This window comes from Variovorax frigidus (assembly GCF_051216515.1).
In the GTDB taxonomy this organism is placed as follows: domain Bacteria; phylum Pseudomonadota; class Gammaproteobacteria; order Burkholderiales; family Burkholderiaceae_C; genus Variovorax.
Genome location: NZ_JBPJZF010000001.1, coordinates 114,096 through 169,886, shown reverse-complemented (window position 1 = coordinate 169,886; position 55,791 = coordinate 114,096). Strand labels below are relative to the sequence as shown.

Genomic DNA, 55,791 nt, shown 5'->3' with positions numbered 1-55,791 from the left:
TCCAGCTGATGCCCAGGCCCACCGACGCACGCAGCCTCTTCTGCGACGACCATTGCAGATCGCTCTGGGTGGTGCGCTCGGTGAAGACGTTGCCGGCGTCGAAGAAACCGTAGAGACGCAGCGTGCGGTCGTTGCCTGCGCCGGGGAACGGCGTGCTCAGTTCCGCATTGAAGATCGCCTTCTTCGTGCCACCCAACGCCGCCTCGGTGACGCCGTCACGCGGACCCAGCGAGTTCTGCTCGAAGCCGCGGATGGAACCCAGGCCACCGGCGTAGAAGTTCTTGAAGATCGGGTAGGTCTTGTCGCCCATCGCCTTGCCGTAGCCCACTTCGCCGTTGATGGCAAGCGTGTACTGCTTGCTCAGCGGGAAATACTGCTGGTACTGGTAGCTCGACTTGACGTACTTCAGGTCGCCGCCCACGCCCCACTCCACATTGGCGCGCTGCAGGCGGCCACGGGTCGGAACCAGCGCGCTGTCGCGGTCGTCGCGCGCCCAGCCGATGGTCAAAGGCAGGCCCCACTTGCTGTCTTCGCCGCAGCTGACGACGTTGGTCGCGCTGGTCGTGCACTGGAAGTAGTCGCGGTAGGCCTGCGGCGTGTACTGGGCCACGTTCGAGCCCGGCTTGAAATTGAAACGTTCCAGCCCGGCACCGAAGAAGATGGTGTCGACTTCGCTGAACGGCACGCCGAACTTGATGCTGCCGCCCTCGCTGACCAGCGAATAGTCACCGTCGACCGTGTAGTACGGGCGCGTGGTCTGATGGAACAGGCTGAAGGTGCGCGAGATGCCGTCGCTCGTGAAGTACGGGTCGGTGGCGGTCAACGAGATCGTGCGGTAGTACTTGCTGGTGTTGACCTGCAGGCCCAGGAAGTTGCCCGAACCGAACACGTTTTCCTGCGAGATGCCGAAGGTGAACGACACCTTCTCCGCGCTCGAGAAGCCGGCACCGAGTTGCAGCGAACCGGTCGGCTTTTCCGCGACGACGACCGTCAGGTCGACCTGGTCGGGCGACCCGGCCACTTCCTGCGTTTCGACGTTCACGTCGGTGAAGAAGCCCAGGCGGTCGACGCGGTCGCGCGACAGCTTGATCTTGTCGCCGTCGTACCAGGACGCTTCGTACTGCCGGAACTCGCGGCGAATCACTTCGTCGCGGGTGCGGTTGTTGCCGCCGATGCTCACGCGGCGCACGTAGACGCGCCGCGCCGGTTCGGCCTTCAGCGTGAGCGTCACGCGGTTGTTGGTGCGATCGATCTCGGGCTGCGCCTCGACGCGCGCGAAGGCATAGCCGAAGGTGCCGAAGTAGTCAGTGAAGGCCTTGGTCGTGTCCGTCAGCTGCTCGCCGTTGTAGGGCTGGCCCGGCTTGATGGTCACCAGCGACTTGAACTCCTCTTCGCGGCCCAGGTAATTGCCGTCGAGCTTGACGCCGGCCACCACGAACTTCTCGCCTTCGGTCACGTTCACCGTCACGGTGAGGTCCGAGCGATCGGGCGAGATCGCGACCTGCGTCGAATCGATGCGGAACTCGAGGTAGCCGCGCGTGAGGTAGTAGGAGCGCAGCGTTTCCAGGTCGGCGTTGAGCTTGGCGCGCGAGTACTGGTTGGACTTGGTGTACCAGCTCAGGTAGCCGCCGCTGTCCTGGTCGAACAGGCTGAGCAGCGTCGATTCGCTGAAGGCCTTGTTGCCGACCACGCGCACTTCACGGATGCGCGCCGACTCGCCTTCGGTCACGGTGAAAGTCAGGTTCACGCGGTTGCGCTCGATCGGCGTGACCGTGGTCACGACCTCGGCGTTGTAGAGGCTGCGGCTCACGTACTGGCGCTTGAGCTCCTGCTCGGCGCGGTCGGTCAGGGCCTTGTCGTAGGGGCGCCCATCGGCCAGCCCCACTTCGCGCAGCGCCTTCTGCAGCGCGGCCTTGTCGAATTCCTTGGTGCCGACGAAGTCGACGTCGGCCACGGTCGGGCGCTCTTCCACGATCACCACCAGCACATTGCCGCTGACGTCGAGGCGCACGTCCTTGAACAGGCCCAATTCGAACAGCGCGCGGATCGTGGCCGAGCCGCGTTCGTCGCTGTAGGTATCGCCCACGCGCAACGGCATCGAAGCGAAGATGGTCCCAGGCTCGACGCGCTGCAGGCCCTCGACGCGAATGTCGCGCACCGTGAAAGGCTCTACGGCCCAGGCCGCCGTGGCAGCGAGCGTGCTGGCGATGACCATGGCCACGCTACGCAGACGAAAGCGACTGATTGATTTGTTCATGTGTGAATTGGGCGGCGCACGAAGGGCCGGCAAGAGTTAACCAAAGAGCCCGAAGAGTCGGTTGACGTCGTTGAACAAAGCGATGGACATCATCACCAGCAACAGCGCGACGCCACCGCGCTGGAACCGTTCCATCCAAGCGTCGGAGACGCTTTTTCCGGTCAGACCCTCCCAAAGATAATACATCAGGTGTCCTCCATCGAGGACGGGCAGCGGCATCAGATTGAGCACCCCCAGGCTGACGCTGATCAGGGCGAGAAACACCAGGTATTGGGTGAAGCCGAGACTGGCGGACTTGCCCGCATAGTCGGCGATCGTGAGCGGTCCGCTGAGGTTCTTGAGCGAAGCCTCGCCGATCAGCATCTTGCCCATCATGCGGACCGTGAGCGCCGAGACCTCCCAGGTCCGCACCACACCCTGCCAGACCCCGTCGATCGGACCTTGTCGCACGGTCAGCATGGCCGGCGGTGCGCCGACGTAGGCCGCGATGCGGCCGACCTTGGTCGGGCCTTCGTCCCGCACCTCGGGCGTGACGTCGAGGGCGATGTCGCGGCCGCCGCGAATCAGTTGCCAGGTCTGGGTACGCGGCGACGCGCCGTCGACCGAGGCCCGAATCAGTTCGCGCAGCTGTTGACCGTCCACCACGGCGGTCGGGCCGACTGCGCGCACCAGGTCACCTTGCTGCAGGCCCGCGCGGGCGCCGGCGCCGCCGGGCACCAGTTCGCCGATCTCGGGGCGGGTCAGTGGAGAGATCACGCCGATCTTGCGGAACATCTGCGCATCGGCATCCTTGGCTTCGATGCGGCTGAGCGGCAGCACCACGGTGCGGGCCGGCTCCGCCCCCTGCCCCGTGATCTCCAGCGTGAGGTCGCGGCCGTCGAGGGCGCCGCGCGTCATGCGCCAGCGCAGGTCCTCGAAGGACTGAACCGGCTCCAGCGTGCCGGCGAAACCAGCGCGCGCGATGCGCTCGCCGCCACGCAAGCCGGCCTGTTCGGCCAGCGAGGCAGCCACCGGTCGGCCCAGCACGGCCTCCGGCTCCTGAACCCCGATCCAGTTGACCAGCGTGTAGAGCACCGCAGCCAGCAGCAGGTTGGCGATCGGGCCGGCCGCCACGATGGCCACGCGCGAACGCAAGGGCTGCGTGTTGAAGGCCAGATGCCGCTCTTCGGGGGGCACCGGCCCTTCGCGCTCGTCGAGCATCTTGACGTAGCCACCCAGCGGAAACGCGCCGAGGACGAACTCCGTGTCCTGGCCTGGCTTCTGCCGCTTGGGCTTCCATCGGTAGAGCGAATGCCCGAAGCCGACCGAAAAACGCAGCACCTTGACGCCACAGGCCACGGCCACGCGGTAGTGCCCGTACTCATGCACAGCGATCAGCACGCCGAGCGCAACGATGAAGGCAAGGACAGTGAGCATCAAGGAACTCCCGGAGGGAAGGGCAAGAAAGACGCGTCAGCCGGCGAAGCGACGCACCACCGCCTGGGCCGCCGAACGGGCCTCGGCATCGAGCGCGAGCAAATCGTCCAGCGACGCAGGCTTCGAGGGCTGCAACGCCGCCAAAGTTTCCGTGTTGACCGCATGAATGCGATCGAAACGCAGGCGGCGGTCGAGAAAGGCCTCGACGGCGATCTCGTTCGCCGCATTCAGCACGGCGGTCGTGCCTGGCGGCGCGCGCAGCGCATGCCAGGCCAGCGCCAGGCCGGGGAACAGGGCCGCATCCGGCACTTCGAAGGTCATGGCGGCCATCTGCCGGAAGTCCAGCCGGGCGGCACCACTCTCGATGCGTTCGGGCCACGACAGGCCGACCGCGATCGGCACCCGCATGTCCGGCGTGCCGAGCTGCGCGATCACCGAACCGTCGGTGAACTGCACCATCGAGTGGATCACGCTCTGCGGGTGGATCACCACCTCGATCTGCTCGGGCGTCACGTCGAACAGGTAGCGCGCCTCGATCACCTCGAGCGCCTTGTTCATCATGGTGGCCGAATCGACCGAGATCTTGCGCCCCATGGTCCAGTTGGGATGGGCGCAGGCCTGCTCGGGCGTGACATCCTGAAGCGTACCGGCCGCACGGGTGCGGAACGGGCCGCCCGAGGCCGTGAGGATGATCTTCTCGATGCGCCGCGGCCAGGTGGCCGGGTCTTCGGGCAGCGACTGGAAGATGGCCGAATGTTCGCTGTCCACCGGCAGCAAGGTGGCACCGCCTTCGCGCACCGCCTGCAGGAACAGTTCCCCGCCGACGACCAGCGCCTCCTTGTTGGCGAGCATGAGCCGCTTGCCGGCACGCGCGGCCGCGAGGCACGGGCCCAGACCCGCGGCGCCCACGATGGCCGCCATCACGCTGTCGACCTCGCCATGCGACGCGATGGCCTCCAGTGCGTCGGTGCCCATCAGCACTTCGGTCTGCAGGTCATGGGCCCGCAGCCGCTCGGCCAATTGCCGGGCGTGCGGCGGGCTGGCCATGACCGCGAAGCGGGGCCGGAAGCGCGCGCACTGCGCGAGCATCTCTTCGACCTTGGTCGCCGCCGACAGAGCGAACACCTCGAATTTCTCGGGATGCCGCGCCATGACATCGAGCGTGCTCACACCGACCGACCCCGTCGAGCCCAGCACGGTGACGCGCTGCCGCTGCATCAGGACCACAACGAGGCCAGCATCATGGCGATCGGCAGCGTGGGCAGCAGCGCATCGATGCGATCGAGCACGCCACCATGACCGGGCAGCAGGTTGCTGCTGTCCTTGGCGCCTGCGCTCCGCTTCACCAGCGACTCGACCAGATCACCGACCACGCTCATCGCGGCCAGGAACACGGCCCCCAACAGCAGCATCCACGCACCGCGGGCTGCAAGCCGGCTGTACAGGCTGAGCACGTCCGCATGCAACGACGCATCGGCCCAGACCCAGGCCATGGCCAGCACCACGACGCCGATCATGCCGCCCCACACACCTTCCCAGCTCTTGCCGGGACTGATCGAGGGCGCCAGCTTGTTGCGGGTGAAACGCAGACCGAAGGCGCGGCCGGCGAAATAGGCGAACACGTCCGCCACCCAGACCAACACCAGCAGCGACAGCAGGAAGTTGATACCCCAGAGGCGCGCCTGCACTGCAGCAAGCCAGGCCACCCACAAGGCCAGCAGTCCGCCCAGCAGGCGCACGGCACGCGGAATGCGCGGCCAGCCCGGCACCGCACCGTACAGCAGTGCCGCACCGCCCAGCACCCAGGCGGCGCTCGCCACCAGCCAGACACCCAGCAGGCGCTGCTCGAGCAGGCCGAGCCACCAGGACAGGCCGCACAGCAGCACCATCTCGATGCCCAGGAAGATCGACATGCGCGGGCCGTAGCCGTTGAGCCGGCCCCACTCCCAGGCCGCCGCGCCGATCATCACCAGCATCACGCAGGCGAAGGGAACGTGCGAGGGGTAGAACATCGCCGGCAGCAGGACCGCCAGCAGGACCAGCGCCGTAAGGATGCGTTGCTTGAGCATCAGGCGGTTTGCCGCTCGTGCAGCCCTGCGTTCAGTTGCGCCGAGGTCTTGCCGAAACGACGCTCGCGCGTCTGGAAGACGCCGATGGCTTCGTCGAGTGCGGCTTCGTCGAATTCAGGCCACAGCTTGTCGCTGAAGAACAGCTCGGCGTAGGCGCTCTGCCAGAGCAGGAAATTCGACAGCCGCTGCTCGCCGCCGGTACGGATGAAAAGATCGGGGTCGGGCACGTGGGCCAGCGCCATGGCGCGGTCCAGGCTCGCCTCGGTCAAGGGTTCGCCGCGCAGCGCCAATTGCGCCGCCGCGCGCGCGATGTCCCAGCGGCCGCCGTAGTTGAAGCAGATGTTGAGCACCATCCGGGTGTTGAGGGCCGTCGAGGCCTCGGCCTGCACCAGGCTCGCCACCATCTTCTCGGACAGGCCGCCGCGCTCGCCGACGAAATGCAGTTGCACGCCATCGGCGCGCAGCTTGGGGACCTCGCGTCCCAGCGCACCGACCATCAACTCCATCAGGCCGGTCACCTCTTCCACCGGACGATTCCAGTTCTCGGAGGAAAAGGCGAACACGGTGAGCACGCCCACACCGCGGTCGACGCATGCCTTGACGCAACGCCGCAATGACTCGACGCCTTGCTTGTGGCCCGCCACGCGCGGCAGGAAGCGTCGCGTCGCCCAACGGCCATTGCCATCCATCACGATGGCAATGTGGTGCGGCACCCCGGTGGGCTTGCTGCTCATCAGACCGCCATGATCTCGGCTTCCTTCGCCGCGATCAGCCGATCGATATCGGCAATGTGCCGGTCGGTGACCTTCTGGATGTCGGCTTCGGCGCGCTTCTGGTCGTCCTCGGACGCCAGCTTGTCCTTGACCAGCTTCTTGACCGCTTCATTGGCATCGCGGCGCAGGTTGCGCGTCGCGATCTTGGCGTTCTCGCCTTCGTTGCGGACCAGCTTGGTCATTTCCTTGCGGCGCTCCTCGCTCATGGCGGGCAGCGGCACACGGATCAGGTCGCCCATGGACGCGGGGTTCAGGCCCAGATCGCTTTCGCGGATGGCCTTCTCGATCTTGGCGCCCATGCCCTTTTCCCAGGGCTGGACGCTGATGGTGCGCGAATCGAGCACCGACACGTTCGCGACCTGGCTCAACGGCACCGAGGAGCCGTAGTAGTCGACGTGGATCGAATCGAGCAGCGCGGAATTGGCGCGGCCGGTACGGATCTTGGTGAGGTTGTTCTGGAACGCAGCGATCGACTGGTTCATCTTCGCGTCGGTCGCGCTGCGAATGTCTGCAATGGTCATTTCTTTTGCTCCTCAGGCATGCACCAAGGTGCCTTCGTCCTCACCCATGACGACGCGCTTGAGCGCACCGTTCTTGAAGATCGAAAACACCTTGATCGGCAGTTTCTGGTCGCGGCACAGCGCAAAGGCCGTGGCGTCCATGATGCCGAGATTCTTTCCGATGGCCTCGTCGAAGCTCAACGAGGCATAACGCGTTGCGTCTGGCACCAGCTTCGGGTCGGCGCTGTACACGCCGTCGACCTTGGTCGCCTTGAGCACCAGTTCGGCGCCGATCTCCGCACCGCGCAGCGCTGCGGCCGTGTCGGTGGTGAAGAAAGGGTTGCCGGTGCCGGCCGCGAAGATCACGACCTTGCCCTCTTCTAGGTACTGCAAGGCCTTGGGTCGGACGTAGGGCTCGACCACCTGCTCGATGGCGATGGCCGACATCACGCGGGCGATCAGGCCCTGCTTGTCCATCGCGTCGGCCAGTGCCAACGCGTTCATGACGGTGGCCAGCATCCCCATGTAGTCGGCCGTGGCGCGGTCCATTCCGACCGAGCCGCCGGCGACGCCGCGGAAGATGTTGCCGCCGCCGATCACCACCGCCACCTCGACACCCATGTTCACGACTTCGGCGATCTCGCCGACCATGCGCACGATGGTCGCGCGATTGATGCCGAAGGCGTCGTCGCCCATGAGCGCCTCACCCGACAGCTTCAGCAAAATGCGCTTGTGGGCTGGGCGGGCGTTGGACATGGGTAATTTCCTTTGAATGGCGGGGGCGAGTTTAATCAGATCGTGAACCCTGCGGAACCGGCTTGGCCGGCCCGCGGGTGTTGCCCCCGTGAGGGGGTTGGCACGCGCGCCACGAAACGCGCGCGTCCCATGGAGCGCCAGCTTAGGCGGCAGCCTTGGCCGCAGCCACTTGCGCGGCGACTTCAGCCGCGAAGTCGTCGACCTTCTTCTCGATGCCTTCGCCGACGACGTAGAGCGTGAAGCCCTTGATCGAGGTGTCGACGGCCTTGAGCATGGCTTCGACGGTCTGCTTGTCGTTCTTCACGAACGGCTGGTTGTGCAGCGAGACTTCCTTCAGGTACTTCTGCACGCCGCCTTCGATGCGCTTGGCAACGATGTCGGCCGGCTGCGGCTTCTTGCCCTCGGCTTCGGCCGTCTTGCGGTCTTCCTCGGCCTTGCCGGCAGCGACTGCGCGCTCTTTTTCGATCAGGTCGGCAGGCACGTCCGACGCCTGAATGGCGACGGGCTTCATCGCGGCGATGTGCATCGCGACGTCCTTGGCAGCAGCGTCGTCACCTTCGAATTCGACCATCACGCCGATGCGGGTGCCGTGCAGGTAGGAAGCCAGCTTGCCGTTGCCACCGAAGCGCTTGAAGCGGCGGAAGCTCATGTTCTCGCCGATCTTGCCGATCAGACCCTTGCGCACGTCCTCGAGCGTCGGGCCGAAACCGTCCTGCTCGTAGGCGAGTGCACCCAGTGCGGCGAGGTCCGCGGGGTTGTTCTTGGCGATCAGCATCGCGGCAGCGTTGGCCAGGGCCAGGAAGCTGTCGTTCTTGGTGACGAAGTCGGTTTCGCAGTTGATCTCGATCATGCCGCCGGCATCGCCGTCGACGAAAGCCGTGACCACGCCTTCGGCGGTGATGCGGCCCGATGCCTTGCCGGCCTTGTTGCCCAGCTTGATGCGCAGCAGCTCTTCTGCCTTTTCCATGTTGCCTTCGGCTTCGGTCAAAGCCTTCTTGCATTCCATCATGGGCGCGTCGGTCTTTGCGCGCAGTTCGCCGACCATGCTTGCGGTGATTGCAGCCATTATTCGTACTCCGTATTCAAAAAATCAGATCAAAAAAAGGGGCCACAAAGCCCCTTCTTCAAGGCTCGCGAAGACCGCGATCAGGCGGACGCGCCTTCTTCGACTTCCACGAACTCGTCGCTGCCGCCTTCGGCCACAGCCTTGACGACGTCGTTGGCAGCGTTGTTGCGGCCTTCGAGGATCGCGTCGGCGATGCCGCGTGCGTACAGCGTGACGGCCTTCGACGAGTCGTCGTTGCCCGGGATCACGTAGTCGATGCCTTCAGGCGAGTGGTTCGAGTCGACCACACCGATCAGCGGGATGCCCAGTTTCTTGGCTTCGGCCACGGCGATCTTGTGGAAGCCCACGTCGATCACGAAGATGGCGTCGGGCAGCGCGGTCATGTCCTGGATGCCGCCGATGTCCTTCTCGAGCTTGGCGATCTCACGCGAGAACGTCAGCTGTTCCTTCTTGCTCAGGCTGTCGAGGCCGGCTTCCTGCTGAGCCTTCATGTCCTTCAGACGCTTGATCGAGGTCTTGACGGTCTTGAAGTTGGTCAGCATGCCGCCGAGCCAGCGGGTGTCGACGTACGGCACGCCGGCGCGCTGCGCTTCGGCTGCGACGATTTCACGGGCTTGACGCTTCGTGCCGACCATCAGGATCGTGCCGCGGTTGGCCGTGAGCTGCTTCGCGTACTTGGCCGCGTCCTGGAACATCGGCAGCGATTTTTCCAGGTTGATGATGTGGATCTTGTTGCGATGGCCGAAGATGAACGGTGCCATCTTGGGGTTCCAGAAACGGGTTTGGTGACCGAAATGGACACCGGCTTCCAGCATTTCGCGCATGGTCGTCGACATAGGAATAACTCCAAAGGTTGGGTCTAAAATCCAGCCCGTTTTGCGGTCCCTGCAAGCGCTGCTCACGAGGGCACGCAACACCTTGATGGGCTGGTTTGCGAATGTGTCCCGCTCTCTCGGAAACCTTGAAAATACAGGGAAATCCCCGAGAGCGAAACCCAAAGAGTATAGCACGCAGACCACCCTTTTCCCTCTCTCAGCCTCCCTTCCGAACACACACCATGCGCCCCGACCTGCACGACAGCCGACTCGCCCTCCAGGCCGGTACCACCGACGCACGCACCGAAATGGAGCACGCGATCGCCATCGCGCAGCAGCCATCGAACGCGCACACCTTCACGCGCACGCTGTTCGCCGAAGCGCGCCAGGAGGCCGCCGCGGCGCAACCTTCGCAGGTGCTGGCCGGTCTGTCCTTTTCGGTCAAGGACCTGTTCGACATCGCCGGACAGCCGACACCCGCCGGCTCGATCGTGCTGAGCCATGCGCCCGCCGCCCGCGCCGATGCACTGGCGGTGGCGCGCTTGCGTGCCGCGGGCGGTGCGCTGATCGGCCGCACCAACATGAGCGAGTTCGCCTTTTCCGGCGTCGGCGTCAATCCGCACCACGACACGCCGGCCAATGCCAGCGATGCCGTGACGCCCCGCGTCCCCGGCGGTTCGTCGTCCGGCGCCGCGGTGTCGGTGGCCACCGGCGCCGCCTTCATCGGCCTGGGCTCGGACACCGGTGGCTCGATCCGCATCCCCGCCGCGCTGAACGGCATCGTCGGCTTCAAGAGCACGGCCCGCTGGGTGCCCACCACCGGCGCGCTGCCGCTGTCGACCACGCTCGACACGGTCTGCGCCATGACGCGCTCGGTGCGCGACGCGGTGCTCGCGCACGAAGTGCTGGCCGCGCGGCGCGTCACCCCAGGCACCCGCGCGCTGGCCGGCTACCGGCTCGCCGTGGTCAAGGATCTGTTCCTGGACGGGATGGAGCCGGCGGTCGCGCGCGCCTTCGAACGCGCCCTGGCTACCCTGCGTGCCGCCGGCGCGCAGATTGCCGAAATCGCGTTGCCGCCGTTGGCCGACTTGCCCTCGATCAATGCCACCGGCGGGTTCTCGGCCGCCGAGTCCTACACCTGGCACCGCCTGCTGCTCGAGCGCAGCGGCGCCGGCTACGACCCACGCGTGGCGCAACGCATCCTCAAGGGCGCCGAGATGAAGGCGTACGAGTACATCGACCTGCTGAAGGCGCGCAGCGACTGGATTGCCCGCATGGAGGCCGCACTGAGCGACTTCGACGCGCTGCTGTCGCCCACCGTGCCGATCCTCGCGCCGCCCCTGGCCAGCGTGGCACCGGGCGCCGAGCGCGATGCGGAATTCTTCCGCGTCAACGGCCTGCTGCTGCGCAATCCGTCGGTGGTCAACATGCTGGATGGCTGCGCGATCTCCATTCCCTGCCAGGCCGAGGGCGATGCACCGGTCGGCCTGATGCTGTGGCACGCGGCCCTGCACGACGATGCAGTGCTCGCGATTGCCGGCCAGGCGGAGCGCGCGCTGCAACAATAGGCCCCTTCCTCTTTCCTCTTGCGTTCCGCCTTCAGGCGGGGCCGCAGGAGATGGCCGACTCCATCCCCCAACAAAGAATTCATGAAAATCGCGATCGTGGGCGCCGGCATCATCGGCGTCACCACCGCCTGGGAACTGGCCAGCGACGGGCACGAGGTGTCCGTCTTCGAACGCCGCGGCGCCGCGGCCGAGGAATCGAGCTTCGCCAATGCGGGCGTGGTCGCCCCCGGTTACGTCACGCCCTGGGCCGCGCCGGGCATGCGGCTCAAGGTGCTGCGCTCGCTGTTGTCGAGCCACGGCGCAGTCAAGCTGCGCTGGCCCCTGAACGGCCGCGACCTGCGCTGGATGGCGCAGTGGCAACGCGCTTGCCGGCTCGAAACCTACCTGGCCAATCGGGCGCGCATGCAGCGGCTGGCCTTCTACAGCAAGACACGCCTGCACGGGATCACCGAGGCCCGCGAACTCAGCTACGAACGCAACCAGGGCTACCTCGTGCTGCTGCGCTCGCGCCGCGACCAGAAGCAGGTGCAGCCGGGGCTCGAAGTTTTGCGCGCGGCCGGCAGCGTGTTCCGCGAGGTCGATGCCGACGAGGCCCGGCGCATCGAGCCGGCCCTGAGCACCGACACCGATCTGGCCGGCGCCATCCACCTGCCGGACGACGAGGTCGCGAACTGCCGCCAGTTCGCGCTGCTGCTCAAGCGCGAGGCCGAATCGCTGGGCGCGCGCTTCCATTTCAATTGCGACATCGCGCCGCTCTCGCGCACCGCGCCGCGCTCGCTGGCACTGTCGGCCGGCTCGGACGCCATTCCTTTCGATGCGATCGTGATGTGCGCGGGCGTGGCCTCGGCATCGCTGCTCAAGCCGCTGGGCCTGCGCATTCCGCTGGCGCCGATCTACGGCCATTCGGTCAGCGCCAACGTGCGCGAGCCACTGAATGCGCCGCGCAGTGCCGTGATGGACGAGCGCTACAAGGTCGCGATCACGCGCATGGGCCTGCGCGTGCGCGTGGCCGGCAGCGCGGAGATCGGCGGCTCGCTCGACGCCATGAATCCGGCGGCGCTGCAGACGCTCTACAAGGTGCTGCACGACTGGTTCCCCGGTGCCGCCACGCTGCAGGCCGGCATCCAGCAATGGAAAGGTGCACGCCCGATGCTGCCCGACGGCCCGCCGGTGATCGGCCCCAGCGGCATACCGGGCGTCTGGCTCAACCTGGGCCACGGCTCCAGCGGCTGGGCGCTGTCGTGCGGCAGCGCGCGCGTGCTGGCCGACCTGGTCGGCGGGCGCGATGCCGGCATCGACCTCGAAGGCCTGGGCGTCGAGCGGCTCAGTCGTTAGGACCCCACCGGCGCAGCCTCTCGGGCGTGGCCGGCGCTTCGACCGGCAGAGCGGGTGCCGCCCGCGGCCGCAGGCGCTGGACGGTCCACGCCAGCAGCGCAGGCACGATCCACACGAAGAACACCAGGCACAACGCGTACGCACCCATCACCAGCCAGCGCAGCATGAGCGCCGTCTCGTCGAGCGGCACCTCGAGCCAGCGAATCACGCTGATGCCGTAGCCCGCCCCTGCCGCCCAGGCCAGGTCGCGCAAGGCCAGCCACTGCCGCCATTCCGCGAGCACGAAGGTGCCCCACACGATGCCCAGCAGGCCGGCAGCCCAGGCCAGCCCGACCATCCACGCCATCATCGCGATCACGAGGACGGCAAGCCCCGTGAGCAGCAGGACCATCATCCAACCAAGGCTTTTGAGCTTCATCCATCGATGATAGGCAGGCGGCTCGACGACAGTCCCGACGGCACAATGGATCGATGCAAAGCATCACGTCCGCCACCGCCGCCGACCTGTTCGACATCGCCGCCACGCGCCGCATCGAAAAGGCCGCGGCAACCGCCCTGCCCGACCACGCCCTGATGCAGCGCGCGGGCCTCGCGGTGGCGCGGCTCGCCATGGCCCTCGCGCCCCATGCGCGCACGATCTGGGTGGCCTGCGGGCCGGGCAACAACGGTGGCGATGGCTTCGAAGCAGCCGCGCAATTGCGGCATCGGGGCTTCTTTCCGGTCGTCACCTTTGCGGGCGATGAAAGCCGCCTGCCAGCCGATGCCAGGGCGTCGCTGCGGCGCGCACGCGATGCAGGGGTTCTCTTCGCGTCGACCCCGCCGGTCGCGTATGAACTGGCCATCGACGCACTGCTCGGCATCGGAGCGTCGCGGGCGCCCGAAGGCGACATGGCCGCATGGCTGCGGCAGATGCATGCGGGCGCGCAGCCGCTGCTCAGCGTCGACGTGCCGTCCGGACTGAATGCGGACACCGGCGTTCTTTCGCTGGGCGACGATCTTCTTCGCCCGGAGGTGCAGCAGGCCCGCGCCTGCTTGAGCTTCCTCACCTTGAAGCCCGGCCTCTTCACCGCGCAGGGACGCGATGCGGCGGGCACGGTCTGGTTCGACGACCTGGGCTGCGGCCCCTTCACCGACCGGCCGATCGCGCGTCTGGCGGGTGCACCCGAAGCCAGGTCACGCGGCCACGCGTCGCACAAGGGAAGCTACGGCGACGTCGCGGTAGTCGGCGGCGCGCCGGGCATGGCCGGCGCCGCCTTGCTGGCCGGCTCGGCGGCGCTGCATGCCGGCGCGGGCCGGGTGTTCGTCGGCCTGCTCGACCCGAGCGCCGCCGCGGTCGACACCGCGCAACCCGAGCTGATGTTGCGCGACGCCCAAGCGCTGGACCCGTCCGGCATGACGGTGGTCTGCGGTTGCGGGGGCGGAACGGCGGTGCGCGCATTGCTGCCGCGCGTGATGGCCACCGCCGCAGCCCTGGTGCTCGATGCCGATGCGCTCAACGCCATCGCGGCCGACAGCGATTTGCAGGCCCAACTGGCATCGCGCGGGACGCGCGGACGACCGACTGTGATCACGCCGCATCCGCTCGAAGCGGCACGGCTGCTGGGCTGCACGGCCGGCGCCATCCAGGCCGACCGGCTGGCGGCCGCGCGCGCGTTGGCCGCACGCTTTCACGCGGTGGTGGTGCTCAAGGGTTCCGGCACCGTGATCGCCGACGCGGGCGACGGGCCCGCGGTCATCAACCTCACCGGCAATGCGCGGCTGGCCACCGCCGGCACCGGCGACGTGCTGGCCGGCATGATCGGCGCCGCGCTGGCAGCCCGGCAGCCGGCCTTCGACGCCGCGCGCGAAGCCGTCTGGCGACACGGCCACATCGCCGACGCCTGGCCGGCCGATGCGGCGCCGTTGACGGCAGGCACGCTGGCCCGCCGCGCGGCTGCCTGAGCCTTTCTAGCCGCGCCCGACGAAGGGCATCTTCGTCGCCATGATCGTGTGGAACAACACGTTGGCCTCGAGCGGCAGGTTCGCCATGTAGAGCACCGACTGGCCGACGATCTTCACGTCGATCAGCGGCTCGATCGCCATCTCGCCATTGGCTTGCGGCACGCCCTTGGCCATGCGCGAGGCCAGGTCGGTCATCGCATTGCCCACGTCGACCTGGCCGACGGCGATGTCGTACTTGCGCCCGTCGAGCGATGCGGTCTTGGTCAGGCCCTGCACCGCGTGCTTGGTCGCGGTGTAGGCGATCGAGTTGGGCCGCGGCGCGGTGGCCGAGATCGAACCGTTGTTGATGATCCGGCCGCCGCGCGGCGACTGGGTCTTCATCACGCGGAAGGCCTGCTGGATGCAGAAGAACATGCCGGTGAGGTTGATGTCGACCACGCCCTGCCATTGCTCCGGCGTCCAGTCCTCGAACGGACCGGCCGGGTTGCCGACGCCGGCGTTGTTGAACAGCAGGTCGACGCGGCCGAAGCGCTCGACCGTGGCGGCGAACAGCGATGCGACCGATTCGGCCTTGGCCACATCGGTCGGCACGGCGAAGGCGCGCGCGGCGGCGCCCGATTCTTCGGCCACCTGTTCGAGCGGCTCGAGGCGGCGGCCCGCGAGCGTCACGTTCCATCCGTCGGCCAACAGGGCGAGCGCTGCCGCGCGGCCGATGCCGCTGCCGGCGCCGGTCACGATGGCGGTACGGGGTGCGGGGGTCTGGGTCATGTCATGTCTCCTGTTCATCGGCGCGGCTTGCGCCCCTTCATCTTGTTGGCTGCTTTCTTCACGGCAGACTTGAAGGCCTGCATGGCCGACTGCGGGCCGGCTTCGACACGCTCGGCCGCCACGGGCGCCACAGTCTCGACGCTCTTGTTGCCGCTGCCGCTGCCGCCGCTGCTGCCTCGCGAACCGCGCTTGGCCGATGCCTTCACTGGCGCGCCGGACGACGATGCCCCCTTGTCTTTCGCATTGCGAGCGGAGAGCTCCTCGCCCTCGCGTACCAGACGGAAATCGATCTTCCGCCCATCGAGGTCGACGCGGCTCACCTGCACCCGAACCCGCGTGCCGATGGCATAGCGGATGCCGGTGCGCTCGCCGCGCAATTCCTGGCGCATCTCGTCGAACTTGAAGTACTCGCCACCGAGCTCGGTGATGTGCACCAGGCCCTCGACGTACATCGCGTCGAGCGTGACGAAGATGCCGAAGGTGGTGGCCGAACTGACCACGCCGCCGTACTCCTCGCCCAGATGCTCGCGCATGTACTTGCACTTGAGCCAGGCCTCGACATCGCGGCTGGCCTCGTCCGCACGGCGTTCGTTGGCGCTGCAATGCAGGCCCGCGGCCTGCCAGGCCTGCACTTCCTTGGTCGGCGCCACCGTCGCCTTCTGCGGCTTGTCGGTGGGCGCCTTGACCCGCGATGCGAGCCGCTTGGCCAGCTTGGCATGTGCCTCGCCCGGCGTCGGCAGCATCGGCAGCGTGTACTTCTGCTTGAGAAGAATCGCCTTGATCACGCGATGCACCAGCAGATCGGGGTAACGCCGGATCGGGCTGGTGAAGTGCGTGTAGGCCTCGTAGGCCAGGCCGAAGTGGCCACTGTTCATCGGCGTGTAGATCGCCTGCTGCATCGAGCGCAGCAGCATGGTGTGGATCTGCTGCGCGTCGGGCCGCTCCTTGGTGGCCTCGGCGATCGCCTGGAACTCACCCGGACGCGGATCGTCGGTGATGCTCAGGCCCACGCCCATCGCCTTCAGATAGCCACGCAGGATTTCCTTCTTCTCTGGCGTCGGGCCCTCGTGCACGCGGAACAGGCCCGGGTGCTTGCTCTCGTTGATGAAGTCGGCGCTGCAGACGTTGGCCGCGAGCATCGCCTCCTCGATCAGGCGGTGCGCCTCGTTGCGCGTGCGCGGCACGATCTTCTCGATCCGGCCGGCGTCGTCGCAGACGATCTGCGTCTCGGTGGTCTCGAAGTCCACGGCACCGCGACGGCTGCGCTGCTTGAGCAGGGCCTTGTAGACGTCGGCCAGGTTCAGCAGATCCTTGACGCGGTCCTTGCGCTTGGCCGCTTCGGGGCCGCGCGTGTTGCCGAGGATCGCCGCCACTTCGGTGTACGTGAAGCGCGCATGGCTGTACATCACGGCCGGGTAGAACTGGTAGGCGTAGATCTCGCCGTCGGCCGCCACAAGCATGTCGCAGACCATGCACAGCCGCTCGACCGAGGGGTTGAGCGAGCACAGGCCGTTGCTGAGCTTCTCCGGCAGCATCGGGATCACGCGGCGCGGGAAGTAGACGCTCGTCGCACGGTCGTAGGCGTCGATGTCGATCGGCGAACCGGTCTGCACATAGGCACTGACGTCGGCGATCGCCACCAGCAGCCGCCAGCCCTTGCCACGGCCGACCTTGGCCGGCTCGCAATACACCGCGTCGTCGAAGTCGCGTGCGTCTTCGCCGTCGATGGTGACGAGCGGCACATCGGTCAGGTCGACGCGGCCCTTCTTGTCGGCCGGACGCACCTTGTCGGGAATGGCTTTCGCCTCGGCCAGACAGGCTTCCGAGAACTCGTGCGGCACGCCGTACTTGCGCACCGCGATCTCGATCTCCATGCCGGGGTCGTCGATCTCGCCCAGCACCTCCCTCACGCGGCCCACGGGCTGGCCGAACAGTGCGGGCGGTTCGGTGAGTTGCACCACGACCACCTGCCCCACCTTGGCGGGACCGGTCGCGCCCTTGGGGATCAGGACATCCTGCCCGTAGCGCTTGTCTTCGGGTGCGACGAGCCAGATGCCGCCTTCGTGCAGCAAGCGGCCGATGATCGGCTGCTCGGGACGTTCGACGATCTCGACCACGCGCCCTTCGGGACGACCGCGACGGTCCTGGCGCACGATGCGCGCCTTGACCCGGTCCTTGTGCAGCACTGCACGCATCTCGTTCGGCGGCAGATAGATGTCCGCCTCACCGTCGTCGCGCTGCACGAAGCCGTGCCCGTCGCGATGTCCTTGAACAGAGCCTTCGAATTCATCCAGCAAGCCGCTGGGATGGCCATTATTTTTGATATGATCTCCTTCTTTCCTGAAATTCAAAACATTGCTGCTTCGGCAGTCATGTGGGCCCAGATGGCGGAATTGGTAGACGCACTAGTTTCAGGTACTAGCGAGTAACATCGTGGAGGTTCGAGTCCTCTTCTGGGCACCAAGTTTAAACAGACCTTTACCAGGTCATCCGATTGAAGCCACCGGTCTCCGGTGGCTTTTTTCATGGCCGCTCGAAACGCGATCGAGCGCGCCACATGCGCAAGCTGCGCCTGCGCATCTGAAATGCGCACGAAAATTTTCTCGCCGAAGCCCCGCTCAGCGAAAAGAGCCTCATTTTGTGAGTATGATCGCAGTCTTCGCTGAGAAGCGATGCATAGAAGCTTCGGCAGATATGACGCCCAGATGGCGGAATTGGTAGACGCACTAGTTTCAGGTACTAGCGAGTAACATCGTGGAGGTTCGAGTCCTCTTCTGGGCACCAAATTCACACTGACCTCCGCCAGGTCATTCAAGAAAAGCCACCGGTCTCCGGTGGCTTTTTTCTTGCCCGCTTGAATCTGCAATGCCATCAAACCGGCAGTGCGATCAGGTCGTGGCCCTCGGCGCCCACGATGCGCGCGCGCGTGAACTCACCGACCTTCAGCGTCTTGCTGATCTTCTCGGGCGGCAGCAGCCGAACGGTCCCGTCGATCTCCGGCGCATCGGCGTAGGTGCGGCCCACACCGCCCTTGCGGCCCATGCCCGGCGCCGAGTCGACCAGCACCTGCATCGTCGCGCCGACGCGGCGACGCAGCTTGGCGATCGAGACGGCCTCGGCCACCTCCATGAAGCGCGCACGGCGCGCCTCGCGCTCCGGCTCGGGCAGCATGCCGGGAATGTCGTTGGCCGTCGCACCCTCGACCGGGCTGTAGGCAAAGCAACCCGCGCGATCGATCTCCGCCTCGCGGATGAAGTCCAGCAGATGCTCGAACTCCGCTTCCGTCTCGCCGGGGAAGCCGGCGATGAAGGTGCTGCGGATCACGAGCTCGGGGCACACCTCGCGCCAGCGCGCGATGCGCTCGAGGTTGCGTTCGCCGCTGGCCGGCCGCTTCATGCGGCGCAGCACGTCGGGGTGGCTGTGCTGCAGCGGCACGTCGAGGTAAGGCAGCACCTGGCCACTCGCCATCAGCGGAATCACCTCGTCGACGCTCGGGTACGGGTACACGTAGTGCAGGCGGACCCAGGCGCCGTAGGGCTCCGCGATCTCGCCCAGCGTGCGCACCAGTTCGAGCATGCGCGTCTTCACGGGTTTGCCATCCCAGAAGCCGGTGCGGTATTTCACGTCCACACCGTAGGCCGAGGTGTCCTGGCTGATGACCAGCAGTTCCTTCACGCCGCCTTCGAACAGCGCCTTGGCCTCGCTCAGCACATCGCCCACGGGCCGCGACACCAGGTCGCCGCGCATCGACGGGATGATGCAGAAGGTGCAGCGGTGGTTGCAGCCTTCGCTGATCTTGAGGTATGCATAGTGCCGCGGCGTGAGTTTCAAGCCGGCCACGCCGAAGGCGTTGGGCACGAGGTCGATGAACGGGTCGTGCGGCTTGGGCAGATTGGCGTGGACCGCGTCCATGACCTCCTGCGTCGCATGAGGGCCGGTCACGGCCAGCACGCTGGGATGCATCTGGCGCACCAGGTTGCCGCCCTGGTCGCCCGACTTGGCCCCCAGGCAGCCGGTCACGATGACGCGGCCGTTGGTCGCCAGCGCTTCGCCGATCGTGTCCAGGCTTTCCCTGACGGCGTCGTCGATGAAGCCGCAGGTGTTGACGATCACCAGATCGGCGCCCTCGAAGGTCTTCGAGGTCTGGTAACCCTCGGCGCTGAGCCGGGTCAGGATCAATTCGGAGTCCGTCAGGGCCTTGGGGCAGCCGAGGCTCACGAAGCCGACCTTGGGGGCGGCTTGCGGGACGGTTCGTTCGGGGGAGGCAACTTCACTCATGGGCCTATTGTCCCAGTTAAACCAGGATCTCACCGTCGTGAAGCACAGGCAGCGCGTCGATGACGTCTATTCAGGGCCGCTTGATGCCGAAGGCGCCCAGCACCTGCTCGGTGTTCTTCTGCATCTGATCCTGCATCTGGTCGAAGATGCTCTTCGACTGCTCGACGTAGTTGCCCATCAGGCCTTGCAGCATCGGCGACTGGATGGTCATGAAGCGGGCCCACATCTCGGGCGTCAGGTCTTCGGCCTTCTCGGTCAGCTGGGCCTGCATGTCGGTGAGCGCCTGGATGTTCTTCTCCAGATACGGCCCCATGTAGCCCTGCATGGCCTGCCCGTAGAAACGGATGATGCTGGCCAGCACCGGCTCGGTGAACATCGGCGCCCCACCCGCCTCCGCCTCCAGGATGATCTGCAGCAGGATGCTGCGCGTCAGGTCCTCTCCGGTCTTGGCATCGCGCACCACGAACGAGGCGCTCTGCATGACCAGCTGCTTGACCTCGGCCAGCGTGATGTAGGTGGAGGTGTTCGTGTCGTAGAGCCTTCGGTTCGGGTACTTCTTGATCACTCGCTGGACCGGTTTTTCGCCGGACTTCTTGCTCTGCACTGAGGACTCCTTCAGGTGTTCACGCCGAAGGCGCGCAAACGATTCTAGGGAGCGGTTTTGCTGCACCGCGCCAAGGTTTACCCTGACCGAGCGGACAGATCTCAAGCTTCGGTCGCGTACTCGGCTCCGCAAACCCTGCACAGCGCGGAGTCGGACCGTTCTTCGCTCCGCTCCCGATAATGCAAGGGACTCTTGATGCCGCTGAAAACCCAGCAGCGCGGGCAGTGAGGCTGGTCGGCCGCGGGCAGGTACGCCCGCGCGCGCTGCTCTGCGCGCTCGCGCGTCACGGACACACCCTGACGAGAAGCGCGTGCGACATCGGCCGCCGCCATCGTTCCGGTGCGACCGCCGGCCTGGTCGCTGAGGCCGTAGACCACGCGCGCGAACTCCAGCGGGGCATGCCGCAACAGCGCTGCGACACGCAACGCATCGATGGACGGATCAGCCACCAGCGCAGGCAAGTTCATCACGGCCAGAACCTCGGGGACATGGAATCAAGGTACCACAGACTGCGGCCGACCGGCCATCCCACTGAAGCAAGAGAAGCGCCCAATGCCGGCCACAAGAAGAAGGCGAAGCTATTGAACTGCGCCGAGGAATCAATGCGAGAAGCCAATGCCCCTGAGCGTTTGGGCATATCGGAGCGGCAATAAAAAAAGCCTTCTAAGTCACTGACTTAGAAGGCTTTCTACCAATGGTTAATTGGTAGGCGCGATTGGATTCGAACCAACGACCCCCACCATGTCAAGGTGGTGCTCTAACCAACTGAGCTACGCGCCTGGATGTTTATTCGAGAGCGCTATTGTAGCATCCAAAAATACCGCTTTCAGCGGCGACGTGACGATCTCACACCATTCACCGAAGAAACCACCTTGAGCACCTGCGTCAAACGCGCGGCGTCCGAGATCTCCACGGTGAACGTCATCCACGCCGTGCCCTTCACCGACTGGGTCTGCACACCGATCACGTTCATCTTCTCGCGCGCGAACACATCGGAGATGTCGCGCAGCAAGCCTTGCCGATCGGCGGCCTCGACCGCGACGTCGACCGCATAGAGCGCGGCCTCCTCGGCCTTCGGGCGTCCCCATTCGACCTCGATCACGCGCTCGGGGTTGTGACCCGACATCGTGCGGAAGTTGCTGCAGTCGCGACGGTGCACGCTGACACCGTGGCCACGCGTCACGAAGCCGCCGATCGCGTCGGGCGGCACCGGGCGGCAGCATTTGGCGAGTTGGGTCATCAGCGACGACACCCCCACCACGAGCACGCCGCCCTTGGCGGTCTTGTCGCTGACGCGCGACTTCTTCAGTTGCACGCCTTCGTCGGGTCCCGGTATGGGTTCGGGCGGACGCAGCAGCATCTCGATGTTGCGCAGCGAGAACTCATCCTTGCCGACGACTTCGAACAGATGGTCGGCCGACTTGAAGCCCAGCTGCGACGCCAGATCCTCCAGCCGGGTCGACGTCTTGCCCTCTCGCTGCAGCAGCTTCTCGACCGCCTCGCGCCCCTTGGCGATGGTCTCGTGCGTGACCTGCGCGTTGAACCAGGCGCGGACCTTGGCGCGCGCGCGGTGGCTGGCCAGATAGCCCAGTTCGGCATTGAGCCAGTCGCGCGACGGGCCGCCCTCCTTCGCCGCGATGATCTCGACCGTCTGGCCGTTCTGCAGTGGCGTGTTGAGCTGCACCATCACGCCGTCGATGCGCGCGCCGCGGCAGCGATGGCCCAGGCTGGTGTGCACCGTGTAGGCGAAATCGACCGCGGTCGCGCCTTGCGGCAATTCGACGATCGCTGCATCGGGCGTCAGCACATAGATGCGGTCCTCGAACAGACCCTGACCCTGTTGCCCGCCCGACAGGTCGCGCTCCCAGGCCAGCAGCTGGCGCAGCACCGCGATCTTGGCGTCGTACTCGCCGCTCGCCCAGACACCGGCGTAGCCCTTGTGGCCCGCTTCCTTGTAGGCCCAGTGCGCCGCCACGCCGTGCTCGGCATGGTCGTGCATTTCCTCGGTCCGGATCTGGATCTCGATCGGCTTGCCCGGCTTGCCGTCGGCGGGCTTGCGCACCACGGTGTGCAGCGACTGGTAGCCGTTGGGCTTGGGGCGGGCGATGTAGTCGTCGAACTCCTCGTCGAGCGGCTGGAAATGCGAATGCACCCAGGCCAGCGCGGCATAGCAATCCTTGACGTCCGACACCACCACGCGCAGCGCGAGGATGTCGAAGACCTGCGCGAAGTCCAGCGACTTGCCGCGCATCTTCTTCACGATGCTGTAGATGTTCTTGGGCCGACCCTGCACCTTGGCCTGGATGCCCTCGCCCTTGAGCTCCTGCTCGAGCTGCAGCCGCAACTGCTCGACATAGCCTTCGCGCTCGACCCGCTTTTCGTCGAGCAGCCGGGCGATCAGCTTGTAGGTCTCGGGTTCGAGGAAGCGGAAGGACAGGTCCTCGATCTCCCACTTGACCTGCCAGATGCCCAGGCGGTTGGCCAACGGCGCGAAGACCTGCAGCGACTCGCGTGCCACGCTCTCGGCCACCGGCTGCTTGATGGCCGCCGCATGGCGCAGCGTCTGCAGCCGCGAAGCCAGCCGCAGCATCACCACGCGCAGATCGCGCGAGAACGCCAGCAGCATCTTGCGCACGTTCTCGGTCTGGGCGCCGTTGCCGTCGGCGGCATGCGCGCCGGACGTGGCCGACCGCGCCTGTTTCTGCACGTGGACCAGCTTGGTGGTCTCGACCGCCAGCGCCGCGAAGTTGTCGCCGAAGACCTTGGCGATGACTTCCTGCGGACGGTTCAGGTGCTGGCAGGAATAGACCAGATAGCTGGCCGCCTGCATCGCCTCGGAGCCGCCCATGGCAGCCACGATGGTGGCCACGGCGTCGGCATGGGCCAGCGTGTTCTCGCCGGTGTCGAGGATCTCGTCGGCGATCAGCGGCTCGGCAAAGGCGCGCGCGCGGCCGAGCATGTTTTCCATCACCGGCGTGCGCTCGGCGGTGGCGGCCGACAGGGGGTAGTCGACCACGGCGGACTCCGCGCCCGCGCGGGTGGGGGTGCTGGAAGAATCGCGCTTCACGTGTCGAACAGAAAAGAAGTGACGGCCGCGCTCTGCGCTGGCGCGACAAAAGTCGGCGCATGGCCCACACCGTCGAATTCCACCAACTGCGCGCGCGGGCCGCGCCGGGTCATGGCTTGCGCCGTGTCGTGCGACAGCAGATCGGATTGCGCACCGCGCGTGAGCAGCGTCGGTGCGGTGATCGCGTCGTAGAGCGACCACATCACGGCCTCGCCCTGCGCCGCGATTTCGGCCGTGATGGCGCGGAAAGGCACGGCGATGGCCGGGTCGTAGTGCAGCACGAGCGGGCCGTCGGCCGGCGCGCCGACCTGCGCGGGCAGCTTGGCCGTGCCTTCGGCCGTGCGCTGGGCCGCGGGTGCGACCATGTGCTGCGACAAGGCCAGCCATTGCGCGGGCGTGTGCGGGCCGAAGGTCTGGGATATCGCCCACATCGCATCGGCGGCGTCCTGCAGGGACGCGAAGCGCCCTACCTTGCCCAGATAGAGACCGATGCGCTGCAACGCCCCGGCATCGATCGCCGGGCCGACGTCGTTCACGACCAGCCGATGCACGGGCACCGGCAGCGGCAATTCGCGGTGGCCGGCCAGGATCAGGCCGATGAGGCCGCCCATGCTGGTGCCGACATAGTCGAAGCGTTCGATCGGCGCCTGGCCGTGCAACTGCAGCAGCAGCGCGACCATGTCCGCCGCATAGAGCGGCACCTGGTAGCCGTTGGGGTCGCGCAGCCAGTCGCTCTGGCCGCGGCCGACCACGTCGGGGCACACCACGCGGACCTGGCCGCCTGCGCGCGCGACGATCGCCTGCGCGAGCACATCGAAATCGCGGCCCTGCCGCGACAGGCCGTGCACGCACAGCACCACATGCGGGCTGCGGGCGTCGCCCCACTGCCAGTACGCCATGCGGTGACCGCCTTGCGCGTCGGCGCATGGCACAAAAGACAAGGTCGGTTCAGTCATGAGCGGGGGGCGAATTCGGGGTCGGATAATCGGCTCGTTGCATCCTAATTCATCCGGAGATTGATCATCATGCTCAAAGGCAAGACCGCCCTTGTGACGGGGTCCACCAGTGGCATCGGGCTGGCCATCGCCAAGGCGCTGGCACAGCAAGGCGCGAACATCGTGCTGAACGGCTTCGGCGACGCCGAAGCGCCGCAGCAGCAGATCGCCGCACTCGGCGTCGACGTGGCCTACCACGACGCCGACATGAGCCAGCCGACGCAGATCGAAGCCATGATGGCCTTCGCCGCCTCGCGCTTCGGCCGCGTCGACATCCTGGTCAACAACGCCGGCATCCAGCATGTCGCGAAGATCGAGGACTTCCCGGTCGAGCGCTGGGACGCGATCCTGGCCATCAACCTGAGCAGCGCCTTCCACACCACGCGGCTGGCGATCCCGGCGATGCGCGAAGCCAACTGGGGTCGCATCGTCAACATCGCTTCCGCGCACGGCCTCGTGGCCTCGGCGCAGAAGTCGGCCTACGTGGCCGCCAAGCACGGCATCGTGGGCTTCACCAAGGCCGCGGCCCTGGAGCTCGCCACCACCGGCGTCACCAGCAATGCGATCTGCCCTGGCTGGGTGCTGACACCGCTGGTGCAGAAGCAGATCGACGACCGTGCGGCCCGCGAAGGCATCTCGTTGTCGCAGGCGCAGAACGAACTGCTCGGCGAGAAGCAGCCCTCGCTGCAATTCACCACGGTGGAACAGCTGGGCGGCCTGGCGGTTTTCCTGTGCTCGCCGGCCGCCGATCAGGTGCGCGGCGTGGCCTGGCAAATGGACGGCGGCTGGACGGCGCAGTGATCTTCCTGCGCCGGCTGCAGCCGATTACTTGAGCTGCACCGCGCCCGAGACGCCCACGACGACCGAGGTCTTGCCGGCCTCGATCGGCACGGCGGCATCGGAAGACATGGCCTTGGCCTGCATCGCCATCATGCGCGGACGCACCGGGCCGCCCTCGCTGGCGTTCACCGACACTTCGCGCAGCGTGTAGCCCGCGAAACCGAAACCCTTGGCCAGCTCGGCGGCCTTCTGCTTGAAGGCCTCGATGGCGATGGACTGGGCCTCGGTCTCGACCTTGGCGCGCTGTTCGCGGCTCAGGCCGAATCCGACGCTGCCCACGGTCAGCGTGCTGATCTTGCCGGCCGTCTGCGTGATGCGCGGGAAGTCGCGGCCTTCGAGCACCAGCTCGGTCGAGCCCTGCCAGCCGTTGATCTTGCCTTCGCGGGTGTAGCGCGGCGACAGGCTGAAATTGCCGGTGCGCACGTCGAGCTGACCCGGCTGTGCGCTCTTGCGGGCTTCCGTCAGGGCGGCGTCGAGGGCGGCCTTGAGCTGGTTCTGCACCGTGGCGGCATCTGCCGCGTCGCGCGAGGTGCTCAAGGTCATGCTCAGCAGGTCCTGCTGCACTTCCACGGTGCCACTGGCGGAGAGCTGAAGCACGTTCTGGGGCGGCGGGGTGTCGGCCATTGCAGACACTGCGACACAACCCAGTACGGCCAGCGCCGCGATCGATTTCATTGCGTTCAAGAATTCCCCTTGGATTTGAATGGAAAGACGGAGCCGGCCCCGGAAACCGGGGCGATGGCTCAGGGCCGCTGACTGCGCGGGAGCGTGAGCAGGCGCGGAGTGGCCAACGGCACGGACGGATCCGAGACCACGGGCTGCACGGCCCTGGGTGCATCGTAGCGCGGCGTCCATTGCTGCCGCACCTGGCGGCGCAACTCGGCGAGCTCGGACGGCGTGAGCCGGCGGCCGGCAGCAGCCTCTACCCGCTGCACCTCCTCGCGTTGCGAGGCCCGATGGATCTCGACCGCCCTGCGCACCTCGGACCGCGTGGCGCCACCGACCTGCAGGATGCCATGGGGCACCGACCACGACGCGGAGCAGGTCGAGGCGATCAGCAGAGCGGGCAGCAGATGGACAATGGATCTCATGGGTGGCATGGAGCGGGGACGACACCACTTTGCCACCAAGATTTGCCCTGATCGGCGCTACACGGCGAAGGCAGGCAAGTTGTGTAACTTAGTGTCAGACAAGCACATAAAGAGCCCGTATGGTCGGCTAACGGCATCAGAATCGCTACTGTTACAAATCACCGTTGTAGAAATGAATCAGACTCCTGCCCGTACCGACAAGGTCGTGATCGTCGACGACGACGCCCGCATCCGCGACCTGCTCCGCCGCTATCTGACCCAGGAGGGGTTCGAGGTGATCGTCGCGGAAGACGGCAAGGCCCTCAACCGCATTCTTCTGCGCGACACGGTCGACCTGATCGTGCTCGACCTGATGATGCCCGGCGAAGACGGCCTGTCCGTCTGCCGCCGCCTGCGCGCCGCCAACGACCGCACGCCCATCATCATGCTGACCGCCAAGGGCGAGGACGTCGACCGGATCGTCGGCCTCGAAGTCGGCGCCGACGACTACCTGGGCAAGCCCTTCAATCCGCGCGAACTGCTGGCCCGCGTGCATGCGGTGCTGCGGCGCCGTCCGCCGCTCGAAGCGCCCGGCGCCCCCTCGACCGACAACGAAACGGTCAACTTCGGCCCGTTCAGCTTCGACCTCGGCTCGCGCACGCTCCGCAAGGACGGCGAAGAACTGTCGCTGACCACTGGCGAGTTCGCGATGCTCAAGGCGCTGGTGCGCCATCCGCGCCAGCCGCTGTCGCGCGAGAAGCTGGCCCAGCTGGCGCGCGGCCGCGAATTCGAACCCTTCGATCGCAGCCTCGACGTGCAGATCTCGCGGCTGCGCAAGCTGGTCGAGTCCGATGCCGCGGCGCCGCGGTACATCCAGACGGTCTGGGGTGTCGGCTATGTGTTCGTTCCGGACGGTACGACCTGAAGCATTGCTGATGTACCCGGAGGCCACGGGCCCGAACACCACCCAACCGACGCCGCTTTCCGACGACGGGCCGCAGGTCACGATGCCCAGCCCGCTCGAGGGCATGGCGCAGGCGCGGCGCCACCTCGGGATCAAGCTCGGGCTGAGCCTGTTCTGGCGCACGTTCTTTCTGCTGGCGCTGCTGCTGTTCGGCTGCACCTTCGCCTGGCTGCAGTCTTTCCGCGCGCTCGAGTACGAGCCGCGCGCCATCCAGACCGCCCACCAGATCGCCTCGCTGGTGAACCTCACGCGCGCGGCGCTGGTGTATTCCGACGCGATCACCCGCGTCTCGCTGATCAAGACATTGGCCGACCAGGAAGGCGTGCGCATCCTGCCGCGCGAGCCCAACGACCGTTTCGAGCCCTACACCAGCGGCACGCTGGATCAGCGCGTGACCGAGGAGCTGATCGATCAGCTCGGCGAGGGCACGACCGTGGCCAGCCGCGTCAACGACGAACCCGGGCTGTGGATCGGCTTCACCATCGAGAGCGACACCTACTGGCTGCTGCTCGATCCGACACGCTTCAGCCGCGTGGGTGGCCGCACCTGGCTGGTCTGGCTCATCTCCGCGATCACGCTCTCGCTGGCCGGCGCGGCCCTGATCACACGCTTCATCAACCGTCCGCTCAAGCAACTGTCGCGTGCCACGCGCCAGGTGCGCGAGGGCGAGTACGAGGCGCACCGGCTCGACGAGCGCGCACGCACCAACGAGATCCGCGCGGTCAACATCGGCTTCAACCGCATGGCCGACCAGCTCGCCAAGATCGAGCAGGACCGCGCCATCATGCTGGCCGGCATTTCGCACGACCTGCGCACGCCGCTCGCGCGGCTGCGGCTGGAAACCGAGATGAGCGTGGCCGACGAGGATGCGCGCGAGCACATGGCGGCCGACATCGCGCAGCTCGACGCCATCATCGACAAGTTTCTCGACTACGCGCGGCCCGACCATGTCGACTTCCGGCCGGTGCTGCTGCGCGACGTGATCGATGCCTGCACCTATGCGGTCCAGGACCACGACGACATGCAGATCCGCGTCGACGTGCCGGCCGACCTGCGCGTGATGGCCGACGAGGTCGAGCTGCAGCGCGTGATCTCGAACCTGGTCGAGAACGCGCGCCGCTACGGCCGCACACCGGCCACCGGCGTGGCCGACGTGACCATCCAGGCGCAGGCGCACGACGAGGCCGTGCTGATCAAGGTGCGCGACCACGGGGCCGGCGTGGCGCCCGCCATCCTTTCGCAGCTGACCAAGCCCTTCTTCCGCGGCGACACCGCCCGCACCTCGGCAGCCGGTGCGGGACTAGGCCTGTCGATCGTGGCGAAGAACATCGAGCGCATGGGTGGCACCTTCGCCCTCACCAGCACGCCCGGGCGCGGCTTTGCGGCCCATATCCGGATGCCGCGCGCGATGCCGAGCAAGTCGGCGGGATCGGTCGGCAAAAAGGCCTGAAACGCTTTAGCGATGCAGCAGCGCGATGGCGCGCGCTTCCATCGCCCTGCCCTCGCCCACCGGGCCCAGCTTCTCGGCCGTCTTGGCCTTCACGTTGATCTGCTCGACCGCCAGACCCAGCGTCTGCGCGATGCGCGCGCACATCGCCGGGATGTGTGGCGCCAGCTTGGGCGCCTGCGCGATCACGGTGCTGTCGACGTTGCCGATCTGCCAGCCCGCGGCGCGCACGCGGCGCGCGGCCTCGGCCAGCAGCACGGCCGAATCGGCACCGCTGAACTGCGCATCGGTGTCGGGAAAATGACGGCCGATGTCGCCCAGGCCGGCCGCGCCCAGCAGCGCGTCGGTGATCGCATGCAGCAGCACGTCGGCATCCGAATGCCCCAGCAGACCGGTCGTGTGCGGCACCTCGATGCCGCCGAGGATCAGCTTGCGGCCGGCCACGAGCTGGTGCACGTCCCAGCCCTCGCCCACGCGGATGTCGAAAGAGGGTTTGGCAGCGGCGGTCATGGGGTTCCCGGGTGGCGGCGCGCGAGCAGCACGGCTTCGGCCAGTGCGAAATCCTCGGCGTAGGTGACTTTGAAATTCTGGGCGCTGGCCGCGACCAGCAAGGGCTCCAGGCCCAGCGACTCGACCGCGCCGGCCTCGTCGGTGACGGCATCGCCGCTCATGTCCAGCGCGTCCAGCAGCAGGCCGACGCGGAACATCTGCGGCGTCTGCGCCAGCCACTTGTCGGTGCGCGACAGCGTGTCGGTGACGCGGCCTTCGACCGAGGCGATCTTGAGCGTGTCGGCCAGCGGGTGCGCCAGCAGGCCGCCGATCGGGTCGGGCTCGCAGGCGGCGATCAAGGCTTCAATCTGTGCCGACGTGATCAGGCAACGTGCCGCGTCGTGCACCAGCACCCAGTCCTGGAGACCGGCGCCGGCCTTGCACAGCGCCCGGAGGCCGGCATGCACCGTGGCCGCGCGGGTCGGGCCGCCGACGCGCAGCAGCTGTTCACCCTCGGCCGGAAAGCCTGGCAAATGCCAGGCCACGTCGGTGTCGTCGGCTGCGACCACCAGCGCCAACGTGGCGAAGCGGCCGGCCAGTGCGCGGAACGCGGCCAGCGTGTGCGCGACCATGGGCTGGCCGGCGATGCGCCGGTACTGCTTGGGGCCGTCGCCGCCGGCGCGGCTGCCCGAACCGGCGCAGGGGATGAGGACGTGGAGGCGAGGAACAGGGGGAACGGTCATGAAAGACGCAGGGACGCTCGAGACGCGCCCAGCAGCAAAGAGGCTGCCATTCTAGAATCGACCGTCTCACACCCCTCGCCCGTCGGCGCGGGGTGTTCTGCATTTTCCGAAGCACTTCATGGACCTTCCCGTTCTCACCGCCGGCAAGCGATTCACGCTGCCGCGCCCCCCGCTGTCGGCCGACGCGCTGCTGCTGGCCGAACTGGCCGAGCGCGAGAAGAAAGCCGGTCGTGCGACCGCGATCTTCACGGCCGATGCCAACGACGCGCAGCGTCTCATCGACGAGATGGTGTTCTTCGCGCCCGGCCTGCGGTGCGCGCTGTTCCCCGACTGGGAAACGCTGCCCTACGACAGCTTCTCGCCGCACCAGGACCTGATCAGCGAGCGGCTGGCCACACTGTGGCGCATCAGCCAGAAGGAAGCCGACGTCATCCTGGTGCCTGCGACCACCGCGCTCTACAGGCTGGCGCCGCCGGCCTTCCTGGCCGGCTACACCTTCCACTTCAAGACCAGGCAGAAGCTGCAGGAATCGAAGCTCAAGGCCCAGCTCACGCTGGCCGGCTACAGCCATGTGACGCAGGTGGTGAGCCCCGGCGAGTATGCGGTGCGCGGCGGCCTGATCGACCTGTTCCCGATGGGCTCGCTGGTGCCCTTCCGGGTCGATCTTTTCGACGACGAGATCGACTCGATCCGCACCTTCGACCCCGACACGCAGCGCAGCCTGTACCCGGTGCCCGAAGTGCGCTTGCTCCCGGGCCGCGAATTCCCGATGGACGACGAGGCGCGCGCGCGCTTTCGCAGCCGCTGGCGCGAACTGCTCGAGGGCGACCCGACCAAGAGCCGGATCTACAAGGACATGGGCAACGGTGTCGCGACCGCCGGTATCGAGTACTACCTGCCGCTGTTCTTCGAGGAGACCGCGACGGTGTTCGACTACCTCGGCAGCGAAGCCACGGTGGTGCTGCACGGCGAACTCGAGCCGGCCTTCCAGCACTTCTGGCAGGACGCGGGCGAGCGATACCGGCTGGTGCGCGGCGACCCCGAGCGGCCGGCGCTGCCGCCCGATGCGCTGTTCCTCAACGCCGAGCAGTTCTATGCGCGGGCCAAGCCGCATGCGCAGCTTGCGATCCGTGGTTCGGCGGCCGAGGCGCCCTATGCCGAGTTCGACCTGCTGCCGCCCTTCGCGGTGGTGCGCGGCGCCGAAGACCCGCTGACCCGGCTCAAGGACTACATCCGCGCCACGCCCAGCCGGCTGCTTTTGATCGCGGAGAGCGACGGCCGCCGCGAGAGCCTGCTCGACTTCCTGCGCGCCAGCGGCGTGAGCCCGCCCGCCTTCGAGTCGCTGGCCGAGTTCGAGGCCGACGAGGCGGAGAAGATCGGCATCGCCACCGCGGCGCTGGCCTCGGGCTTCGCCTGGCGCGAGCGCGGCATCGACTTCGTCACCGAGACCGAGCTGTTCGCCGCGGCACCGACAGCGCGCCGGCGCAACAAGCGGCAGGAACAGGTCAGCGACGTCGAGGCGCTGATCAAGGACCTGTCCGAGCTCAAGGTCGGCGACCCGGTGGTCCACACCGCACACGGCATCGGCCGCTACCGCGGCCTGATCAACATGGACCTGGGCCAGGGCAAGGACGCCGAAGGCCAGCCGCTGCTGCAGGAGATGCTGCACCTCGAGTACGCCGACAAGGCCACGCTCTACGTGCCGGTGAGCCAGCTGCACCAGATCAGCCGCTACACCGGCGTCAGCGCCGACGAGGCGCCGCTGCACAAGCTGGGCTCGGGCCAGTGGGAAAAAGCCAAGCGCAAGGCCGCCGAACAGGTGCGCGACTCGGCCGCCGAGCTGCTCAACATCTATGCGCGCCGCGCGGCGCGCCAGGGCCATGCCTTCCGCTACTCGGCCGCGGACTACGAGGTGTTCGCCAACGACTTCGGCTTCGACGAGACCGCCGACCAGAAGGCTGCGATCCACGCGGTGATCCAGGACATGATCTCGCCGCAGCCGATGGACCGCCTGGTCTGCGGCGACGTGGGCTTCGGCAAGACCGAGGTGGCCCTGCGCGCCGCCTTCATCGCCATCACCGGCGGCAAGCAGGTGGCGTTCCTCGCGCCCACCACGCTGCTGGCCGAGCAGCATTTCCAGACGCTGGTCGACCGCTTCAGCAAGTGGCCGGTCAAGGTGGCCGAGATGAGTCGCTTCCGTTCGGCCAAGGAAATCGGCACCGCCGCCAAGGGCCTGGCCGACGGCAGCGTGGACATCGTGATCGGCACGCACAAGCTGCTCAGCGAATCGGTCAAGTTCAAGAACCTGGGCCTGCTGATCATCGACGAGGAGCACCGCTTCGGCGTGCGCCACAAGGAGGCGATGAAGGCCATGCGCGCCGAGGTCGACGTGCTCACGCTCACCGCCACGCCGATCCCGCGCACGCTGGGCATGGCGCTCGAAGGCCTGCGCGACCTGAGCGTGATTGCGACCGCGCCGCAGCGCCGGCTGGCGATCAAGACCTTCGTGCGCACCGAAGGAAACGGCGTGATCCGGGAGGCCGTGCTGCGTGAATTGAAGCGCGGCGGCCAGGTCTACTTCCTGCACAACGAGGTCGAGACGATCCAGAACCGGCGCCAGAAGCTGGAAGAGATCCTGCCCGAGGCCCGCATCGCCGTGGCGCACGGCCAGATGCCCGAGCGCGAGCTCGAGCGCGTGATGCGCGACTTCGTGGCGCAGCGCTACAACATCCTGCTGTGCTCGACCATCATCGAGACCGGCATCGACGTGCCGACGGCCAACACCATCGTGATGAGCCGCGCCGACAAGTTCGGCCTGGCGCAGTTGCACCAGCTGCGCGGCCGCGTCGGCCGTTCGCATCACCAGGCCTATGCCTACCTGATGGTGCCCGACATCGAGGGCCTGACCAAGCAGGCGGCGCAGCGGCTCGATGCGATCCAGCAGATGGAGGAACTGGGCTCGGGCTTCTACCTCGCGATGCACGACCTGGAGATCCGCGGCACCGGCGAGGTGCTGGGCGAAAGCCAGAGCGGCAACATGATGGAGATCGGCTTCCAGCTCTACAACGAGATGCTCGGCGAGGCGGTGCGCGCGCTCAAGGCCGGCGAGGAACCCGACCTGCTGTCGCCGCTGCACGTCACGACCGAGATCAACCTGCATGCGCCCGCGCTGCTGCCCGACGACTACTGCGGCGACGTGCACCTGCGGCTGTCTTTCTACAAGAAGCTCGCGACCGCGAAGACGCCCGATCAGATCGACACGCTGCTGGAAGAAATCGTCGACCGCTTCGGCAAGCTGCCGCCGCAGGCGCAGACGCTGATCGACACCCACCGGCTGCGCGTGCTGGCGCGACCCTACGGCGTGGTCAAGGTCGATGCCGCGCCCGGCGTGATCCGCATCAGCTTCAAGAAGGACCCGCCCATCGATTCGATGGCGATCATCCACCTGATCCAGAAGAACAAGCACATCAAGCTGGCCGGCAACGACAAGCTGCGTATCGAGCGCGAACTCAAGGAACCCAAGGACCGAGCCCAGATGGTGCGCGACGTGCTGCGCAGCCTGGGGCAGCCGATCGTCAAGGAGAGTCCTGCACCGGTCGTATAAGTGCGTCGCACTTATATAATTGGTGATGTAATTTTTTTGACGGGGTTGCTGTGTCTCAAGTCACCATCTATCTGGAAGAAGACACGCTGGCGGCTGCCAAGGCGGCAGCCTCGCGTTCGCAGATGTCGCTGAGCAAGTGGTTCGCCCAGTTCGCCGAGGCCGAGAAGCAAAAGCCAAAGCAAAGCTGGAGCGAATTCTTCGCCGAGATCGATCGCCTGCGCGCCACAGGCCTTGACGATGGCTGGGACGAACTGCTGGACAACCGCCACGGTGATCTCGGCACCGATGCGCCGAGAGAGGCGTTTTGAAATACCTGCTCGACACCGACACGCTGATCTACGTCTACAAGCGTGCCGGCCGCTGCCTGGAACGCTTGAGCCAGCACGCCGAAACGGACATCGCACTGAGTACCGTGAACCTGTTCGAGCTGGAGTTCGGCATGGCCAAATCCGTCAACCGGGCTCCGATGGATCGCTACGTGGCCGGCATCTGCAGCCGATTCACCGTGCTGGACTTCGATCGGGCGGCAGCCCGCCATGCCGGCGCGGTGCGCGCGCATTTGCAGGCGCAAGGCACGCCGATCGGCCCCTACGACCTTCAGGTGGCGGGTGTCGCACTCGCTCACGAGCTGACCGTCGTCACCCGCAACGTTCGCGAGTTCTCTCGCATACCCCATCTTCGCGTCGAGAACTGGCACGACTGACATGACCCTTGCTCAAGCTCTCTCCCCCGGGCTCGTCCTCCAACGCGTCCAGCCGACGCTGAAGCTGGCCGACTTCAAGCTGATCGCCTTCGACATGGACTCGACGCTGATCGACATCGAGTGCATCGACGAGATCGCCGACGCCGTTGGCAAGAAGGCCGAGGTGGCCGCCATCACCGAAGCCACGATGCGCGGCGAGATCAAGGACTTCAAGGAAAGCCTGCACCGCCGCGTGGCGCTGCTGCGGGGCGTGCCGGTCACGGCGCTGCAGCAGGTCTACGACGAACGCTTGCGGCTCAACCCGGGCGCCGCCGAACTCGTGGGCGCGTGCAAGGCCGCGGGCCTGAGGGTGCTGTTGGTCTCGGGCGGCTTCACCTTCTTCGCCAACCGCGTGAAGCAACGGCTGGGCATCGACTTCGCGCGCTCCAACCTGCTGGCCGAGGCCGACGGCCACCTCACCGGCGAGCTCGTGACGCAGAGCTGGGGCGACATCTGCGACGGTGCAGAGAAGCGCCGCACGCTGCTGGAAGTCGCCTCGCTGATGGGCATCACGCCGCAGCAGTGCATCGCCGTGGGCGACGGCGCCAACGACCTGCCGATGATGGGCGAGGCTGGCCTGTCGGTGGCCTTCCACGCCAAGCCCAAAGTGCGCGAGCAGGCCATGGTCGCGATCAACGAAGGCGGCCTGGACCGCCTGCTCGAAGTGCTGCGCTGATCGGCGGCTCAGCGCGGATAGGGGCGGTGCAGCGCCACATCCGGGTTGAGTCGCACGCCGAAGCCCGGCTTGTCGAGCGCCGAGGCCTTCATGCGGCCGTTGACCGGCACCGGCTCGTCGAGCAGTTGCGGATGGAACATCGGCACCACCTTGTCGGCCTGCGGCGCCATCATCAGGAACTCGGCGAACGGGCTGTTGTGGCGCGTGATCACGAAGTGGTAGCTGTAGACCGAGGAGCCGTGCGGCACCACCAGCTTGCCGTGCGCGTCGGCCAGGCTCGAGATCTTGAGCAGCTCGGTGATGCCGCCGCACCAGCCGACGTCGGGCTGGATGATGTCGCAGCATTGCATCTCGAGCAGCAGCCGGAAGCCCCAGCGCGTGGCTTCGTGTTCGCCGGTCGTGACCATCAGGCCGCGCGGCACGTTGCGGCGCAGCTCGGCATAGCCCCAGTAGTCGTCGGGCGGCAGCGCCTCCTCGATCCACTTGAGGCCGTGCTCGTTGCGCGCGGCCGTGGCCAGGCGCGTGGCGTACTCCAGGTCCAGGCTCATCCAGCAGTCGAGCATCAGCCAGAAGTCGTCGCCAACCTTGGCGCGCATGTCGCCGATCATGTCGAGGTTCTTCTTCAAGCCTTCCTCGCGCTCGGCCGGCCCGTGGTGCAGCGGCATCTTGCCGCCGATGAAGCCCATCTGCTTGGCCAGGTCGGGCCGCGCGCCGGTGGCGTAGAAAGTCAGTTCGTCGCGCACCGGCCCGCCCAGCAGCGCATGCACCGGCTCCTTGCGCACCTTGGCCAACAGGTCCCACAGCGCGAGGTCGACGCCCGAGATGGTGTTGATCACGATGCCCTTGCGGCCGTAGAACAGCGTCGCGTTGTACATCTGGTCCCACATGCGCTCGATGTCGGTCACGGGCGAGCCTTCGAGGAAGCGCGCGAGGTGCTTCTCGACGATCCAGCAGCCCAGGTCGCCGCCGGTCGTGACCGAGAAGCCCACCGTGCCGTCGCTGGCCTCGATCTCGACCACCAGCGTGCCCAGCACGTTGAGGCCGAAGCTCTGGCGGCTCTGCCGGTAGGCCGGGTACTTGCTCATCGGCGTGGCGATGTGATCGTCGATCCAGTGGTCGGCGCCCTGGTCGTGGTAGTCGGCGCCGCCGCCGCGCACGGTGAAGGCGCGGACGTGTCGGATGGTGGGCATGCTCATGGCGGGGTTCCTTGGGGTGGGATGGAAGGGGTCAGTGCTGCGTGCGCAAGCCCGCCGTCGGCGAACGCAGCAGCAGGAACAGCAGCGCGCCGATCAGCGTGGTGAAGGCCAGCAGGTTGAGTCCGGCGCTGGGCGATGCGAAGGCCTGCTCGGCCCAGGTCTTGACGTTGGGCGCGACGAAGCCGCCCAGCGCGCCCAGCGAATTGATGAGCGCGATGCCGCCGGCCGCGGCCGCGCCGCCGAGGTAGGCCGTGGGGAAGCTCCAGAACAGCGGCTGCACGGCGATGAAGCCCGCGGCCGCGAAGCACAGCGCGAACAGCGCCAGCACCGGCGAGGCCGCATTGACCGACACCGCGATGCCGATGCCCGAGACGGCCAGCGTCACGAGCGCGATCAGGGCATGCTTGCCGCTGCGCTCGGCCAGGCGCGGGATGAACCAGGCCGCGGCCAGTGCGCAGACCCAGGGGATCGCGGTGACGAAGCCCACCTCGATCCCGACCTTCTTGCCCAGCAGCGCCGCGACCTGCGTCGGCAGGTAGAACACCACGCCGTACACGCTGACCTGGATCAGGAAATAGATCACCGACAGGAACAGCACGCGGCCGTTGGTCAGCGCCTTCCACACCGTGCCCGGGCCGTGCGCGCTCTTGTGCCGCTCTTCGGCGTCGATCGCGTCCATCAGCACCTTGCGCTCGGGCGCCGAGAGCCACTTCGCATCGGCCGGCTTGTCGTCGAGGTACCAGTAGGCCCAGACGCCGACGATCGAGGCCATGACGCCTTCGACCAGGAACAGCCATTCCCAGCCCTTCAGGCCCCACACGCCGTCGAGTTCGAGCAGCAGGCCCGACAGCGGGCTGCCGAAGATGAAGGCCAGCGGCGCGCCGAAATAGAACATGCCCAGCACCCGGGTGCGCGACTGCGACGGGAACCACTGCGTGAGGAAGTAGATGACGCCCGGGAAGAAGCCGGCCTCGGCCACGCCCAGCAGGAAGCGCAGCGTGTAGAACAGCATCTCGGTGTGCGCGAACATCAGACCGGCCGAGACCAGGCCCCAGGTCACCATGATCCGGCACATCCAGACGCGGGCGCCCACGCGATGCATGATCAGGTTGCTCGGCACCTCGAACAGCGCATAGCCGATGAAGAAGATGCCGGCGCCGAACGCGAACATCGCATCGGACAGACCGGTGTCGAGCTGGAAGGCCTTCTTCGCGAAGCCGACGTTGGCGCGGTCCAGGAAGGCCAGCACGTACATCAGCAGAAGAAATGGCACCAGGCGCCGGATCGCCTTGGCGACCACGCTGTCGAGGGCGGTCTGCGCCGCGGAGGGAAGGCTCATGTGTGTCTCCTGAGGTGGGTCTTCCGGCGTGCCGGTGCCCGAGCGCCCGCGGCAACGCAGGCGCCCTGTGAAAGGACGAGGTTTTCTTGAAAGGGGAACGCGAAACGACGCGGCCCGCGGCCGCGCCGCGGCGTCGTCAGTAGGTCGCGCGGCCGCCCGAGGCGTCGAACACGCTGCCGGTGGTGAACGAGCATTCCTCGCTCGCCAGCCAGCCGATCACGGCGGAGATCTCGTCGACCGAGCCGAAGCGGCCCATCGGGATCTTCGACAGCATGAATTCGATGTGCTGCGGCGTCATCTGGTCGAAGATGGCCGTGCGCACCGCGGCCGGGGTCACGGCGTTGACCGTGATGTTCGACTTGGCCAGTTCCTTGCCCAGCGACTTGGTCAGGCCGATCACGCCGGCCTTGGACGCGCTGTAGGCCGAGGCATTGGGATTGCCTTCCTTGCCCGCGACCGAGGCGATGTTGACGATGCGGCCGTACTTCCCGGCCAGCATGTGGGGCACCACGGCGCGGTTGCAATGGAACAGGCCGTTGAGGTTGACGTCGATCACCTGGTGCCACTGCTCGATCGGGTACTCGGCCAGCGGCACGTTCGGACCGGTGATGCCGGCACTGGCGACCAGCACGTCGATGCCGCCCAGCGCCGCGGCCGCCTGCGCAGCCGCCGCCTCGACCTGGACCCAGTCGGCCACGTTGACCCGGATGCCCGAGGCCTTGGCGCCCAGGCCCGCCACCGCCGCATCGATGGCTTCCTGGCTGATGTCCCAGAGGCTGACGGTGCCGCCTTCCGCGATGAAGCGAGTGGCGAAGGTCAGGCCGATGCCGGCGGCGCCGCCGGTGATGACCGCGCGGCGGCCTTCGAAACGGTTCGGGTAAACGGTGCGCATGTCTGGGTGTCTCCCATGTTGTGATGGCCGCACTGTAGGCCTCCGCCCCATCGCGTTCCAATCAATTTTTCAGCGCTACCATTTCCGAAATGGAATACCGACTCGACAACCCCTTGGCCGCCTCGAGGCTGGTGAACCGGCTGCGGCTTAAGCACTGGGCGCTGCTGGCCGCGCTGGCCGACACGCCCGTGCTTGCGCATGCGGCCTCGGCCATCAGCGTGACCCAGCCTTCGGCCACCAAGATGCTGGCCGACATCGAGCAGGCCTTCGAATTCCCGCTGTTCGAGCGCCATTCGCGCGGGCTGCGGCCCACGCCGCTGGGTGACGAGGTGGTGGCCTATGCGCGCCAGTCGCAGGCCGGGCTCGCGCGTTTTCTCGAGGCGCTGGAGGTCAAGCGCCGCGGTGGCCATGGGCAGCTGGTGGTGGGCGCGATCATGGGCGCGGCGCCCGACGTGGTGGCGCGCGCGGTGGCCGACATCAAGCGGCGGCGCCCCTTGTTGAACATCCGCATCCTCGGCGAAACCAGCGACCAGATCGGCGAGCTGCTCGAGCGCCACGACATCGAGCTGGCCGTGGGTCGGCTGTCCACGCTGCGGCAGCGCCATGCCTTCCACTTCGTGCCGCTGGCCAACGAGGTGATGCAGATCGTGGTGCGTCGCGGCCACCCGCTGCTGCGCCAGCGCCAGCCGGGCTTCGGCGGCCTGATGGCCTGGCCCTGGGTGCTGCAGCCGCTGACCAGTCCGGCGCGCCAGTTGCTCGAGGACGAGTTCGCGGCCGTGCGGCTGGGCACGCCGGCCAACATCGTGGAATGTGCTTCGGTGTTCGCGACGCTGCAGTTGCTCCAGACCAGCGACGCGGTCGGCGCCCTGCCGGAGTCGGTGGTGCGCGACCATGTGAACGCACGGCTGCTGCGCGTGCTGCCGGTGGCCATCGGCAAGGACCTGAAGGGCTTCGGCGTGCTCACGCGCAACGGCGAGCCCCTGTCCGAAACGGCTGCGGACTTCGTGGCCTGCCTGCACCGCTATGCACAGCCGGAGGACGGGTCTGCGGCGGGGGAGAGATGACCGCGTTGATTTGCAATGTCACCACACTTGACATCGAACTGAAATCCGCACTGCACATTGTCACGGAATCAACATTTACGGGCATGAGATCGGTGCAGACACACCGCATCACCCCCTGAAGTGCGTCGCCGCTCCGATAGTCTCGGCCGTCGTTTCACAGGGAGTTTTCATGCAGTCCAGATCGACTTTCGGCTTCACGGCACTCGTGCTCGTCGCCGTCGCCACCGGCACCCAGGCCCAGCCCCCCACCGCGGTGCGGGCCGAGAAGAACATGTCGCTCGCGCTGGCCAACCAGATGGCCGCCGGTGCAGTCGCCGCTTGTGCGGCCCAAGGCCATGCCATCACGGCCACCGTCGTCGACCGCGCTGGCGGCGTACGTGCCGTGCAGCGCGCCGACATGGCGGGGCCCCACACGTTGGGTTCCAGTGAACGCAAGGCCTGGACCGCGGCATCGGCGAAGACGAGCACCCTTGCGCTCATGGCGCTGTCGCAGAAAGACCCGACGGCGGCCAACCTGGCGAACCTGCCGGGCTTCCTGCTCCTGGGCGGCGGTGTGCCCGTGACATCGGGCACGGAACTCATCGGGGCGATCGGCGTGGGTGGCGCGCCGGGCGCGCATCTCGACGAGCAATGCGCCATCGCCGGAATCGAGAGCGTTCGTCGCCTGCTCGACTGATGCGACAGCGGTCAGGTCGAGGATCAGGCCGCCGTTGCTTTTCTCAGCCTTCACCTTCTTCATCACACCATGCAACATACGATCCTGGCACTCGCGGCCACCACGCTTCTCGCTGGCTGCTCCGCGTTTGCCCAAATGCCTCAGCCCACCGCTCAGACCAGCGGCAACACCCATGTCGAGTTCCTGGACTCCGGGCGATTCGGCGATCTGCCCTTCTCCGACGGCGTTCGCGTCGGCAACGTCATCTACTTCTCCGGAGAGATAGGTTACGACGCCGCCTCGAAGAAACTGGTGCCGGGCGGCATCAAGGCCGAGACGTGGAAGATCATGAACAACATCAAGGCCTCGGTCGAAGCCAACGGCTATCGCATGCAGGACATCGTCAAGTGCACGGCGATGCTGGCCGACATGGCCGAGTGGCCGGCGTTCAACGAGATCTATCGGAGCTACTTCTCCAAGCCCTACCCGGCACGCAGTGCGTTCGGCGTCAATGGGCTCGCCATGGGCGCGCGCGTCGAGATGGAATGCATCGCCGCGCGCTGAAGGAATCGGCTTTCTTCTATTCGCCTCGCGACGCCTCGGCGTCGTCGTCGACCGCGTCGGCCGTGCGCTCGGAGCCCGGCGGGCGCGGCGGGCGTTGGGCGGGCTTGGCCAGCAGCTCGATGTAGAACTGCTTGCCGCCCGCCGCCACCACGGCGTCGATCAGGCCGGTGACGGCAGAAAACTCGACGACTGCGGCGGATTCCTTGTCCGCGCCGAAGCGGGTGTCGAAGTCCCAGAAGTCGCTGCCCTCGGGCAGGTCGCGGCGGCGTTCGCGCTTGATGTACTTGCGGATCTCGTGCTTGATGGCTTCGACGAGACGGTCGGGGTGCTTGCCCTCGACTTGAAGCTGGAAGGTTTTTCTCATGGGTGATCGTACCGCGCCCGCCGTGCGCGGCTGCTGTGTACAGTCGACGCCTTCAACGAAAGCAGGTGAGATACATGGCGCGCGCGAACGACTGGGCAGGCAAGGTGATGGCTTTGATCAACGGCGGCAACGCTTCGGCGGCCATCGCGCAGATCAAGGTCGCGCCCTCGGTCAAGGACCTGAAGGCGCTGCAGACCATCATGACGATGTCGAAGATGAAGGGCCGCTATCCGAACGTGGACGCAGCCGTGGCGGACAACCTGGACCTGCTGGCGGCGCCGCGGCTGCACCGCTCGCCCTGAAGCCCCGGCCCGGGGAACCGCCCGGGGCCTGGATGCGGGGCCCCTATAAATGAGAACCATTCTCGACAATAATCGGGGGACGATACCGACGTTCTCATTCCCCGATGTCCGCCCAACTCTCCCCCACTCCGCTGCTGCGTGCCTTCCAGGACAGTTACCAGGAGCTGGTGCGGTTCATTGCGCGGCGCACGGGCAGCACGCATGACGCGCGCGAGTTGGCGCACGACACCTGGCTGCGCCTGGCCGAGCGCGCCCAGAACCCGCAGCTCGGCGAAGAAGCCCCGCCGGAGCCCGCCGCGCGTGCCTACGTGTACACCGTGGCCGAAAACATCGCCATCGACCACCTGCGCCGCCGCCAGCGCGGCCTGGAGCGCTTTGCCGCGGCGTCACACGACGACGCCGACGAAAGCACCGCGCGCGAACACGGCACGCACGACGTCGCCGACCTCTGTGCCCACCGGCAAGCCCTGGACGCGGTCGACGCCGCGCTGAGGCAGCTGCCGCAGCGCAGCCGCGACATCTTCCTGGCCGACCGGCTCGAAGGCGTCGGCCACGCCGAGCTGGCCGAGCGCTACGGCGTCTCCGTCAAGACCGTCGAGCGCGACGTGATGCGCGCACTCGACAGCGTCGAAGCCGCGTTGCACCGGTGGCGCGGCGACGCCGTGCCGGTGCGCACCGGGCGCCGCCGGGCCCTGTCGACGCTGCTCGGCGTCGCCGGCCTGGGTGTCGGCAGCGCGGCGCTGTGGCAGGCGTGGCGCCAATGGATGCCGGGCTACCAGGGCAGCCTGGCCACCGCCATCGGCCGCATCCGCAGCCAGACCCTGCCGGACGGCAGCCGCCTCACCCTCGATGCGGACAGCCGTGCCGAAGTGAGCTACTACGCCACGCGCCGAACCGTGCGGCTGCTCGCGGGCAGCGTCTTCTGCGATGTGGCGCGCGACGAAACGCGCCCCTTCATCGTCACCGCGCTGGGCCACGAGATCACCGTGCTGGGCACCCGCTTCGAGGCCGCGCTGGAAGACGGCAGCCTGCGCGTGGCGGTTGAGTCGGGCCGGGTGCGGGTCCGCAGCAGCAGCGGCGAAGAGCGCATCCTCGGCGCGGGCGACAGCGCCCGCATCGATGCATCGCAGCAGTTCACCACGGCGCACCCCGGCGAGGCCGTGGCGGTGGCGCCCTGGCGCGAGGGCTGGCTCGACTTTCACCATGTGCCGCTGGGCGAGGTCGTGTCCCGCCTCGCGCGCTACAGCCCGCGCCCGCTGCGCGTCGAGGCCGATGCCGCTTTCCTGCCGGTGGTCGGCCGCGTGCACATCGCGCAGGCCGGGGCCTGGCTGCGCCTGCTGCCCGGCAGCCTGCCGGTGCAGGTTCGGGAAGAGCCGGGCAGCCCGCCGGCCGTCGTCATCGCGCGCCGCGCGCCAGCCTGAGCTCGCAACTTTTTTGCGGGTCGCATGAGGGATTCGCGCCGCTCGGTCGTATCAGCCTGCAGAGCCCGGAAAAATCCGCCCAGCGGACGTCCCGGGATTCTCATGGCCCAGAAATGAACCGACGTCATCGCATGCCTTCTCGCACCACCCTTCCACGCGGCGCCTCGCGCCACCTGATCGCCGCCGCCGTCCTGGCCTGCATCGCCCAAGCCGGCCAGAGCGCGATGGCGCAGGACACGGCAACGCCACGGTCTTCGCAAGCGGCATCGGCCGCCTCGGGCGCGGTCATCGGCTTCGCCATCCCCGCCCAGCCGCTGGACCAGGCGCTGAACCAGCTGGCCCGCCAGGCCGGCCTGCAGTTGCTGGCGCCGCCCGCCTTGCTGAACGGCCTGCGCAGCCGGGCGATACAGGCCGACCTGAGCGTCGGCGCGGCCACCTCGCAACTGCTGCGGGGCAGCGGATTGGTCGGGCGGGTGACGGGCAACACGCTGGTCATCGAACGGGCTGCGCAAGTCTCCGACACCACGCTGCCGACCGTGACAGTCAGCGCCTCGGCAGAAAGTGAAAATGCCATCGGCCCGGTGCCCGGCTATGTCGCCCGCCGCAGCCAGACCGCCACCAAGACCGACACGCCGCTGCTCGAAGTGCCGCAGTCGGTCTCGGTCATCGGGCGCGAAGAAATGGATGCACGCGGCGTCCAGGACATCATGGAAGCCGTGCGCTACACGCCCGGCGTCACGGTCAGCAACTGGGGCTTCGACCCCCGAGGCATCGAATGGATCCTGATGCGCGGCTTCGACGCGACAGCGGGCATTGCCGGTTACCGCGACGGCCTCGTCCTGCCCGCCTATTCCGTGACCGAGCCCTACGGCGTCGAGCGCGTCGAAGTGCTGCGCGGACCGTCCTCGGTGGTCTTCGGCCAGGGGGATGCCGGCGGCATCATCAACCGCGTGAGCAAGATGCCGAGCAACACGCCCGTTCGCGAAGTCGAGGTGAAGTACGGCAACTTTCAGCGCAAGCAACTGGCCTTCGACCTGGGCGGCGTCGCCAGCGACACCGTGAGCTACCGTCTGGTGGGCGTCGGTCTGGACACCCATTCGCAGATGCACTACGGAGATGGCACGCCGTTCGCAAACAAGCGCACCTACCTGGCCCCCTCGCTGCGCTGGCAGCCCTCGGCCGACACGTCGTTCACGCTGCTCGGCGAGTTTCTCGACAACAAGGCCAGCGACGACGTCTTCTATGTCATGGACAACGCAGGCCGCAACACCGGCATCGTCCGCGGCGACCCCAAGTTCAGCCGTATCCGGAACCGTCAGGAATCGCTGGGCTACCTGTTCGAACACCACGTGAACGACAACTGGACGGTGCGCCACAACCTGCGTTACGCCAGCGCCCGCATCGACAAGCACATCCTGCGCCATGCCCTGCTGTCGGACAACTACACGCTCACGCGCAGCGCACGCTCTTTTCCGGAGTGGTTCGGCCAGTGGACTTCGGACGCGCAGCTGCAGGGGCGCGTTCGTACCGGGATCGCCGAGCACACGCTGCTGTTCGGCTTCGACGCGACCCGCATCCGCTACACGTCCAGGGAGTTCTCGGGACCGGCACCCGGCCTCGACCTGCGCAACCCCATCAACCTCCTGCCGGTGCAGGAGCCCCTCACCCCCGAGAGCAACTACACCCAGATCACCCAGCAGCTCGGCATCTACGCGCAGGATCAGATCAAGATCGACGATCGCTGGGTGCTCACGTTCAGCGGCCGGCAGGATCGTGTGGAGTCCGAGACCGCCGACCATATCAACAGCGCCCGCAAAGGTCAGACCGACAGCAAGTTCAGCGGCCGCGCGGGCCTGAGCTATCTGATCGGCAACGGTTGGGCGCCGTATGTCAGCTATGCCACGTCCTTCATGCCGACCAGCGGCGTCGACGCCCATGGCGACCCCCTGCAGCCGACGCGTGGCAAGCAGGTCGAAGCCGGCATCAAGTATCAGCCCGAGGGTTCGCGAACGTCGTTCACCGCGGCCATCTTCGACTTGCGCAAATCGAACGTGGTCACCTACGACCAGAACACCTTCGAGGCCCGTCAGATCGGCCGCATCCGCTCACGTGGCCTCGAACTGGAAGCCAAGGCCGAACTGGCTCGCGACCTGAACTTCACCGCCTCCTACACCGTGCTCGACATGAAGGTGCTGGAAAGCGCCAACACGAGCGAGCTCGGCAAGATGCCGATCCAGGTGCCCAGGCAATCCGCTTCCCTGTGGCTCGACTACACCATGAACAACGGCTTCGGGTTCGGCGGCGGCGTGCGCTATGTCGGCAAGCGCTGGAACGACGTGACCAACACCTCGGCAGAAGGCGGCGTTGCGCTGCTGGACGCCACGGTGCACTACAAGACCGGCCCCTGGCGCTTCGCGCTGACCGCAACCAACCTGGCGAACCGCAAATACACCGCTTCGCGCGCCTACAACAACTACTACAGCGGCAACGAGCGCACGCTGGTGGCGAGCGCGAAGTACCAGTTCTGAGCGGCGTACGGGCGGTGGCGTGCGTTCCGCGCGCCACCGCCCGGCATTGCTTCAGAGTGCCTGGCCGAGGCGCTTCACGCCTTCTTCGATCTTCGCGATGTCGGCGGTGGCGAAGCTCAGGCGCAGCGTCGCGAGGTCCGGCTTCTCGGCGAAGAAAGGCGCACCGGGCACGAAGGCCACGAGCTGCTCGATCGCCTTCTTGGCCAGCACATTGGCATCGGCCAGCTTGCCGTTGGCGCCGGTGAGGCGGGCCCAGAAGAACAGGCCGCCGCCGGGCTGCGTGAATTCGATCGCATCGCCCAGCTCGCGTTTCAGCGCCGCACCCATGGTCCGCGCGCGCTCGCCGTAGACCTTGCGCACGTTGGCCAGCGTGCCGGGCATGCGGCCGCTCTTCAAATACTGCGCGGCCGTGGCCTGCGCGAAGGTGCTGGTGTGGGCATCGCTGAACTGCTTGCACATCGTGGCCTTGGCCAGCAGCTCGGCCGGCGCGATCATCCAGCCGATGCGCAGGCCCGGGCTCAGCACCTTGCTCAGGCTGCCGCAGTAGGCGACCAGCTCGCGGCTTCCCGGCACGTCCTTGCTCAACGCCATGATCGAGGGTGGCGGCGCTTCGCCGAAGTAAAGGTCGCCGTACGGGTCGTCTTCCACCACCAGCGTCTGGTACTTGACCGCCAGTTCCAGCACCTTCTTGCGACGCTCCAGCGGCAGCGTCGCGCCGCTGGGGTTGCCGAAGGTCGGGATCAGGTAGACGAACTTGGGCTTGTGCTCGGCGATGAGCTTCTCGAGTTCGTCGGTCTTCACGCCGTGGGCGTCGATCGGGGCGCTGATCACCTGCGCACCGTAGAGGCGGAAGCACTGGATGGTCGCGAGGAAGGTCGGGCCTTCGACGATCACCTTGTCGCCGGGCGAGATCAGCGTCTTGCCCAGCAGGTCGAGCGCCTGCTGGCTGCCGGTGGTGACGATCAGGCCGCTGGGCGCGACGTCGACGCCCTTGCCCTGCATGAAGGCGCTCAGTTGCGTGCGCAGCGGCTCATAGCCTTCGGTGGCGCCGTACTGCAGCGCAGCGCCCGGCTCCTCGCTCAGCGCCTTGGCGCTGGCCTCCTTGAGGCCCTCGACGTCGAACATCGCGCTGTCGGGGAAACCGCCCGCGAAGCTGATGATGCCGGGCGTGCCGAGCAGCTTGAAGAGTTCACGGATGGCGGAGGTTTCGACGTTGTCGAGGCGGGAGGCGAATTGCATGGAAGGGACTCACTTTCTGGGCGCTATTGTCGAGCGAACCGGGCCTACGCGTGAAGTCTGGTTACTACCCAAAGATAGTGAATTGACTTTACTATTTTTAGGTAGTAATCTCTGATTACCACTTCAAGGTAGTAACCATGCCCTACCCCCTCGAGACCAGCCAACAGCTCAGCGCCGTGCTGCGCGCGCTGCGCCAGTCGCGGCAGCTCACGCAGGCCGAGCTGGGCGAACAGCTGGGCGTGAACCAGAAGCGCATCGCGCGCATCGAGGCCGCGCCCGGCGTCACCAGCTTCGACCAGATCTCGCGCCTGGTGGCGCTCATGGGCTACCGGCTGGTGCTCGAAGAACTTCCCGCGGCCGAGTCCGCCCCCACTGCGGCGCGCCAGGCGCCAGGAGACAACACATGGTGAGCCCCAAGAAACGCGGCCGTGGCGCACGCCACCCGCACCCGCTGGTCGTGTGGACCAACGGCCAGACCGTCGGCGAATGGTCGGTGCGCGAAGGCGAGCACCGCTTCCAGTACGCCGAGGCCTGGCTGGCCTCGCCCGCGGCGCGCCGGCTCTCGCTGTCGCTGCCGATCACGCCGGGCAACCTGCCGGTGCGCGGGCCCGTGGTGCAACACTACTTCGACAACCTGCTGCCCGACAACGACAGCATCCGCCGCCGGCTGCAGGGCAAGTTCGCCACGGCCAGCACCGAGGCCTTCGACCTGCTGACCGCCATCGGCCGCGAATGCGTGGGCGCGGTGCAACTGCTGCCGCCGGGCGTGGAGCCCACGGGCTTCGACCGCATCGAGGCCGAGCCGCTCGACGACGCGGGCGTCGAGCAGGCGATCAACGCCTCGCTGGCCGCGGGCCGCGTGCTGGGCCAGCGCGACGACGAGGCCTTCCGCATCTCGATCGCGGGCGCACAGGAAAAGACCGCGCTGCTGCGCCGCGGCGACGGCTGGTACCGCCCGCTGGGCGCCACGCCGACCACCCACATCCTCAAGCTGCCGCTCGGCCTGGTCGGCAACCTGCAGGCCGACATGCACGACTCGGTCGAGAACGAATGGCTCTGCGCGCGGATCATGTCGGCCTTCGGCCTGCCGACTGCGCACTGCGACATCGCCACTTTCGGCCAGCGCAAGGCGCTGCTGGTGCAGCGCTTCGACCGCGCGCTGCAGAACGCGGGCACCGACACCGAATGGATCGCGCGGCTGCCGCAGGAAGACTTCTGCCAGGCGCTGGGCGTGCCCGGTGCGCAGAAGTACGAGGCCGACGGCGGCCCCGGCATGCGCGACATCCTGCGCGTGCTCGACGCCAGCGCCCATGCGGTCGAGGACAAGACCGCGTTCGTCAAGGCGCAGATGGTGTTCTGGTTGCTGGCCGCGACCGACGGCCATGCGAAGAACTTCTCGATCTTCCTCGAGCGCGGCGACGGCTACCGGCTCGCGCCCTTCTACGACGTGCTGTCGGCCTGGCCGATCATCGGCAACGGCGCGAACCAGCTCGCGCGGCAGAAGGCCAAGCTCGCGATGGCGCTGCGCGCCAAGAGCGCGCACTGGGGCCTGGCCGACATCCAGGCGCGGCACTGGGACGGCGTGGCCAAGCTGGCCGGCCTGGGCGATGCGCGCGCACTGTGCGACGAACTCCTCGCGCAGTTGCCGGGCGTGCTGCGCACGGTCGAGTCGGAACTGCCGGGCGACTTTCCCGCCGCGCTCGCGCAGGCCATCTTCGACGGCATGAAGACCACGGCACAACGCCTGCACGACAGCGACGTGACGGCCTGAAGACGCCATGAAAAAAGAGAACATCGCCCCCTTCTTCGCCACGCTGCAGGCGGTCAACCCCGAGCCCGAGACCGAGCTGGAATACGACACGCCCTTCGAGTTGCTGGCGGCCGTGCTGCTGTCGGCGCAGGCCACCGACGTGGGCGTGAACAAGGCCACGCGCCGGCTCTATCCGGTGGCCAACACGCCGCAGGCCATCCTCGACCTGGGTGTCGAGGGGCTCGAGGGCTACATCAAGACCATCGGCCTGTACCGCAGCAAGGCCAGGCACCTGATCGAGACCTGCCGCATGCTGGTTGCGCTCCACGGCGGCGAGGTGCCGCGCACGCGCGCCGAACTCGAGGCGCTGCCGGGCGTCGGGCGCAAGACGGCCAACGTGGTGCTCAACGTGGCCTTCGGCGAACCCACCATCGCGGTCGACACCCACATCTTCCGGCTCGGCAACCGCACCGGCCTGGCGCCGGGCAAGACGCCGCTCGAGGTCGAGCTCAAGCTGGAAAAGCGCGTGCCGCCGGAGTACCGGCTGCACGCGCACCACTGGATGATCCTGCACGGGCGTTACGTGTGCATCGCGCGAAAGCCGCGCTGCTGGGACTGCGCGGTCGCGCGCTACTGCGACTTCAAACCGAAGACCCCGCACCCCACGAGCGCCTGAGGTCTTCCTGGCTCACAAGGCTTCGGCCTGTGTGTCCGCCGCCAGCCGCTGCGCCGGCTTGCGGCCGAACAGCCAGAACATCGCGGGCGTGAGGAAGGTGTCGAGCAGCGTCGCGCCGACCAGCCCCGAGAAGATCACCACCGCCACCGGGTGCAGCACCTCGGTGCCCGGGCGCTCGGCCTCGAACAGCAGCGGCGCGAGCGCGAAGGCCGTGACCAGCGCGGTCATCAGCACCGGTGCCAGCCGCTCGAGCGAACCGCGCACGATCATCGCGGGCCCGAAGACCTCGCCCTCGAAGCGCATCAGGTTCACGTAGTGGCTCACCTTGAGGATGCCGTTGCGCACCGAGATGCCGGCCAGCGTGATGAAGCCCACGAGCGCCGCCACCGACAGCGGCTGGCCCGACAGCAACAGTCCCACCACCGCGCCCACCAGGGCCAGCGGGATGTTGACCATGATCAGCGCCGCCAGCACGGCCGAGCGGTAGCGGCCGTAGAGCACCACGAACATCAGCGCCAGCGACACGATCGACAGCAGCCCGACGCGCCGCGACGCCTCTTCCTGCGCCTGGAACTGGCCGCCCAGCGTGATGAAGTAGCCCTCGGGCAGGCGCGTCTGCGCGACCGCGGCGCGGATGTCCGCCACCACGTCCGACAGCGCGCGGCCCTGCGCATTGGCCGACAGCACGATGCGCCTGCGCCCATCGTCGCGGCTGATCTGGTTGGGGCCGTCGCCGTCCTCGATGGCGGCGATCTTCGACAGCGGGATCCGCCCGCTGGGCGTCTCGATCAGGATGCGGCCCAGGCCCTCGATCGAGCGCGCGTCCTCGGGCAGGCGCACCACCAGCGCGAAGCGGCGTCCGCCCTCGACGATCTGCGCCACCTTCTCGCCCTCGACCAGGCTCTGCAGCGCGGTCAGCACCTGCGGCACCGGCACGCCGTACTGCGCGGCCGCCGCGTAGTCGACCCGCACCTTGATCTGCGGCGCCAGCACCTGCTTCTCGATCTCGAGGTCGGCCATGCCCGGAATGGCCGCGAGCCGCGTGCGCAGCGCGTCGGCCTGGCCGCGCAGCACGTCGAGGTCCTCGCCGAAGACCTTGATCGCGATCTGCGAACGCACGCCCGAGAGCATGTGGTCGATGCGGTGCGAGATCGGCTGGCCGATCGACACCGCGGCCGGCAGGTTCGCGAGCCGCGCGCGGATGTCGGCCGCGATCTCGGCCATCGGCCGCTCCAGCTTGGCGGTGGGCAGCAGGCCCACGTCGAGCTCGCTCACGTGCACGCCCTCGGCGTGTTCGTCGAGTTCGGCGCGCCCGCTGCGGCGGCCGACGTGCGTCACCTCGGGCACCTGGCCCACCAGCACTTCGGCCTGCCGTGCGAGCGCGGCACTCTCGGCCAGCGTCACGCCCGGGTTCAAGCGCAGCCCGATCAGGAAGGTGCCTTCGTTGAACGGCGGCAGGAAGGTGGTCGGGAAGAAGGGCACGGCCGCGCCCGCCGTCAGCACGGCCAGCGCCGCGCCCCACAGCAGCGCCTTGGGCCGGGCCAGCGCCCGATCGAGCCCGCCGCGGTAGCGCGCCTTGAGCCAGGCCAGCACGCGCGTGTCGCCGTGGTCCAAGGTCTTCATGCGCGGCAGCAGCCAGGAGCTCAGCACCGGCGTGACCGTGACCGAGACAAGCAGCGAAGCCAGCGTCGAGACGATGAAGGCGATGCCCAGCGGGATGAAGAGCTTGCCCTCCAGCCCCGGCAGCGCGAACAGCGGCACGAACACCAGCACGATGATCACCGTGGCGTAGAGGATGCCCGAGCGCACCTCCATCGAGGCCTTGGCGACCAGGGCCAGCAGGCCTATGCGCTCGGCTTCGGGCTTGCGCCGGTCTTCCTTCAGGCGCCGCAGGATGTTCTCGACGTCGACCACCGCATCGTCGACCAGCCCGCCGATGGCAATGGCCAGGCCGCCCAGGGTCATGGTGTTGATCGACAGCCCGAAGTAGCGGAAGACCAGCGCGGTGACCAGGATCGACACCGGGATCGCCGTCAGCGCGATCACCGTCGGGCGCAGGCTGCCGAGGAAGAAGAACAGGATCGCCGCGACGAAGAACGAGGCGCCGATCAGCTTGCCCTGCAGCGTCGAGATCGAGGCCTCGATGAAGGTGGCCTGGCGGAAGGTGACCTGCGGCGCTTCCATGCCCGCAGGCAGCGAGGTCTTGAGGCCGGTCAAGGCTTCCTCGATGGCCCGCGTGAGGCCGATGGTGTCGGCGGTCGGCTGCTTCTGGATGCCCAGGATCACGGCCGGCTTGCCCTCGAAGCCTGCATCGCCGCGCTTGATGGCCGCGGCGAAGCTCACCTCGGCCACCTGGCGCAGCAGCACGGGGCGGCCGTCGCGCGCGGTGAGCGCGAGGCTGCGCAGGTCGTCCAGGCGCGAGCTGCGGCCCAGGTGGCGGATCAGGTACTCGCGGCCGTTGAGTTCGAGGAAACCGCCCGAGGTGTTGGCCGAATAGCCGCGCAGCGCCTCTTCCAGCTGCGCGTGCGTGATGCCGAGTTCGCGCATGCGCACCGTGTCGGGCTGCACCTGGAACTGCCGCACCTCGCCGCCGATCGGGATCACCTGCGCCACGCCCTGCACGGCCAGCAGCCTTGGGCGCAAGACCCAGTCCGCGTACTCACGCACCGCCATGGGCGAAATCTTCGCCGTGTCGACAGGGATCGCGATCTGCATGATCTCGCCCATGATCGAGCTGATCGGTCCCATGCGCGGCACCACGCCGGTGGGCAGCCCCTCCTCCATCGACGACAGGCGCTCCGACACGAGCTGCCGCGCGCGGAAGATGTCGGTGCCCCAGTCGAAGGTCACGTAGAGGAAGGACAGCCCGGCCGACGAGACCGAGCGCACCGACTCCACCCCCGGCAGGCCGTTCATGGTCGTTTCCAGCGGGAAGGTGATCAGCTGCTCCACCTCCTCCGCCGCCATGCCGCCGGCCTCGGTCATCAAGGTCACGGTCGGCTTGTTGAGGTCGGGGAACACGTCCACCGGCGTGCGCGACAGCGTGAACGCGCCATAGCCCATCAGCACCACGCTGACGATCAGAACCAGCAGCCTGTTGCGCAGGCTGTTCTCGAGTAGCCACTTGAACATCGGTGGCCTCTCAGCGGATCTGGTTGAGCAGGGTCGCACCCTGCGTGACCACACGCTCGCCCGCGTGCAGGCCCGAGCTCACGGCCACGTTCGCGCCGTCGAGCGCCTCGTGCACCACCACGCGCGGCACGAAGCGCTCGGGCGCGGTCTTGACCCAGACGATGGTCTCGTTGGCCGCGTTCTTCATCAGCGAGGCGGCCGGCACGGCCGTGCCGTGCACGCGCTCGCGCGTCTGCACCACGACCTTGACCGGCTGGCCGATGGCCAGTGCCCCGAAGGCCGCGCCCTGGGCCGCGAAGCTCAGCGGCAGCGCCTGGTCGCGCAGCGCGCGCGAGGCACCGACGAAGCGCAGCGGCAGCCGCTCCTTGCCCAGCGCCACGAACGCGCCTTCGATCCGCGCCGGCAGCGCACCGTCGAAGGCCAGTGCCTCGACGCGCAGCCGCATCGGATCGACGACCTCGAACACCAGTTCGCGTGCATCGACCACCTGGCCGAGCACCGCGTTCACCGAGGCCACCACGCCGGTGACCGGCGCGACCAGTGCATCGCGCGTGTCGAGGCCGGCACCGAGCGCGGCGATGCGCGCGTCGAGCGATGCGACCTCGCTCTCGACCGCCTCGATGTCCTTGCGCGGCACCGTGTCGGCCAGCTCGCGCAATCGCGCGAGGCGCTTGTGGGCCAGCGCACGGCTGGCGCGCAATTCGGCCACCTGCGACAGCTGGTTCGAGCGGTCGAGCGGATCGCTCGACGGCACGACGATGGCCAGCACCTCGCCCTTCTTCACCGCCTGGCCGGGTGCGGGCAGCCCGCGCGGCCCGGCTTCGATCCGGCCCGCGCGCAGCGCCTGCACGCGGCCGCCCGCGTTGGGGTCCATGGCCACGGTGCCGTTGAGTTCGACGGTGCGCGGCAGTTCGCCTTCGACCAGCGCGAGCGTGCGCAGGCCGATCTGCCGCTGCGAGGGCTTGGGCAGGAAGACGCTGCCGTCGGCGCGGCGCTGCGGTCCGTTCGGGTTGGCGGCGGCCGGGGCCTCGCCATGGTCATGGCCGGCATCGGCCCGGGCCGGTGCGGCGGCGAGCAGCGAAAGGGCCAGCAAGCTGGCGCAGAGGATGGAATGACGCGCGTTCATGCGGCAGCTCCCGAACGCAGCGCACGGCGCGTGCCGAAGACGAGCAGTGCCAACACGACGGCGCCACCGGCGCCCCACAGCAGCAGCGTCTTCGTGTTGCGCCCGCCGTGCGCCTCCTCGGCGTGCGTGTGCGCCTCAGCTTCCAGCGTGCCTTCGAGGTGTGCCGACGCAGCAGACGTCACGACCTTCACGCGCACGGGCAAAGGTCCGTGTTCCGGCTCGGCATCGAGCGCGACCTCGAATTCGCCCGCGCCATGCGCGGTGGCCGGCAGCGTGCGGCCATCGACCGCGACCTCCAGCGTGGCGCCTTCGACCGGCCGGTTGTCGACCGCGTGGTCGAGGTACAGCGTGAGCAGCTTGCCGCTGAGCACGCCGACCAGCTCGAAGCCTGCCGAGGTGGCGGCGAAGCGTCCGGGCGTGGCGTCCGCGTCGGGTACGGTAGCGGTCGCGGGTGCGGGGGCCTCCTCGTGGTCGTGGCCTTCGTGGGCCAGGCTCAGGACGGGGAAGGAGAACAGGAAGACCAGCGCGAGGCGCAGGCTTCGGCGGAGGAAAAGGCGATTCATGAAGATGTCCCGCAGATGCATCGGAAGGAAAAGGAAGGAGAGGCGCGTCATTCGGGCAGCAGGCCCAGGGCCTGGCGCCACTGCGAGACGGCCTGCGCCAGCGCCACCTGGGCGGCGGCGCTTTGCTGCTCGGCCTCGAAGACTTCGAGCGCGACGCGCAGCCGGTTGGGCAGATCGGTCTCGCCCAGCCGGAACGACTTCTCGTAGAAGCCCAGCGTCTCGCGCGACAGCACGGCGCGCCGCTCGGCCGCATCGCGTGCGAGCCGCGCCGACGTCACCTGCTGCTGCGCCGACGCGATCTCGTCCACCACGCGTTCGCGTTCCAGCGCGAGCTGGATCTCGGTCTCGGTCTGCTCGGCCGCAGCAGCCCCGAGCCGCGCCGCCTTCCGGTCGGACGAACCGAAGGGAATGCGCAGGCCCACGGTGAGCGACTGGCCATAGGCCTCGCCGGTGCCGCCGCGTTCGCGCGCGGTCGCGAGCGTGAGCTCGGGGTTGGCGCGCGTCTGCACGCCCGCCAGCTCGCGCGTGCGTCGCGCCACGTCGGCCTTGGCCGCGAGTTCACGCAGCACGGGGTGCGCGGCCAGCGCCGCTTCGGTGTCGCGCTGCGGCAAGGGCTCCGCTGCCGACGAGAGCGCAGGCACGGGCGTGCCGGTCAGGGCCCGCAAGGCATGCGCTGCGCGCGTGCGCGCCGCATGCGCCTGCGCCATCTCGGCTTCGGCGGCGGCGCGCAGGCCGTCGGCCTGGTGCCGGTCGGCACGTGCGAGGTCGCCCGCACGCACGCGTTTCGCCACATCGTCGGCCAACTGGCCGGCCTGGGTCGCGCGGGCCTGCACCACGCGCAGCGTCTGGTCGGCCGCCTGCACGGCCCACCAGGCCTCACGCACCGCGGCGACCGCGCGCCATTGCGCGGCATCGAGACGGCTGTCGACCGCGCGCTGCTCGGACTCGGCCAGTGCACGCGTCCGATCGCGCTCGCCCGGCAGCCACAGCGGCGCGGCGATGCCGACGACGAGTTCGCGTTCACCGCGGTTCGATTGGGCGCGGTCGGACTTGAACGAAAGCTCGAGCGATGCCGGCTCGGGCGTCCAGTGGCCGGCTGCACGCAGCTGCGCCTGGGCGGCCTGCCGACGCTCGGGTGCGGCGGCAGTCTCGGGCAGGCGGGCCAGGGCGGCATCGACGGCCTGGCGCAGGCTGAGCGACGGCGGTTCGGCCGTTGCGGCCAGCGCCGGGAGGGAAAAGGCAAAGGAAAGGGCAAGGGCCGGCCAGCGGCGCCTCGCACCCCGGACGGTCCAGGGCGTGGAATTCATGATCAACCTCGTTGGCTGCGAGCGAACGCCCGCGATTCGAAACCAACCGACGAGGAGATGCGCGCTGCCTCAGCAGCACGCGATGGAAATCCATCCGCCTCGCCGGAAACTCAGGCGAGGTTGAAAGTGGGCGGTCGCAGGGGGTGGTCCGGCACGCGGTCCGGCACGTAAGGCTGTTCGCCGATACGGACCGGCTCGCCCGCGAGCGTAGCGGAGCGCCAGCTGCCGATGCTCAAGGCCGCGGGCGTGCCGTGGCAGGTCGCGCAGTCGGGGTGGTAGCCGGCCTGTGCGGCGTCGGCCTCCGCGGCCGCCGGGTCGGCCTTGTCCGCCGTGGTGTGGCGGTGTTCGTGATGACCGAAATGCCGCACACCGTCGCCGCGTTCGTGCGCGCAGACCGTGCCCGCCGCTACCCAGAAGGACTGGAGCGAGAGGACACACATCACGAACAGGAGCACGGCACGGCGCATGGCGGCGGAGTCTATCGAAGGGTCAATGGCCCTCGGCCTTGTGGGCCCGCATCGGCGGCGGCCGGTGGTGCATCGACGACCTCGATGCATTGCCAGCTGCCCAGCACGACCGCCTGCGTCGGCCAGTCGGAGGCCCGTTCGGCCACACGGATGCCCTGCTGAAGCAGCCAGACCGCGCGGATCACGCCGGCATGCGTGACCCACAGCGCATCGCGCTTCGACGCCCGCCAGTCGTCCCAGGCCGCGCCCACCCGCTGCATGAACTGGCGCGTGCTCTCGCCGGTGCCGCCCGCGCGCGCATCGGCGAAATCGTGCATCCAGGCATCGATGTCGCTGCGCGCGATCGCGCTCCAGGGCCGCGTCTCCCACTGGCCGAAGTCCATCTCGGCGAGGCGCGGGTCGGTTTCGAAGCGGCCCTGTGCG

51 protein-coding genes and 3 tRNA genes (2 of these 54 running past the window's edge) are annotated in these 55,791 nt (G+C 67.7%); 21 read left to right on the top strand and 33 right to left on the bottom strand.

What is annotated here, in order from left to right:
- The 9 genes from bamA to rpsB all read right to left on the bottom strand — a co-directional run.
- Window positions 1–2,257, bottom strand: partial view of an outer membrane protein assembly factor BamA gene (bamA, locus tag ACSFBC_RS00740; RefSeq protein WP_435508402.1) — the 5' portion only. It extends 140 nt beyond the left edge of the window; 2,257 of the gene's 2,397 nt are visible here — the first part of the coding sequence; its start codon is at window positions 2,255–2,257; its stop codon lies beyond the left edge, outside the window.
- A 36-nt stretch (window positions 2,258–2,293) separates the two neighbouring features.
- Window positions 2,294–3,676 (bottom strand): RIP metalloprotease RseP, encoded by a 1,383-nt coding sequence (gene rseP / locus ACSFBC_RS00735; protein ID WP_435508401.1) that lies wholly within the window; start codon window positions 3,674–3,676, stop codon window positions 2,294–2,296.
- A 33-nt stretch (window positions 3,677–3,709) separates the two neighbouring features.
- Window positions 3,710–4,891, bottom strand: coding sequence for a 1-deoxy-D-xylulose-5-phosphate reductoisomerase (gene ispC / locus ACSFBC_RS00730; protein ID WP_435509236.1), 1,182 nt, complete (start codon window positions 4,889–4,891; stop codon window positions 3,710–3,712).
- Window positions 4,891–5,742 (bottom strand): phosphatidate cytidylyltransferase, encoded by an 852-nt coding sequence (locus ACSFBC_RS00725; protein WP_435508400.1) that lies wholly within the window; start codon window positions 5,740–5,742, stop codon window positions 4,891–4,893. Before ACSFBC_RS00725 ends, ispC begins: the two co-directional genes overlap by 1 nt.
- A complete protein-coding gene (uppS, locus tag ACSFBC_RS00720; RefSeq protein ID WP_183023604.1) occupies window positions 5,742–6,476 on the bottom strand; it encodes a polyprenyl diphosphate synthase in 735 nt (244 codons plus the stop codon). Before uppS ends, ACSFBC_RS00725 begins: the two co-directional genes overlap by 1 nt.
- Complete coding sequence (gene frr, locus ACSFBC_RS00715; RefSeq protein ID WP_435508399.1) at window positions 6,476–7,036, bottom strand: ribosome recycling factor; 561 nt, start codon at window positions 7,034–7,036, stop codon at window positions 6,476–6,478. Before frr ends, uppS begins: the two co-directional genes overlap by 1 nt.
- A gap of 12 nt (window positions 7,037–7,048) precedes the next feature.
- On the bottom strand, window positions 7,049–7,771 hold the full coding sequence (pyrH, locus tag ACSFBC_RS00710; RefSeq protein WP_435508398.1) for a UMP kinase: 723 nt from the start codon (window positions 7,769–7,771) through the stop codon (window positions 7,049–7,051).
- Between the two features lie 142 nt (window positions 7,772–7,913).
- Window positions 7,914–8,837 (bottom strand): translation elongation factor Ts, encoded by a 924-nt coding sequence (gene tsf / locus ACSFBC_RS00705; RefSeq protein ID WP_435508397.1) that lies wholly within the window; start codon window positions 8,835–8,837, stop codon window positions 7,914–7,916.
- An 80-nt stretch (window positions 8,838–8,917) separates the two neighbouring features.
- Window positions 8,918–9,673 (bottom strand): 30S ribosomal protein S2, encoded by a 756-nt coding sequence (gene rpsB / locus ACSFBC_RS00700; RefSeq protein WP_183023600.1) that lies wholly within the window; start codon window positions 9,671–9,673, stop codon window positions 8,918–8,920.
- A gap of 221 nt (window positions 9,674–9,894) precedes the next feature.
- Between rpsB and ACSFBC_RS00695 the strand changes: the two genes are divergently transcribed.
- Together ACSFBC_RS00695 and ACSFBC_RS00690 are read left to right on the top strand one after the other, a co-directional pair.
- Entirely contained in the window at window positions 9,895–11,220 is a 1,326-nt protein-coding gene (locus ACSFBC_RS00695) for an amidase (protein WP_435508396.1), read from the top strand.
- A gap of 81 nt (window positions 11,221–11,301) precedes the next feature.
- The gene (locus ACSFBC_RS00690; RefSeq protein WP_435508395.1) at window positions 11,302–12,555 is read left to right on the top strand and encodes a D-amino acid dehydrogenase; all 1,254 of its coding nucleotides are present in this window, start codon (window positions 11,302–11,304) and stop codon (window positions 12,553–12,555) included.
- Here the strand turns inward: ACSFBC_RS00690 and ACSFBC_RS00685 are convergent.
- On the bottom strand, window positions 12,545–12,973 hold the full coding sequence (locus ACSFBC_RS00685; protein WP_435508394.1) for a hypothetical protein: 429 nt from the start codon (window positions 12,971–12,973) through the stop codon (window positions 12,545–12,547). The genes ACSFBC_RS00690 and ACSFBC_RS00685 overlap by 11 nt on opposite strands.
- Before the next feature lie 53 nt (window positions 12,974–13,026).
- Between ACSFBC_RS00685 and ACSFBC_RS00680 the strand changes: the two genes are divergently transcribed.
- The gene (locus ACSFBC_RS00680) at window positions 13,027–14,496 is read left to right on the top strand and encodes an NAD(P)H-hydrate dehydratase (protein WP_435508393.1); all 1,470 of its coding nucleotides are present in this window, start codon (window positions 13,027–13,029) and stop codon (window positions 14,494–14,496) included.
- Between the two features lie 6 nt (window positions 14,497–14,502).
- On the opposite strand, the gene ACSFBC_RS00675 is transcribed toward ACSFBC_RS00680, so the two are convergent.
- Both ACSFBC_RS00675 and rnr read right to left on the bottom strand, forming a co-directional pair.
- Window positions 14,503–15,264, bottom strand: coding sequence for an SDR family oxidoreductase (locus tag ACSFBC_RS00675; protein WP_435508392.1), 762 nt, complete (start codon window positions 15,262–15,264; stop codon window positions 14,503–14,505).
- Window positions 15,265–15,278: 14 nt separating this feature from the next.
- A complete protein-coding gene (gene rnr, locus ACSFBC_RS00670) occupies window positions 15,279–17,561 on the bottom strand; it encodes a ribonuclease R (RefSeq protein ID WP_435508391.1) in 2,283 nt (760 codons plus the stop codon).
- Window positions 17,562–17,642: 81 nt separating this feature from the next.
- Here rnr and ACSFBC_RS00665 point away from each other — a divergent pair.
- A tRNA-Leu gene (locus tag ACSFBC_RS00665) sits at window positions 17,643–17,727 on the top strand.
- Between the two features lie 236 nt (window positions 17,728–17,963).
- Window positions 17,964–18,048, top strand: a tRNA-Leu gene (locus tag ACSFBC_RS00660).
- A gap of 87 nt (window positions 18,049–18,135) precedes the next feature.
- Here ACSFBC_RS00660 and rimO read toward each other — a convergent pair.
- The 6 genes from rimO to ACSFBC_RS00630 form a co-directional block, all read right to left on the bottom strand.
- Entirely contained in the window at window positions 18,136–19,542 is a 1,407-nt protein-coding gene (gene rimO / locus ACSFBC_RS00655; RefSeq protein ID WP_435508390.1) for a 30S ribosomal protein S12 methylthiotransferase RimO, read from the bottom strand.
- 70 nt (window positions 19,543–19,612) lie between these two features.
- Entirely contained in the window at window positions 19,613–20,146 is a 534-nt protein-coding gene (gene phaR, locus ACSFBC_RS00650; protein WP_435508389.1) for a polyhydroxyalkanoate synthesis repressor PhaR, read from the bottom strand.
- 101 nt (window positions 20,147–20,247) lie between these two features.
- The gene (locus ACSFBC_RS00645; protein WP_435508388.1) at window positions 20,248–20,613 is read right to left on the bottom strand and encodes a hypothetical protein; all 366 of its coding nucleotides are present in this window, start codon (window positions 20,611–20,613) and stop codon (window positions 20,248–20,250) included.
- A gap of 236 nt (window positions 20,614–20,849) precedes the next feature.
- Window positions 20,850–20,926, bottom strand: a tRNA-Val gene (locus tag ACSFBC_RS00640).
- Between the two features lie 46 nt (window positions 20,927–20,972).
- On the bottom strand, window positions 20,973–23,213 hold the full coding sequence (locus ACSFBC_RS00635) for a RelA/SpoT family protein (protein ID WP_435508387.1): 2,241 nt from the start codon (window positions 23,211–23,213) through the stop codon (window positions 20,973–20,975).
- Window positions 23,210–24,169: an alpha/beta fold hydrolase gene (locus ACSFBC_RS00630; protein ID WP_435508386.1), complete on the bottom strand. Its 960-nt coding sequence runs from the start codon at window positions 24,167–24,169 to the stop codon at window positions 23,210–23,212. Before ACSFBC_RS00630 ends, ACSFBC_RS00635 begins: the two co-directional genes overlap by 4 nt.
- 69 nt (window positions 24,170–24,238) lie before the next feature.
- Here ACSFBC_RS00630 and ACSFBC_RS00625 point away from each other — a divergent pair, with 69 nt between their 5' ends.
- Window positions 24,239–25,009 carry a 3-hydroxybutyrate dehydrogenase gene (locus ACSFBC_RS00625; protein ID WP_435508385.1) on the top strand — a complete coding sequence of 257 codons (771 nt, stop codon included), beginning with the start codon at window positions 24,239–24,241 and terminating at the stop codon, window positions 25,007–25,009.
- Between the two features lie 24 nt (window positions 25,010–25,033).
- Here ACSFBC_RS00625 and ACSFBC_RS00620 read toward each other — a convergent pair whose 3' ends face one another.
- Both ACSFBC_RS00620 and ACSFBC_RS00615 read right to left on the bottom strand, forming a co-directional pair.
- Window positions 25,034–25,723, bottom strand: coding sequence for an SIMPL domain-containing protein (locus ACSFBC_RS00620; RefSeq protein ID WP_435508384.1), 690 nt, complete (start codon window positions 25,721–25,723; stop codon window positions 25,034–25,036).
- Window positions 25,724–25,791: 68 nt separating this feature from the next.
- Complete coding sequence (locus ACSFBC_RS00615) at window positions 25,792–26,139, bottom strand: hypothetical protein (RefSeq protein WP_435508383.1); 348 nt, start codon at window positions 26,137–26,139, stop codon at window positions 25,792–25,794.
- A 172-nt stretch (window positions 26,140–26,311) separates the two neighbouring features.
- On the opposite strand from ACSFBC_RS00615, the gene ompR reads away from it, so the two are divergent.
- Window positions 26,312–27,043: an osmolarity response regulator transcription factor OmpR gene (ompR, locus tag ACSFBC_RS00610; protein ID WP_435508382.1), complete on the top strand. Its 732-nt coding sequence runs from the start codon at window positions 26,312–26,314 to the stop codon at window positions 27,041–27,043.
- An 82-nt stretch (window positions 27,044–27,125) separates the two neighbouring features.
- A complete protein-coding gene (locus tag ACSFBC_RS00605) occupies window positions 27,126–28,532 on the top strand; it encodes a sensor histidine kinase (RefSeq protein WP_435509235.1) in 1,407 nt (468 codons plus the stop codon).
- 6 nt (window positions 28,533–28,538) lie between these two features.
- Here ACSFBC_RS00605 and ispF read toward each other — a convergent pair whose 3' ends face one another.
- On the bottom strand, window positions 28,539–29,039 hold the full coding sequence (gene ispF / locus ACSFBC_RS00600; RefSeq protein ID WP_435508381.1) for a 2-C-methyl-D-erythritol 2,4-cyclodiphosphate synthase: 501 nt from the start codon (window positions 29,037–29,039) through the stop codon (window positions 28,539–28,541).
- Complete coding sequence (ispD, locus tag ACSFBC_RS00595; RefSeq protein WP_435508380.1) at window positions 29,036–29,761, bottom strand: 2-C-methyl-D-erythritol 4-phosphate cytidylyltransferase; 726 nt, start codon at window positions 29,759–29,761, stop codon at window positions 29,036–29,038. The genes ispF and ispD overlap by 4 nt, the downstream gene beginning before the upstream one ends.
- Window positions 29,762–29,879: 118 nt before the next feature.
- Here ispD and mfd point away from each other — a divergent pair, with 118 nt between their 5' ends.
- Genes mfd through serB form a run of 4 tightly spaced genes read left to right on the top strand, consistent with a single transcriptional unit; the run spans window position 29,880 to window position 34,783 of the window.
- The gene (mfd, locus tag ACSFBC_RS00590) at window positions 29,880–33,365 is read left to right on the top strand and encodes a transcription-repair coupling factor (protein WP_435508379.1); all 3,486 of its coding nucleotides are present in this window, start codon (window positions 29,880–29,882) and stop codon (window positions 33,363–33,365) included.
- A 50-nt stretch (window positions 33,366–33,415) separates the two neighbouring features.
- Window positions 33,416–33,673 carry a hypothetical protein gene (locus ACSFBC_RS00585; RefSeq protein ID WP_435508378.1) on the top strand — a complete coding sequence of 86 codons (258 nt, stop codon included), beginning with the start codon at window positions 33,416–33,418 and terminating at the stop codon, window positions 33,671–33,673.
- Window positions 33,670–34,068, top strand: coding sequence for a type II toxin-antitoxin system VapC family toxin (locus tag ACSFBC_RS00580; RefSeq protein ID WP_435508377.1), 399 nt, complete (start codon window positions 33,670–33,672; stop codon window positions 34,066–34,068). The genes ACSFBC_RS00585 and ACSFBC_RS00580 overlap by 4 nt, the downstream gene beginning before the upstream one ends.
- A gap of 1 nt (window position 34,069) precedes the next feature.
- The gene (gene serB / locus ACSFBC_RS00575) at window positions 34,070–34,783 is read left to right on the top strand and encodes a phosphoserine phosphatase SerB (protein WP_435508376.1); all 714 of its coding nucleotides are present in this window, start codon (window positions 34,070–34,072) and stop codon (window positions 34,781–34,783) included.
- A gap of 8 nt (window positions 34,784–34,791) precedes the next feature.
- Here the strand turns inward: serB and rhmD are convergent, their stop codons facing one another.
- The 3 genes from rhmD to ACSFBC_RS00560 form a co-directional block, all read right to left on the bottom strand.
- Complete coding sequence (gene rhmD / locus ACSFBC_RS00570) at window positions 34,792–35,979, bottom strand: L-rhamnonate dehydratase (protein ID WP_435508375.1); 1,188 nt, start codon at window positions 35,977–35,979, stop codon at window positions 34,792–34,794.
- A gap of 31 nt (window positions 35,980–36,010) precedes the next feature.
- Entirely contained in the window at window positions 36,011–37,318 is a 1,308-nt protein-coding gene (locus ACSFBC_RS00565; protein WP_435508374.1) for an MFS transporter, read from the bottom strand.
- A 136-nt stretch (window positions 37,319–37,454) separates the two neighbouring features.
- Window positions 37,455–38,210, bottom strand: coding sequence for an SDR family NAD(P)-dependent oxidoreductase (locus ACSFBC_RS00560; protein ID WP_435508373.1), 756 nt, complete (start codon window positions 38,208–38,210; stop codon window positions 37,455–37,457).
- 89 nt (window positions 38,211–38,299) lie between these two features.
- Between ACSFBC_RS00560 and ACSFBC_RS00555 the strand changes: the two genes are divergently transcribed.
- The 3 genes from ACSFBC_RS00555 (at window position 38,300) to ACSFBC_RS00545 (ending at window position 40,493) form a co-directional block, all read left to right on the top strand.
- Window positions 38,300–39,274 carry a LysR family transcriptional regulator gene (locus ACSFBC_RS00555; RefSeq protein ID WP_435508372.1) on the top strand — a complete coding sequence of 325 codons (975 nt, stop codon included), beginning with the start codon at window positions 38,300–38,302 and terminating at the stop codon, window positions 39,272–39,274.
- A 169-nt stretch (window positions 39,275–39,443) separates the two neighbouring features.
- The gene (locus ACSFBC_RS00550; protein ID WP_435508371.1) at window positions 39,444–39,950 is read left to right on the top strand and encodes a GlcG/HbpS family heme-binding protein; all 507 of its coding nucleotides are present in this window, start codon (window positions 39,444–39,446) and stop codon (window positions 39,948–39,950) included.
- Between the two features lie 69 nt (window positions 39,951–40,019).
- The gene (locus ACSFBC_RS00545; RefSeq protein ID WP_435508370.1) at window positions 40,020–40,493 is read left to right on the top strand and encodes a RidA family protein; all 474 of its coding nucleotides are present in this window, start codon (window positions 40,020–40,022) and stop codon (window positions 40,491–40,493) included.
- 16 nt (window positions 40,494–40,509) lie between these two features.
- On the opposite strand, the gene ACSFBC_RS00540 is transcribed toward ACSFBC_RS00545, so the two are convergent.
- Window positions 40,510–40,857, bottom strand: a complete 348-nt coding sequence (locus ACSFBC_RS00540) for a DUF6172 family protein (protein ID WP_435508369.1) — start codon at window positions 40,855–40,857, stop codon at window positions 40,510–40,512.
- 74 nt (window positions 40,858–40,931) lie between these two features.
- On the opposite strand from ACSFBC_RS00540, the gene ACSFBC_RS00535 reads away from it, so the two are divergent.
- From ACSFBC_RS00535 to ACSFBC_RS00525, 3 genes are all read left to right on the top strand, one after another.
- Entirely contained in the window at window positions 40,932–41,159 is a 228-nt protein-coding gene (locus ACSFBC_RS00535; RefSeq protein ID WP_435508368.1) for a hypothetical protein, read from the top strand.
- Between the two features lie 104 nt (window positions 41,160–41,263).
- Window positions 41,264–42,580: a sigma-70 family RNA polymerase sigma factor gene (locus ACSFBC_RS00530; protein WP_435508367.1), complete on the top strand. Its 1,317-nt coding sequence runs from the start codon at window positions 41,264–41,266 to the stop codon at window positions 42,578–42,580.
- Window positions 42,581–42,711: 131 nt separating this feature from the next.
- On the top strand, window positions 42,712–45,108 hold the full coding sequence (locus ACSFBC_RS00525; protein WP_435508366.1) for a TonB-dependent siderophore receptor: 2,397 nt from the start codon (window positions 42,712–42,714) through the stop codon (window positions 45,106–45,108).
- A gap of 51 nt (window positions 45,109–45,159) precedes the next feature.
- Here ACSFBC_RS00525 and ACSFBC_RS00520 read toward each other — a convergent pair whose 3' ends face one another.
- Window positions 45,160–46,347 (bottom strand): aminotransferase-like domain-containing protein, encoded by a 1,188-nt coding sequence (locus ACSFBC_RS00520; protein ID WP_435508365.1) that lies wholly within the window; start codon window positions 46,345–46,347, stop codon window positions 45,160–45,162.
- Between the two features lie 137 nt (window positions 46,348–46,484).
- Between ACSFBC_RS00520 and ACSFBC_RS00515 the strand changes: the two genes are divergently transcribed.
- From ACSFBC_RS00515 to nth, 3 genes are read left to right on the top strand one after another with little or no spacing between them, the layout of a single operon-like run.
- Window positions 46,485–46,757: a helix-turn-helix domain-containing protein gene (locus ACSFBC_RS00515; protein ID WP_435508364.1), complete on the top strand. Its 273-nt coding sequence runs from the start codon at window positions 46,485–46,487 to the stop codon at window positions 46,755–46,757.
- Complete coding sequence (locus tag ACSFBC_RS00510) at window positions 46,751–48,118, top strand: type II toxin-antitoxin system HipA family toxin (protein WP_435508363.1); 1,368 nt, start codon at window positions 46,751–46,753, stop codon at window positions 48,116–48,118. The genes ACSFBC_RS00515 and ACSFBC_RS00510 overlap by 7 nt, the downstream gene beginning before the upstream one ends.
- 7 nt (window positions 48,119–48,125) lie before the next feature.
- A complete protein-coding gene (gene nth, locus ACSFBC_RS00505) occupies window positions 48,126–48,773 on the top strand; it encodes an endonuclease III (RefSeq protein ID WP_435508362.1) in 648 nt (215 codons plus the stop codon).
- A gap of 12 nt (window positions 48,774–48,785) precedes the next feature.
- Here nth and ACSFBC_RS00500 read toward each other — a convergent pair whose 3' ends face one another.
- From ACSFBC_RS00500 to ACSFBC_RS00475, 6 genes are all read right to left on the bottom strand, one after another.
- Complete coding sequence (locus ACSFBC_RS00500; protein WP_435508361.1) at window positions 48,786–51,905, bottom strand: efflux RND transporter permease subunit; 3,120 nt, start codon at window positions 51,903–51,905, stop codon at window positions 48,786–48,788.
- A 10-nt stretch (window positions 51,906–51,915) separates the two neighbouring features.
- Window positions 51,916–53,031, bottom strand: a complete 1,116-nt coding sequence (locus tag ACSFBC_RS00495) for an efflux RND transporter periplasmic adaptor subunit (protein ID WP_435508360.1) — start codon at window positions 53,029–53,031, stop codon at window positions 51,916–51,918.
- Window positions 53,028–53,594, bottom strand: a complete 567-nt coding sequence (locus ACSFBC_RS00490; protein ID WP_435508359.1) for a hypothetical protein — start codon at window positions 53,592–53,594, stop codon at window positions 53,028–53,030. Before ACSFBC_RS00490 ends, ACSFBC_RS00495 begins: the two co-directional genes overlap by 4 nt.
- Before the next feature lie 47 nt (window positions 53,595–53,641).
- A complete protein-coding gene (locus ACSFBC_RS00485) occupies window positions 53,642–54,901 on the bottom strand; it encodes a TolC family protein (RefSeq protein WP_435508358.1) in 1,260 nt (419 codons plus the stop codon).
- A gap of 110 nt (window positions 54,902–55,011) precedes the next feature.
- Window positions 55,012–55,368, bottom strand: a complete 357-nt coding sequence (locus ACSFBC_RS00480; RefSeq protein ID WP_435508357.1) for a hypothetical protein — start codon at window positions 55,366–55,368, stop codon at window positions 55,012–55,014.
- Window positions 55,369–55,379: 11 nt separating this feature from the next.
- Window positions 55,380–55,791, bottom strand: the 3' portion of a protein-coding gene (locus ACSFBC_RS00475) for a histidine phosphatase family protein (protein WP_435508356.1). Its footprint extends 203 nt past the window's final position; 412 of the gene's 615 nt are visible here — the last part of the coding sequence; the start codon falls outside the window, past its right edge; it ends in the stop codon at window positions 55,380–55,382.

Coding starts and splice junctions, on each gene's coding strand:
- ispC (WP_435509236.1), bottom strand. CDS start 4,891: ATGCAGCGGCAGCGCGTCACCGTGCTGGGCTCGACGGGGTCGGTCGGT.
- ACSFBC_RS00725 (WP_435508400.1), bottom strand. CDS start 5,742: ATGCTCAAGCAACGCATCCTTACGGCGCTGGTCCTGCTGGCGGTCCTG.
- uppS (WP_183023604.1), bottom strand. CDS start 6,476: ATGAGCAGCAAGCCCACCGGGGTGCCGCACCACATTGCCATCGTGATG.
- frr (WP_435508399.1), bottom strand. CDS start 7,036: ATGACCATTGCAGACATTCGCAGCGCGACCGACGCGAAGATGAACCAG.
- pyrH (WP_435508398.1), bottom strand. CDS start 7,771: ATGTCCAACGCCCGCCCAGCCCACAAGCGCATTTTGCTGAAGCTGTCG.
- tsf (WP_435508397.1), bottom strand. CDS start 8,837: ATGGCTGCAATCACCGCAAGCATGGTCGGCGAACTGCGCGCAAAGACC.
- rpsB (WP_183023600.1), bottom strand. CDS start 9,673: ATGTCGACGACCATGCGCGAAATGCTGGAAGCCGGTGTCCATTTCGGT.
- ACSFBC_RS00695 (WP_435508396.1), top strand. CDS start 9,895: ATGCGCCCCGACCTGCACGACAGCCGACTCGCCCTCCAGGCCGGTACC.
- ACSFBC_RS00690 (WP_435508395.1), top strand. CDS start 11,302: ATGAAAATCGCGATCGTGGGCGCCGGCATCATCGGCGTCACCACCGCC.
- ACSFBC_RS00685 (WP_435508394.1), bottom strand. CDS start 12,973: ATGAAGCTCAAAAGCCTTGGTTGGATGATGGTCCTGCTGCTCACGGGG.
- ACSFBC_RS00680 (WP_435508393.1), top strand. CDS start 13,027: ATGCAAAGCATCACGTCCGCCACCGCCGCCGACCTGTTCGACATCGCC.
- ACSFBC_RS00675 (WP_435508392.1), bottom strand. CDS start 15,264: ATGACCCAGACCCCCGCACCCCGTACCGCCATCGTGACCGGCGCCGGC.
- rimO (WP_435508390.1), bottom strand. CDS start 19,542: ATGAGTGAAGTTGCCTCCCCCGAACGAACCGTCCCGCAAGCCGCCCCC.
- ACSFBC_RS00645 (WP_435508388.1), bottom strand. CDS start 20,613: ATGAACTTGCCTGCGCTGGTGGCTGATCCGTCCATCGATGCGTTGCGT.
- ACSFBC_RS00630 (WP_435508386.1), bottom strand. CDS start 24,169: ATGACTGAACCGACCTTGTCTTTTGTGCCATGCGCCGACGCGCAAGGC.
- ACSFBC_RS00625 (WP_435508385.1), top strand. CDS start 24,239: ATGCTCAAAGGCAAGACCGCCCTTGTGACGGGGTCCACCAGTGGCATC.
- ACSFBC_RS00620 (WP_435508384.1), bottom strand. CDS start 25,723: ATGAAATCGATCGCGGCGCTGGCCGTACTGGGTTGTGTCGCAGTGTCT.
- ACSFBC_RS00615 (WP_435508383.1), bottom strand. CDS start 26,139: ATGAGATCCATTGTCCATCTGCTGCCCGCTCTGCTGATCGCCTCGACC.
- ompR (WP_435508382.1), top strand. CDS start 26,312: ATGAATCAGACTCCTGCCCGTACCGACAAGGTCGTGATCGTCGACGAC.
- ACSFBC_RS00605 (WP_435509235.1), top strand. CDS start 27,126: ATGCCCAGCCCGCTCGAGGGCATGGCGCAGGCGCGGCGCCACCTCGGG.
- ispF (WP_435508381.1), bottom strand. CDS start 29,039: ATGACCGCCGCTGCCAAACCCTCTTTCGACATCCGCGTGGGCGAGGGC.
- ispD (WP_435508380.1), bottom strand. CDS start 29,761: ATGACCGTTCCCCCTGTTCCTCGCCTCCACGTCCTCATCCCCTGCGCC.
- mfd (WP_435508379.1), top strand. CDS start 29,880: ATGGACCTTCCCGTTCTCACCGCCGGCAAGCGATTCACGCTGCCGCGC.
- serB (WP_435508376.1), top strand. CDS start 34,070: ATGACCCTTGCTCAAGCTCTCTCCCCCGGGCTCGTCCTCCAACGCGTC.
- rhmD (WP_435508375.1), bottom strand. CDS start 35,979: ATGAGCATGCCCACCATCCGACACGTCCGCGCCTTCACCGTGCGCGGC.
- ACSFBC_RS00565 (WP_435508374.1), bottom strand. CDS start 37,318: ATGAGCCTTCCCTCCGCGGCGCAGACCGCCCTCGACAGCGTGGTCGCC.
- ACSFBC_RS00560 (WP_435508373.1), bottom strand. CDS start 38,210: ATGCGCACCGTTTACCCGAACCGTTTCGAAGGCCGCCGCGCGGTCATC.
- ACSFBC_RS00555 (WP_435508372.1), top strand. CDS start 38,300: ATGGAATACCGACTCGACAACCCCTTGGCCGCCTCGAGGCTGGTGAAC.
- ACSFBC_RS00550 (WP_435508371.1), top strand. CDS start 39,444: ATGCAGTCCAGATCGACTTTCGGCTTCACGGCACTCGTGCTCGTCGCC.
- ACSFBC_RS00545 (WP_435508370.1), top strand. CDS start 40,020: ATGCAACATACGATCCTGGCACTCGCGGCCACCACGCTTCTCGCTGGC.
- ACSFBC_RS00540 (WP_435508369.1), bottom strand. CDS start 40,857: ATGAGAAAAACCTTCCAGCTTCAAGTCGAGGGCAAGCACCCCGACCGT.
- ACSFBC_RS00535 (WP_435508368.1), top strand. CDS start 40,932: ATGGCGCGCGCGAACGACTGGGCAGGCAAGGTGATGGCTTTGATCAAC.
- ACSFBC_RS00530 (WP_435508367.1), top strand. CDS start 41,264: ATGTCCGCCCAACTCTCCCCCACTCCGCTGCTGCGTGCCTTCCAGGAC.
- ACSFBC_RS00525 (WP_435508366.1), top strand. CDS start 42,712: ATGCCTTCTCGCACCACCCTTCCACGCGGCGCCTCGCGCCACCTGATC.
- ACSFBC_RS00520 (WP_435508365.1), bottom strand. CDS start 46,347: ATGCAATTCGCCTCCCGCCTCGACAACGTCGAAACCTCCGCCATCCGT.
- ACSFBC_RS00515 (WP_435508364.1), top strand. CDS start 46,485: ATGCCCTACCCCCTCGAGACCAGCCAACAGCTCAGCGCCGTGCTGCGC.
- ACSFBC_RS00510 (WP_435508363.1), top strand. CDS start 46,751: ATGGTGAGCCCCAAGAAACGCGGCCGTGGCGCACGCCACCCGCACCCG.
- nth (WP_435508362.1), top strand. CDS start 48,126: ATGAAAAAAGAGAACATCGCCCCCTTCTTCGCCACGCTGCAGGCGGTC.
- ACSFBC_RS00500 (WP_435508361.1), bottom strand. CDS start 51,905: ATGTTCAAGTGGCTACTCGAGAACAGCCTGCGCAACAGGCTGCTGGTT.
- ACSFBC_RS00495 (WP_435508360.1), bottom strand. CDS start 53,031: ATGAACGCGCGTCATTCCATCCTCTGCGCCAGCTTGCTGGCCCTTTCG.
- ACSFBC_RS00490 (WP_435508359.1), bottom strand. CDS start 53,594: ATGAATCGCCTTTTCCTCCGCCGAAGCCTGCGCCTCGCGCTGGTCTTC.
- ACSFBC_RS00485 (WP_435508358.1), bottom strand. CDS start 54,901: ATGAATTCCACGCCCTGGACCGTCCGGGGTGCGAGGCGCCGCTGGCCG.
- ACSFBC_RS00480 (WP_435508357.1), bottom strand. CDS start 55,368: ATGCGCCGTGCCGTGCTCCTGTTCGTGATGTGTGTCCTCTCGCTCCAG.